This is a genomic window from Leuconostoc sp. XM4 (assembly GCF_055698815.1).
On record NZ_CP134507.1, the window covers coordinates 608148 to 665818 of the forward strand.

The 57671-nt window shown below is 38.3% G+C and carries 50 protein-coding genes, 1 tRNA gene, 1 other RNA gene, 1 riboswitch and 1 other annotated feature (2 of these 54 cut by a window edge); of the genes, 47 read left to right on the plus strand and 5 right to left on the minus strand.

Annotated elements, in window-relative coordinates:
• Both RHP64_RS03185 and guaA read left to right on the plus strand, forming a co-directional pair.
• Positions 1 to 656, plus strand: partial view of an IMP dehydrogenase gene (locus RHP64_RS03185; RefSeq protein WP_025267888.1) — the 3' portion only. It extends 331 nt beyond the left edge of the window; the window shows 656 of its 987 coding nt (coding positions 332–987); its start codon lies off the left edge, out of view; the stop codon is at positions 654 to 656.
• A 3-nt stretch (positions 657 to 659) separates the two neighbouring features.
• Positions 660 to 2204: a glutamine-hydrolyzing GMP synthase gene (gene guaA, locus RHP64_RS03190; protein ID WP_025267889.1), complete on the plus strand. Its 1545-nt coding sequence runs from the start codon at positions 660 to 662 to the stop codon at positions 2202 to 2204.
• A gap of 90 nt (positions 2205 to 2294) precedes the next feature.
• Here guaA and RHP64_RS03195 read toward each other — a convergent pair whose 3' ends face one another.
• Positions 2295 to 2465, minus strand: coding sequence for a hypothetical protein (locus RHP64_RS03195; protein WP_011679456.1), 171 nt, complete (start codon positions 2463 to 2465; stop codon positions 2295 to 2297).
• A gap of 949 nt (positions 2466 to 3414) precedes the next feature.
• Between RHP64_RS03195 and RHP64_RS03200 the strand changes: the two genes are divergently transcribed.
• The 7 genes from RHP64_RS03200 to RHP64_RS03230 all read left to right on the plus strand — a co-directional run bounded on the left by RHP64_RS03200 (position 3415) and on the right by RHP64_RS03230 (position 9740).
• Positions 3415 to 3642: a CsbD family protein gene (locus tag RHP64_RS03200; protein ID WP_004164379.1), complete on the plus strand. Its 228-nt coding sequence runs from the start codon at positions 3415 to 3417 to the stop codon at positions 3640 to 3642.
• A 152-nt stretch (positions 3643 to 3794) separates the two neighbouring features.
• The gene (recU, locus tag RHP64_RS03205; RefSeq protein WP_011679457.1) at positions 3795 to 4409 is read left to right on the plus strand and encodes a Holliday junction resolvase RecU; all 615 of its coding nucleotides are present in this window, start codon (positions 3795 to 3797) and stop codon (positions 4407 to 4409) included.
• A 21-nt stretch (positions 4410 to 4430) separates the two neighbouring features.
• Entirely contained in the window at positions 4431 to 6623 is a 2193-nt protein-coding gene (locus tag RHP64_RS03210) for a transglycosylase domain-containing protein (RefSeq protein ID WP_025267891.1), read from the plus strand.
• Between the two features lie 58 nt (positions 6624 to 6681).
• The gene (locus tag RHP64_RS03215; RefSeq protein WP_011679459.1) at positions 6682 to 7248 is read left to right on the plus strand and encodes an SLOG family protein; all 567 of its coding nucleotides are present in this window, start codon (positions 6682 to 6684) and stop codon (positions 7246 to 7248) included.
• Positions 7249 to 7323: 75 nt separating this feature from the next.
• Complete coding sequence (locus RHP64_RS03220) at positions 7324 to 7722, plus strand: DivIVA domain-containing protein (protein WP_004164370.1); 399 nt, start codon at positions 7324 to 7326, stop codon at positions 7720 to 7722.
• A 23-nt stretch (positions 7723 to 7745) separates the two neighbouring features.
• Positions 7746 to 8119, plus strand: an RNA gene (gene rnpB / locus RHP64_RS03225) — RNase P RNA component class B.
• 148 nt (positions 8120 to 8267) lie between these two features.
• Positions 8268 to 9740, plus strand: a complete 1473-nt coding sequence (locus RHP64_RS03230) for an ABC transporter substrate-binding protein/permease (RefSeq protein ID WP_011679460.1) — start codon at positions 8268 to 8270, stop codon at positions 9738 to 9740.
• 54 nt (positions 9741 to 9794) lie between these two features.
• On the opposite strand, the gene RHP64_RS03235 is transcribed toward RHP64_RS03230, so the two are convergent.
• On the minus strand, positions 9795 to 10823 hold the full coding sequence (locus RHP64_RS03235; RefSeq protein ID WP_025267893.1) for a lactonase family protein: 1029 nt from the start codon (positions 10821 to 10823) through the stop codon (positions 9795 to 9797).
• A gap of 178 nt (positions 10824 to 11001) precedes the next feature.
• Here RHP64_RS03235 and RHP64_RS03240 point away from each other — a divergent pair, with 178 nt between their 5' ends.
• The 19 genes from RHP64_RS03240 (at position 11002) to RHP64_RS03330 (ending at position 30434) form a co-directional block, all read left to right on the plus strand.
• Positions 11002 to 12156, plus strand: coding sequence for an AI-2E family transporter (locus RHP64_RS03240; RefSeq protein ID WP_011679462.1), 1155 nt, complete (start codon positions 11002 to 11004; stop codon positions 12154 to 12156).
• Positions 12153 to 12665: a tRNA (cytidine(34)-2'-O)-methyltransferase gene (locus RHP64_RS03245; protein ID WP_011679463.1), complete on the plus strand. Its 513-nt coding sequence runs from the start codon at positions 12153 to 12155 to the stop codon at positions 12663 to 12665. The genes RHP64_RS03240 and RHP64_RS03245 overlap by 4 nt, the downstream gene beginning before the upstream one ends.
• A 72-nt stretch (positions 12666 to 12737) precedes the next feature.
• A tRNA-Glu gene (locus RHP64_RS03250) sits at positions 12738 to 12809 on the plus strand.
• Between the two features lie 155 nt (positions 12810 to 12964).
• Positions 12965 to 15331, plus strand: coding sequence for an FtsK/SpoIIIE family DNA translocase (locus tag RHP64_RS03255; protein WP_014324462.1), 2367 nt, complete (start codon positions 12965 to 12967; stop codon positions 15329 to 15331).
• Positions 15332 to 15563: 232 nt separating this feature from the next.
• Positions 15564 to 15781, plus strand: a binding site (T-box leader).
• A 77-nt stretch (positions 15782 to 15858) separates the two neighbouring features.
• Positions 15859 to 17817: a threonine--tRNA ligase gene (gene thrS, locus RHP64_RS03260; RefSeq protein WP_025267894.1), complete on the plus strand. Its 1959-nt coding sequence runs from the start codon at positions 15859 to 15861 to the stop codon at positions 17815 to 17817.
• Between the two features lie 124 nt (positions 17818 to 17941).
• The gene (locus tag RHP64_RS03265; protein WP_025267895.1) at positions 17942 to 19315 is read left to right on the plus strand and encodes an amino acid permease; all 1374 of its coding nucleotides are present in this window, start codon (positions 17942 to 17944) and stop codon (positions 19313 to 19315) included.
• A gap of 122 nt (positions 19316 to 19437) precedes the next feature.
• Positions 19438 to 20112, plus strand: coding sequence for a VTT domain-containing protein (locus RHP64_RS03270; protein WP_014324465.1), 675 nt, complete (start codon positions 19438 to 19440; stop codon positions 20110 to 20112).
• A gap of 37 nt (positions 20113 to 20149) precedes the next feature.
• Positions 20150 to 20695: a hypothetical protein gene (locus tag RHP64_RS03275; RefSeq protein WP_014324466.1), complete on the plus strand. Its 546-nt coding sequence runs from the start codon at positions 20150 to 20152 to the stop codon at positions 20693 to 20695.
• Positions 20696 to 20878: 183 nt separating this feature from the next.
• A complete protein-coding gene (locus tag RHP64_RS03280) occupies positions 20879 to 21721 on the plus strand; it encodes a fructosamine kinase family protein (RefSeq protein WP_025267896.1) in 843 nt (280 codons plus the stop codon).
• Positions 21722 to 21807: 86 nt separating this feature from the next.
• Positions 21808 to 21976: riboswitch (Lysine riboswitch) on the plus strand.
• A gap of 83 nt (positions 21977 to 22059) precedes the next feature.
• A complete protein-coding gene (lysA, locus tag RHP64_RS03285) occupies positions 22060 to 23352 on the plus strand; it encodes a diaminopimelate decarboxylase (protein ID WP_014324467.1) in 1293 nt (430 codons plus the stop codon).
• Position 23353: 1 nt separating this feature from the next.
• Entirely contained in the window at positions 23354 to 24055 is a 702-nt protein-coding gene (gene dapD, locus RHP64_RS03290) for a 2,3,4,5-tetrahydropyridine-2,6-dicarboxylate N-acetyltransferase (protein ID WP_014324468.1), read from the plus strand.
• On the plus strand, positions 24055 to 25209 hold the full coding sequence (locus RHP64_RS03295; protein WP_025267897.1) for an N-acetyldiaminopimelate deacetylase: 1155 nt from the start codon (positions 24055 to 24057) through the stop codon (positions 25207 to 25209). Before dapD ends, RHP64_RS03295 begins: the two co-directional genes overlap by 1 nt.
• A gap of 2 nt (positions 25210 to 25211) precedes the next feature.
• Positions 25212 to 26078: a 4-hydroxy-tetrahydrodipicolinate synthase gene (gene dapA, locus RHP64_RS03300; protein WP_025267898.1), complete on the plus strand. Its 867-nt coding sequence runs from the start codon at positions 25212 to 25214 to the stop codon at positions 26076 to 26078.
• Positions 26078 to 26800, plus strand: coding sequence for a 4-hydroxy-tetrahydrodipicolinate reductase (gene dapB / locus RHP64_RS03305; protein ID WP_011679473.1), 723 nt, complete (start codon positions 26078 to 26080; stop codon positions 26798 to 26800). The genes dapA and dapB overlap by 1 nt, the downstream gene beginning before the upstream one ends.
• Before the next feature lie 89 nt (positions 26801 to 26889).
• Complete coding sequence (gene recX / locus RHP64_RS03310) at positions 26890 to 27693, plus strand: recombination regulator RecX (RefSeq protein ID WP_061514797.1); 804 nt, start codon at positions 26890 to 26892, stop codon at positions 27691 to 27693.
• A 50-nt stretch (positions 27694 to 27743) separates the two neighbouring features.
• The gene (ntdP, locus tag RHP64_RS03315; RefSeq protein WP_004164346.1) at positions 27744 to 28313 is read left to right on the plus strand and encodes a nucleoside tri-diphosphate phosphatase; all 570 of its coding nucleotides are present in this window, start codon (positions 27744 to 27746) and stop codon (positions 28311 to 28313) included.
• A 107-nt stretch (positions 28314 to 28420) separates the two neighbouring features.
• A complete protein-coding gene (locus RHP64_RS03320; protein ID WP_025267900.1) occupies positions 28421 to 29104 on the plus strand; it encodes a rhomboid family intramembrane serine protease in 684 nt (227 codons plus the stop codon).
• The gene (locus tag RHP64_RS03325; RefSeq protein ID WP_011679476.1) at positions 29101 to 29307 is read left to right on the plus strand and encodes a YqgQ family protein; all 207 of its coding nucleotides are present in this window, start codon (positions 29101 to 29103) and stop codon (positions 29305 to 29307) included. Before RHP64_RS03320 ends, RHP64_RS03325 begins: the two co-directional genes overlap by 4 nt.
• Before the next feature lie 161 nt (positions 29308 to 29468).
• On the plus strand, positions 29469 to 30434 hold the full coding sequence (locus RHP64_RS03330; RefSeq protein WP_004164341.1) for an ROK family glucokinase: 966 nt from the start codon (positions 29469 to 29471) through the stop codon (positions 30432 to 30434).
• Between the two features lie 55 nt (positions 30435 to 30489).
• On the opposite strand, the gene RHP64_RS03335 is transcribed toward RHP64_RS03330, so the two are convergent.
• Positions 30490 to 31089: a DsbA family protein gene (locus tag RHP64_RS03335; RefSeq protein ID WP_010293329.1), complete on the minus strand. Its 600-nt coding sequence runs from the start codon at positions 31087 to 31089 to the stop codon at positions 30490 to 30492.
• Positions 31090 to 31230: 141 nt separating this feature from the next.
• Here RHP64_RS03335 and RHP64_RS03340 point away from each other — a divergent pair, with 141 nt between their 5' ends.
• The 4 genes from RHP64_RS03340 to mgtE all read left to right on the plus strand — a co-directional run bounded on the left by RHP64_RS03340 (position 31231) and on the right by mgtE (position 35019).
• A complete protein-coding gene (locus tag RHP64_RS03340; protein ID WP_004164333.1) occupies positions 31231 to 31806 on the plus strand; it encodes a GTP pyrophosphokinase in 576 nt (191 codons plus the stop codon).
• On the plus strand, positions 31803 to 32597 hold the full coding sequence (locus RHP64_RS03345) for an NAD kinase (RefSeq protein ID WP_011679477.1): 795 nt from the start codon (positions 31803 to 31805) through the stop codon (positions 32595 to 32597). Before RHP64_RS03340 ends, RHP64_RS03345 begins: the two co-directional genes overlap by 4 nt.
• Positions 32598 to 32751: 154 nt before the next feature.
• The gene (locus RHP64_RS03350) at positions 32752 to 33651 is read left to right on the plus strand and encodes an RluA family pseudouridine synthase (protein WP_014324473.1); all 900 of its coding nucleotides are present in this window, start codon (positions 32752 to 32754) and stop codon (positions 33649 to 33651) included.
• Between the two features lie 3 nt (positions 33652 to 33654).
• Entirely contained in the window at positions 33655 to 35019 is a 1365-nt protein-coding gene (gene mgtE, locus RHP64_RS03355) for a magnesium transporter (protein ID WP_014324474.1), read from the plus strand.
• 54 nt (positions 35020 to 35073) lie between these two features.
• Here the strand turns inward: mgtE and RHP64_RS03360 are convergent, their stop codons facing one another.
• Positions 35074 to 35571 carry a hypothetical protein gene (locus tag RHP64_RS03360; protein WP_014324475.1) on the minus strand — a complete coding sequence of 166 codons (498 nt, stop codon included), beginning with the start codon at positions 35569 to 35571 and terminating at the stop codon, positions 35074 to 35076.
• A 4-nt stretch (positions 35572 to 35575) separates the two neighbouring features.
• Positions 35576 to 37231, minus strand: coding sequence for an adenine deaminase (gene ade / locus RHP64_RS03365; RefSeq protein WP_011679481.1), 1656 nt, complete (start codon positions 37229 to 37231; stop codon positions 35576 to 35578).
• Positions 37232 to 37439: 208 nt separating this feature from the next.
• Between ade and glmS the strand changes: the two genes are divergently transcribed.
• The 15 genes from glmS to RHP64_RS03440 form a co-directional block, all read left to right on the plus strand.
• Positions 37440 to 39245 (plus strand): glutamine--fructose-6-phosphate transaminase (isomerizing), encoded by a 1806-nt coding sequence (gene glmS / locus RHP64_RS03370; RefSeq protein ID WP_011679482.1) that lies wholly within the window; start codon positions 37440 to 37442, stop codon positions 39243 to 39245.
• 117 nt (positions 39246 to 39362) lie between these two features.
• Positions 39363 to 40142, plus strand: a complete 780-nt coding sequence (locus tag RHP64_RS03375; protein ID WP_025267903.1) for an isoprenyl transferase — start codon at positions 39363 to 39365, stop codon at positions 40140 to 40142.
• Positions 40142 to 40936, plus strand: a complete 795-nt coding sequence (locus tag RHP64_RS03380) for a phosphatidate cytidylyltransferase (protein ID WP_011679484.1) — start codon at positions 40142 to 40144, stop codon at positions 40934 to 40936. Before RHP64_RS03375 ends, RHP64_RS03380 begins: the two co-directional genes overlap by 1 nt.
• A 53-nt stretch (positions 40937 to 40989) precedes the next feature.
• Complete coding sequence (gene rseP / locus RHP64_RS03385) at positions 40990 to 42243, plus strand: RIP metalloprotease RseP (RefSeq protein ID WP_025267904.1); 1254 nt, start codon at positions 40990 to 40992, stop codon at positions 42241 to 42243.
• 50 nt (positions 42244 to 42293) lie between these two features.
• Positions 42294 to 44012: a proline--tRNA ligase gene (locus tag RHP64_RS03390; RefSeq protein ID WP_025267905.1), complete on the plus strand. Its 1719-nt coding sequence runs from the start codon at positions 42294 to 42296 to the stop codon at positions 44010 to 44012.
• Between the two features lie 55 nt (positions 44013 to 44067).
• Positions 44068 to 48381 (plus strand): PolC-type DNA polymerase III, encoded by a 4314-nt coding sequence (locus RHP64_RS03395; protein WP_025267906.1) that lies wholly within the window; start codon positions 44068 to 44070, stop codon positions 48379 to 48381.
• Positions 48382 to 48454: 73 nt separating this feature from the next.
• Positions 48455 to 48862 carry a phosphate-starvation-inducible protein PsiE gene (locus tag RHP64_RS03400; RefSeq protein WP_011679488.1) on the plus strand — a complete coding sequence of 136 codons (408 nt, stop codon included), beginning with the start codon at positions 48455 to 48457 and terminating at the stop codon, positions 48860 to 48862.
• Between the two features lie 129 nt (positions 48863 to 48991).
• Positions 48992 to 49903, plus strand: coding sequence for a ribokinase (gene rbsK, locus RHP64_RS03405; protein ID WP_025267907.1), 912 nt, complete (start codon positions 48992 to 48994; stop codon positions 49901 to 49903).
• Positions 49903 to 51315, plus strand: a complete 1413-nt coding sequence (locus tag RHP64_RS03410; protein ID WP_038534118.1) for an RsmF rRNA methyltransferase first C-terminal domain-containing protein — start codon at positions 49903 to 49905, stop codon at positions 51313 to 51315. Before rbsK ends, RHP64_RS03410 begins: the two co-directional genes overlap by 1 nt.
• A gap of 156 nt (positions 51316 to 51471) precedes the next feature.
• The gene (locus RHP64_RS03415) at positions 51472 to 52587 is read left to right on the plus strand and encodes a BMP family lipoprotein (RefSeq protein ID WP_014324482.1); all 1116 of its coding nucleotides are present in this window, start codon (positions 51472 to 51474) and stop codon (positions 52585 to 52587) included.
• Between the two features lie 150 nt (positions 52588 to 52737).
• Positions 52738 to 53082, plus strand: a complete 345-nt coding sequence (locus RHP64_RS03420; protein WP_010289985.1) for a DUF1831 domain-containing protein — start codon at positions 52738 to 52740, stop codon at positions 53080 to 53082.
• A 44-nt stretch (positions 53083 to 53126) separates the two neighbouring features.
• Positions 53127 to 53780, plus strand: a complete 654-nt coding sequence (locus RHP64_RS03425; protein WP_014324483.1) for a histidine phosphatase family protein — start codon at positions 53127 to 53129, stop codon at positions 53778 to 53780.
• A complete protein-coding gene (gene recD2, locus RHP64_RS03430; RefSeq protein WP_025267909.1) occupies positions 53780 to 56167 on the plus strand; it encodes an SF1B family DNA helicase RecD2 in 2388 nt (795 codons plus the stop codon). The genes RHP64_RS03425 and recD2 overlap by 1 nt, the downstream gene beginning before the upstream one ends.
• A gap of 49 nt (positions 56168 to 56216) precedes the next feature.
• Complete coding sequence (locus RHP64_RS03435) at positions 56217 to 57188, plus strand: ribose-phosphate diphosphokinase (RefSeq protein ID WP_014324485.1); 972 nt, start codon at positions 56217 to 56219, stop codon at positions 57186 to 57188.
• Positions 57185 to 57671, plus strand: partial view of an SGNH/GDSL hydrolase family protein gene (locus RHP64_RS03440; protein ID WP_014324486.1) — the 5' portion only. The gene runs 404 nt beyond the window's last position; only the first 487 of its 891 coding nucleotides appear in the window; its start codon is at positions 57185 to 57187; its stop codon lies off the right edge, out of view. The genes RHP64_RS03435 and RHP64_RS03440 overlap by 4 nt, the downstream gene beginning before the upstream one ends.

Sequence of the window (57671 nt, forward strand, 5' to 3'; positions counted from 1 at the left end):
CTGAAGTGTGGTTAGTGGCTGGTGCAGAAACTCGTGTTGCTGCATTGGTTAATGCAGGAGCGGATGCTATATTCTTTTATTTGCATGGAGCGTTAGCTAAGAATACGCGTGATCTTATTAAGCAAATACGACAAGCATATCCAGATTTGTTCATTGCTGTTGGTGTCGTTGAAGATCAAAGCATTGCTGCTGCTTTATATGAAGCAGGAGCAGATACAATACTTGCAGGACGTTCAGTTGACTCATTACTACCAAACGACATTACATACCCATTCTTAACAGTCACAATGAATATTGCAGATGTGGCAGCTGCATATGACAACAAATCAGTCATTGCTGTTGGTGGTATTCATTATTCGGGTGACATTGTTAAAGCGATTGCAGCAGGGGCAGATGCGACAATGGTATCAGATCTGTTAAAAGGATCAGTACTGGAATCTGACGGTTCGTTTAAAGAAGGAGATATGTCAATTGATGATGCAATCTTCCAAACTGATGGTGGATTACGTGCCGGAATGGGTTACACGGGGTCACAAACAATTGAAAGCCTAAAATTGAATGCTAAGATTGTTCAAATAACAGATAACGGTTTGCGTGAATCACATCCACATGATGTTGAAATTACTAAACAAGCGCCTAACTACGCGAAAGGATAAGCAATGGTTGACAAACTTGATAAAGTCTTAGTTTTAGACTATGGAAGCCAATATAATCAATTAATCACACGACGTATACGTGAAATGGGTGTGTTTTCAGAACTTAAGTCACGTAATATGACTGCCGAAGAAATCAAGTCCTATAATCCCAAGGCCATCATCTTGTCTGGTGGTCCTAAGTCGGTTTATGAGGAAAATGCGTTTACCATTGATAGCGAAATATTTAATTTAGATATTCCAGTTTTAGGTGTATGCTACGGTATGCAACTAATGGCACAAGAATTAGGCGGTAAAGTTGAAGCTAATCCAGGCAATGGCGAATTTGGACAAACTGTCCTACAACAAACTGAGTCTGCTGGGCGATTATTAGCTGATACACCAGTATCACAAACTGTTTTGATGAGCCATTCAGATAATGTCATTGAATTACCTGAAGGATTTAAAGTGATTGGTGGCTCAGATAAAACACCAATTGCTGCTATTGCTAACGAAGAGCGTCGCTTGTATGGGGTTCAGTTCCACGCAGAAACGACCTTGTCAGAAAATGGTAAGCAAATTTTAACGAATTTTGTTAAAAATATTGCTGAAGCAGAATCTAACTGGGACATGAGTGGATTTATTGATGAACAAATTCAAAAAATTCGCGAAATTGTAGGCGATAAAAAGGTATTGCTTGGACTATCAGGTGGTGTTGATTCATCCGTTGTTGGTGTTTTGTTGCACCGCGCGATTGGTGACCAATTGACATCTATATTTGTGGATCATGGCTTGCTCCGTAAAAACGAAGCAGATCAGGTGATGACAATGTTGGGTGGCAAGTTTGGATTAAACATCATTAAAGTTGATGCCCAAGAACGTTTTTTGGATAAATTGGCCGGTGTTTCAGATCCTGAACAAAAGCGAAAGATTATTGGAAATGAGTTTATCCAAGTTTTCAATGATGAGGCTAAAAAGTTAGATGGCATTGAATTCTTAGCACAGGGTACGCTATATACTGATGTGATTGAATCTGGTACCGATACGGCACAAACTATCAAGTCACATCATAACGTTGGTGGCTTACCAGAGGATATGCAATTCCAGCTAATTGAGCCACTTAACACATTATTTAAGGATGAGGTTCGTGAATTAGGTGAAAAGTTGAATATGCCACACGAAATGGTTTGGCGTCAACCATTCCCTGGCCCTGGATTAGGGATTCGTATTCTAGGAGACATCACTGAAGACAAGTTAGAAATTGTACGTGACTCTGATTGGATTTTGCGTGATGAAATCGCCAAAGCTGGTCTAGAAGGAGACATATGGCAATACTTTACGGTATTGACTGGTGTCCGTTCAGTTGGTGTCATGGGTGATTACCGTACTTACGATTACACGATAGCAATTCGTGCCATTACTTCTGTCGATGGTATGACAGCTGATTTTGCACGTATGCCATGGGAATTATTGCAAAAAATATCAGCTCGTATTGTCAATGAAGTTGGTCATATTAACCGCGTGGTGTATGATATTACGGCTAAGCCACCTGCAACAGTTGAATGGGAATAATCTCCAAAAAAATAAACCTCAAATGAGGTTTATTTTTTTCGACAAATTATCTGTCTTTATTTAATTAATATGTACGTCCAGAAGGACTTTTTATTTCAAGAAATTATTGCGGTTTTCCCAAAGATATGAAATTGCTAAAATAAGCAAGCCTAAGTTAGAGGCAATAATAGCAAAAGTTGGTTGGCTCATAATCCAACTAATCAAAGACGCAAACATAAGTATGAGTGAAATCATTAAAACAAAAACTGACACTTTTTTCATAAAATATTCTCCCTAATTTTAATCGTGATTGCTTGAAATTAAATGCAAAACATAAGGCACGACTACTACCGTTCATGTTATCACAGCAATTATCTTTATTCAAATAGACCGCTTATCAAACAAAGCGTAACGTTTGGCTCAATGTGACTATTTTTATAGTGATGGAATAAATATGAAACACAAATAAATGAGCACAATAATTTGCACTACAATCCCTACAACAGCTGTGATGATCATATAACGATTATGAAGGATTAGTCCAGCGATTAACAGTGCAGTTAATAGAAGGGTCAGAACAAATAACAATGAAAAGGGCACTATCATATTCTCCGATGTTTTTGCTACTGCTATTTTATCACAGATGGCCTGAGAAAAATCCAACGGAATATCGACTTTTATACAGTTATTGCGTCTGAAATAGCAAAAAGACTGCAATAAGAATATTGGTCAAACAAATGGATTATAGATAATTTATGTGAACATAAAGAAACGAAAAAAACAAAACAGTATTGTTTGAATAACAATACCAAAAGAGGTGATAATGATTGTTCCGCGGCTGCGAATTATAATTCCGACGAATAAAAAAGTAATTAAACAGAGTGTTACGAATAAAATAAAAGTGTAAAGAAAAATAATTGTCATGATGACTCCTTAATGAGCTTAGTAAAAATTATATCAAATTCTGTAAAAGGCGTACACACTCGATTTTGAGAATAAATATTGACATAGACAAACCACCCACAGAAACGAGTGGATGGCATGTGACATTATTATGTAATTTGAATATTTAACGAGGATTAACTATAAATTAAATGACTAATTGTTTTCTCTATGATGGAAGATCAGCTGTTAAATATACAATGTAACTTTACTGTAAGTTGTTTACAAGCGCTTACATTTAAGTTATACTATATATGTGACATCAAATAAAGTTCAAGGAGGACATTATATGTCAGTTGAAGATAAGTTTGATAATGCTCAGGACAAGGTTGCTGGTAAAGCAAAAGAAGTTGAGGGCAAAGTTACCGGTGACAAGAGTCGCGAAGCACAAGGTAAAGCACAGGGACTTTTTGGTAAGGCGAAAGACAAGTTATCTGATGCTGCCGAAGCCGTTAAGGATTCTGCTGAAGATGCAGTTGATGCCGTCAAAGATGGCGTGGAAAAGTTGAAAAAATAATAAGTAAAACCGTCCGACTAACTCTTTAGTTGGACGGTTTTTGAATGACTTGCAACACACAAGCATTGACATTGCTTAACCTAATTATGGTTAAGTTCTTTTTTATGGTAAAATAAAAAATATATATTTTACAGAAAATATTGAGAGTTGCGATGACAATTAATTATCCAGTCGGTACTCATCACGGTAAGACGTTAAAAAATAACACATTGCGTACCGGTAAAACAACTAAAAAGGTATTATTTGGTAAGCGAGGTATGGGTTTGGAAGATGAAATTAATCTTGCAAATGACTATTATCTTGCTAATCGTTTGGCAGTAGTTCATAAAAAGCCTACACCAATAACCATAGTAAAAGTTGACTATCCTGCTCGCTCTGCTGCCAAAATTACAGAGGCTTATTTTAAACAAGCCTCTACAACTGATTATAATGGTGTTTATCAAGGAAAGTATATTGACTTTGATGCAAAGGAAACAAAAAATAAAACGTCATTCCCTTTGAAAAATTTCCATGAACATCAAATTTCTCATTTAGCAAGTATTTTGTCCCAAGGTGGTATCGGGTTTGTTATCATCAAATTTACGAGTTTAAATGAGAATTATGTCTATCCTGCTAGCGAATTAATACAACAGTGGCAACATTTGAATGGCAAACAGTCGATTTCTTATCAAGAAATAGTTGATAAGAGTTTTGTTGTGCCTGAAAGTTTAAATCCGAGTTTGGATTATCTCACAGCTGTGGATAAAATGCTTGAAGCATTACATTAAATTTTAGGAGTTTTCAATAGTATGGCAAATGACAAAGCGAATCAATGGTCGCGTGTAAATCGTAATCATAAGATGTACGATCAATACCCTGCACAAGAACCACCACGTCCGCCAAAACCAAATGGTCCAAAGGGTAGTGGGCCCAGAAAACCAAGAAAAACTAAAAAGAAGCGTCGTTGGATATTAGCCATATTCTTATGGTTATTTACTCTTGGACTGATTGCTGGGCTTGCGGGAACAGCCTTGTTCTTCACTTATGCGAATGATGCACCCAATATTACAGAGTCGGATTTAGCTTCGGAAAACTCTACACAGCTCTTAGATTCTAAGGGAAACGTCTTTTGGAGCATGGCCACTCAAGATCGTGATTATGCTAATTCCAATGAAATACCCAAACAATTAAAGCAAGCTGTTGTTTCTATTGAAGATCGACGTTTTTACAAACATCATGGTGTAGACCCAATACGTATTGCCGGAGCTGCAATTTCCAATATTAAGGGTTCTTCTCTGGGGATGCAGGGCGGATCTACTCTGACGCAACAATTAGTTAAATTGTCCGTCTTTAGTACATCAACGTCTGACCAAACATTTAAACGTAAGGCGCAAGAAGCATGGTTAGCCTTACGTGTGGAGAAGAATTTTACTAAAAATCAAATTTTGACGTTTTATATGAACAAAGTGTACATGGGACACGGCGTTTATGGAATGAAAACAGCTTCAGAATATTTTTATGGTAAAGCGTTAACTGATCTTTCTTTGCCACAATTGGCTTTGCTTGCTGGTATGCCACAATCACCAACTTACTATGATCCCTACTTAAAGGACACCACGGCTGCAAAAGAGCGTCGTGACACAGTTTTGAAAGCTATGGTTACTTATGGTGCGATTACGTCAAAGCAAGCGACAGAAGCAATGAAAGTGCCTGTCAGCGATGGCTTACAAGATTTAAATGCCAAAACAGAGGCGGCTAATAGCACTCGTCAAGTTGCTGATGGGTACGCTTCATCAGTGATAGCGGAAGCCAAAAAGCTAGGTTATGATACAACAAAAGCCGGTTTGAAAATCTATACTAATATGGATTCTAATTTACAACAATCCCTTTATGATAATGCCAATGATGGTTCTGTTACTTTTTCTAGTGATGACTTACAAATTGGCGCAACAATGACAGATCCAAATAATGGTCACGTTATAGCCCAAATTGGCGGACGTAATGTTAATACCTTGCAGGCACTTAACCGAGCAACCAGCAAGAACCGTTCATCTGGTTCATCAATTAAACCATTACTAGATTATGGGCCAGCAATTGAATACCTTAACTGGCCAACTTATCGAACAGTTGAAGATAAAAAATACAAATATAACGGTACAAACATAAGTGTTTACAACTGGGATAAAAAATACATGGGAAACATTACCATGCGTACGGCCTTAACGCAATCGCGAAATATTCCTGCAATCAGAACCTTAGAAGAGGTTGGTGGTTCAAATGCCGAGAAGTTTGTTAATGGACTAGGCATTACGACGAACTCAACACCGGGTGGTTCAATGGCCATTGGAATCGATGTTTCAACCGAACAGGAGGCAGCAGCGTTTGGTGCTGTTGCTAATGGTGGTGTCTATTACAAGCCAACTTATATTTCTAAAATTGTCACTGCAGATGGCACAACCCATAGCTACACATCAAGTGGCACACGTGCTATGAAGACCAGTACAGCCTTCATGTTAACTGATATGATGAAGGGTGTTATCAAGCCTAATGCAACCGCAGCAGATGCCGCAATTTCTGGGTTATATCAGGCTGGTAAGTCAGGGCTAGTAGCCTATGATGATAATGCTGGGATGCCTGATAAAGCGATATCGGATGCTTGGTTTACCGGCTATACAAAATCGTATACGCTCTCTGTATGGACTGGATTTGATGTTCCTAGTAAAAATTACATTCCTTGGACAGAGCAAGATTTACCGGCGCAGTATTATGCCAAAGTGATGGCTTATGCTATGCAAAATAAGTCAAATACCGATTGGACCGCACCAGATACAGTTACTGCTAAAGTGAAGGGAAATATCGTTGAATATGAAGTCAAAGATGCTTCTTGGAGTAACGGTGGACTGCCGAGTGTGAATTCCATTGCGCAATCTGGGGAAACCCCATCTGAAGCAGGAATTAGTGCAAACTCTGCTTCAACTGGGTCTACAACTGGCAACAATTAATTTAGAGTTTCTCGGTCTTGCTTTCATAGCAAGACCTTTTCTTATAGAGGAGAATATTATGCGACTTTGGGTAACGGGTTACCGAAGTTATGAATTAGGAACATTCGGTGACAAAGATCCTAAAATTAAAGTTATCAAGTATGCATTACATCAAACGCTAAAAGAACAAGTTGATAATGGATTGGAATGGGTTATCACAGGTGCCCAGCTAGGCATTGAGCAATGGACAATTGAAGTTGTTGCTGATATGAAGAAAGACTATCCACAACTTAAATTGGCTGTAATGTTGCCTTTTAAACAGTTTGGCAGTCAATGGAGTGAGGATAATCAAGCTAAATTGCAGAAATTGATTGCACAGAGTGATTTTTCTGAGAGCGTATCGACTAAACCCTTTCAATCGCCTATTCAGCTGAAAAATTATCAGAAATTCATGTTAGCGCACACAGATGGTGCATTGTTCTTTTATGATACGGAATTTGAAGGGAAGACAATATTTGATTTTCAAGTTGTGACAAAGTATCAAACGCAAACGCCGTATCCTCTTGTCCAAGTGGACATGTATCAGTTACAAGAGTATGCATCGGAACTTGAAGAAAAAATGAATGAAAATCGTTACGATTATTAGTATTAAAAATGCCTTGTAATTCATTAGAATTATTGGTAACATAGGATAAGTAAAAAAATAATCGAGGTATAGCTTGTGGAACAAGTAAAATACACGCAAAAAGACATTTTGGAACGCGTCTTTAAGCAAAAACGTATGGGGGTCGGTTATGATCCTGCTGATGTTGACAGCTTTCTAGATGATATTATTAAAGACTATGGTGCATTTGGTAGCCGAGTTGAACAACTAAAAAGTGAAGTGGCTCGTTTACAAGTCGCTTTGAAAGATGCCCAAGATCAACTAGTTGCTGTTAAACAGCAACAAAGTGTTGCACCGCAACAACCAGTTCAAACTGCTTCTCAACCTCAACCAGTTGAGGATCAAAGACAAGCAGCAGTCGCACAGCAAGCGGCAGTAACTAACTTAGATTTGATTAAGCGTGTTGCTAATTTGGAGCGTGTGGTGTTTGGTCGCGATCATAATAGTGCTGAATAAATAAAAAGATAATAATTTTTGCAAGTATCGGGTAATTGCGCGTTATATTTCTAACGTGAGGAAGGTCCATGCTCGTACACTCTGAGATGGGTGTAGTGTTTGTGCTGGGATAAAAAATAAACCCAGGAACAGTGATGTTACGGCAGTCGAAAGGGCTAAGGCTTAGGGCTATGTCTGAATAGGCTCGAAGGTGCCATAGAAACGTATATGCTAGTGAAAGCTAGTATTTGAGACGAGGTAAACCCCACAAACGGGCAACCCAAACTTTTGGTAGGGGCGGCTGGCCTAGTGAAATGAAGCGATGGTCGGTATGGTTCGTTTGAACGAACTTAGATAGATGATTACCGAAGGTGTAATGTTACCTGCATTACACTGGAACAAAACATGGCCTATAGATACTTGTAACAGGTAGACTCGCTTCGGCGAGTTTTTTTGTATAAAAAATTTAGTTATTCAATATATTTTGTATATCTACGTTTTTTTATTGTATAAAAATTCAAATCAAGGTAAAATTAGTAATGTTGTTTCACATGAGGAGAAATTAAATGAATAGTATATTAAAAAAAATATCAATCGTGATAATGACGATTACAATGTTACTGCCATTGTTAGCAGTTTTGCCAACTCATGCTGATGCTGCGACTACGGATCCGGCCCTAACTAAAATCAAGAAAAAGGGTACGTTAGTAATTGGTCTGTCAGCAGATTATGCACCATTTGAGTTCCATGCTACGGTCAACGGACGTGACCAAATTGTTGGTTTTGATGTTGAGATGGCTAAAAAAATTGCTAAGGATCTTGGTGTTAAGCCTGTTATTAAGGAAATGGGATTTGATGGTTTAATCGGTGCCTTGCAAACTGGTAAAATTGATGTCATTATTTCGGGTATCAATGCCACACCAGAACGAGAAAAGGTAGTTGATTTTTCAAATTCATATATGAAGCCTTTGCAGACTGTAATGGTTTTGAAAAAAGATGCCTCTAAATATAGTGGCAACCTAAACTCTTTTTCTGGTAAGAAAATTGGTGTACAAAAACAAACTACCCAAGAAACTTATGCTCAAGAAAGTATGAGTGGATCAACGATAGTCAGTCTTCAAAAAGTTCCTGATTTGGTTGCACAATTATCTACTGGTAAAATTGCTGGAATCGTGCTTAATGAACCAATATCTAAGGCTTACACACAACAAAATAAAGCCTTTAAAATTATTTATCCAAAGCCTTCTTCTGGAGAAGGGGCAGTTTCAATCGCAATGCCTAAAAATTCTCCAGTCCTAAAAGCCAAAATTAACAAGTCACTTGGTAACATCATTAAGTCAGGTGAATTAGAAGCTTATCAAAAAAGAGCTAATAAACTTATGTTTGCTGATCAAAGCTTCTGGGCTAAGTATGGTAATTTGTTTGTCAAGGGAACATTGTTGACGCTTGCCTTAGCTGCAGTGGCGGTAGTTTTGGGTATTGTGCTTGGAACAGTCTTTGCCTTATTTAAGTTGTCTCCCAACGCCATTTTAAGAATTATTGGTAATGTTTATGTTGAGTATGTTCGTGGCACACCGTTGCTAGTACAAGCGTTTATGGTATTTTTCGGTACGCAAGTAATTGGCTTGAATTTATCAGCTTTTGCTGCTGGTGCTCTTGCAATGGGACTTAATTCAGCTGCTTATGTTGCTGAAATCATTCGCTCAGGAATCAACTCTGTTGACTTTGGACAAACGGAGGCTTCGCGCTCACTTGGCTTGTCAAAAGGCAAGACAATGCGATATGTCATATTACCACAAGCGGTAAAAAACATTTTACCTGCTCTAGGTAATGAATTTGTGACAATTATCAAAGAAGGTTCGGTTGTTTCTGTTATTGGTGTTGGTGAATTGATGTTCCAAACTGGTGTCGTTCAAGGAGCTAGTTTCAAACCATTTTTCCCATTAGTTATTGCATCACTGATTTACTTCGTTTTGACGTTTGGAATTAGTCGCTCATTGGGTTACGCCGAAAAACGTATGAATCGTAGTTCACGATAAGTTAATTTAATATAAATAAAAAGGATGCATCTGTCAATGATGCATCCTTTTTTGTTATTCAAATAATACACGAACACCTTCTGGAACTGTGAAGTCTTTTTGGAGTAGTGATAATTCGCCGGACTCTTCATCACGAGCGTACAATGATACATTGTCGGTATCTTGATTAGCAACCACCAAGAATTGTTCAGATTCATCCCAATTCATGTCTCTTGGGAACTCACCTTCAGTACTGATTAATTGAATACGTTCAATTTCAGATCCAAGATTGGTTGTTTTGAAGACTGCGACTGAGTTATTACCACGATTTGAAACATATATGAAGCGACCGTCTTTACTGATACGGATTGCAGCAGCTCCGTTATGTGCTGTCCAATCTGATGGTATAGTTGGTGCTGTCTGTACGTGTTCAAAAGAACCATCTTCACTGTTGTATTTCAAAACACTGAGTAGACTTGACAATTCGCCGAGGAGGTAAGCATATTGACCATCTGGCGAAAATCGAATATGACGAGGGCCAAAGCCATCTTCTGCTTTGAAACGAGCGGCTTCAGCTAGCTTGCCATTGTCTGATACGTCAAAAGTAATAACTTCATCTGTACCTAGATCAACTGCAACTAAACGGTTGTCAGGAGTTAAATTGCTAAAGTGAATATGTGAAGATCCTTGTTCGGGACGTGGACCTGACCCTTCATTTTGCCAAGTATCGGTTAACGTCAAATTACCATCATCATTAATTCGGTAAACTTCAACAGTTCCACGGTGATAATAACCTGCATAAACAAGTTGACGATCTTCATCAACACCAATATATGCCGGTGCTGAGCCTTCACTTAATTGTGCATCAATCTCAGCAAGGGGTCGAACGGAATTATCAAATGTAACAACACCACCTTGACCATCACGATTCTCAACCGCGTAGACTTTGTTGGCTTTTGATATTGCCAAATAAGTTGGATTTGTCAAACCCCCAACGAATGTGGAGTTTTGTAATAATTTTTTCTCTGTATCAAGCTCAGCTTCATATATACCTTTTGAAACGCGCTTTGTATACGTACCAAATAGAATTTTATAGACTGCCATTATATAGTAGCTCCTTTGAATGTCTGTTTTAATTATACTTGTATGTAAGCATTTACACAAATATAATTTTTAGCCTTATTTAATTATCACATCATCGTAAAAATATTGCAAAGTAACAGCCATTCGCAATTCTATGGTAAAATAATTACAATTGTATAGCATGAGAAGGGGCGTTTTTATGAAAAAACCAGAGCAACAGTCATGGTATAGTCGTTGGTTTTCTGGCAATGACTTGTTAAATGGTCTGATTGTAATTTTATTAGTTTTGCTAATCATTTTTTTGGCTTGGCAAGTACGTTTTTTGTTTGAACCAATTCGTGCATTATTTACGGCTGTCGGTGCACCTATAATGATAAGCGGCGTGCTGTATTATTTGCTGAGTCCGATTGTCGGTCTTCTGGAAAAATATGTGCATTTACCAAGAAACTTATCGATTGGTGTGGTCTTGATTGTCTTATTAGCTATCATTGGAGTAGCCATTGCTGCTATTGTCATGGTATTGCGCAATCAAGTCATTCAATTTATCGATAACTGGCCAAATTACTGGAAAACCAGCGAAGCTTTTATTAATGAGACCTTTGCCAGTGAACAATTTAAGTTTATCAGAGATTATTTGAATCATACGAATTCTGATCTTAATCAAAATGTATTAGATTGGAGCAAAAAATATTTGACAAGCGGGGTTGCAGGCATCAGTTCATTTGCATCAATTCTTACATCAATTGGTGTGACAATTGTTTCGACGCCGTTTATTCTTTATTATATGCTGTTAGATGGACACAAATTTTCGTCATTTGTTTCTAGTAAGTTTCCAAATAACTCACAACTATCAGTACGCTACTTATTAACGGAAATTAGTAAGCAAATCGCTCAATATATTCGTGGACAACTTGGTGTTGCACTCGCTGTAATGATTATGTTTTCCATAGGGTATACCATTATTGGTTTGCCGTACGGTATTTTATTAGCGCTGATGGCAGGCTTCTTTAACTTAATCCCGTATGTTGGATCAATTATTGCACAAGTGCCAGTTTTCACAGTTGCTTTGATTGCTGGCGGCCCAAAAATGCTAATATTAGCTATTATCGTACTAGCTATTGAACAACCGATTGAAGCACATGTTATTTCACCAAAAATTCTCGGGGAGGCGTTATCAATTCACCCTGTTACTGTTATCGTTGTGTTATTGAGCAGTGGACATATTTTTGGTGTATTAGGTATTGTGTTAGCGGTGCCATCATATGCTGTAGCTAAAGTGTTTGTTACACACATCTATGATTGGTGGCGTGCAAACTCAGATTTATTTGAAGTAGAGGAAGTAGCTGAAAAATGACGAATCATATTGTTTTATTTGAACCTTTAATGCCTGCTAATACGGGAAATATTGCTCGTACGACTGCTGGAACTGATGCAGTCTTACATTTAATTGAACCGTTGGGGTTTGAACTTGATGACAAACACGTTAAACGTGCCGGGTTAGATTATTGGGATCATGTAAAGTTGGTGAAACACCCAAGCTTGCCTGATTTTCTAGACACTTTAGCAGAAACAGACAACTTATACTTGGTTTCTAAATTTGCTAACCAAGACTACACACAGCCTAATTACGCACAAAATGATACTGACAATTACTTCTTATTTGGAAAAGAAACCACAGGGCTACCAGAAGTATTTATGCGTCAAAATCCGGAGAAGGCTATTCGTATCCCACAGGATGATTCACATGTTCGTTCGTTGAATTTATCGAATACTGTCGCAATTGTGCTTTATGAAGCATTGCGCCAGCAATCTTTTTCAAATTTAGAAACAACTCACACATACGAGCAAGACAAACTGAAATAAACAGTTGACAGATATAAATTTCCCTGATAAACTAATATAGTTGTTTCGTTACAACGAACAACTATTGACCATGGCTCGTTGGTCAAGTGGCTAAGACGCTGCCCTTTCACGGCGGAATCGAGAGTTCGATTCTCTCACGAGCTACTAAAAAGCGCAACTCTGGTTGCGTTTTTTTGTGTTTAAAAATTAAATTTTTGAAATAGAGTTAAGCAAAGCTTAAGAATTTGATGTGAACATTTGTTCGAGTTTCAAAAATGATAAAATAAAGTGTTAGAATGAACTGACTAAGAGGTGGAACTTTGGCGACAAGAAAGACTACACAAAGACGGCGTACAACACGTGGTAAAAATAGTAAAAAAAAGAACCCTTTAGTTCAAAACCTATGCTTCTTGGGTGGTATTGTCTTAGGTATACTAGGTATATTTAAGCTTGGCATATTGGGGGTATTTATTGCTGACATTTTCCGTTTTTTCTTTGGAAACATGTATCTTGTGATTTTAATACCTATGACATTATTTTTAGGGTACTATTTTATTACTCGAAAAACACCCAAAATAGCAACTCATTTTTGGGTTGGCGCTTTTATGATGTTCATTGCTATTGAGACAATTTCATCATTGTTATTTTTTGAATACACACTAAAAAATGCAGATGGATATGTTGGCGAAGTGGTGCGGTTAATTGGTCAAGATTTTGTCAATCAATCAGCAAACACACCAGTTGGCGGTGGTATAATCGGCGCAGCATTATATCATCTACTGTTTATGTTAATGTCTAGCATTGGCACGTGGATTGTAACAATAATCTTATTATTCAGTGGTATTGCAATCTTTTTCCGTATTCCAGCTCGTGACATTGTTCAGCAAGGCGTTGAAAAAGCTCATGAAGGGGTTACTCATATTCAGGAAAAACGAGCTAACGAAAAGCCAACCCGACAATCGCTTTTCAAACGTGATAGACACAAGAAAGATATTACTGATTATGGAGATGATCCATTAGGTGTGAGCCGAGATGATAGCTTGTCAACCGATGTTGTCCCTAAAATAGAAAAAGACGTCAATGCACCTAGTGTTCAAGAAAATTTCAATGAGCCTGAAATTAAATGGAATGGTCCTATAGCGCCTCAACCAACAAAAAAGTCTTCCAAAGAACAGGCCGAAAAGACTTCTGTTAGTGATAGCGAAGTTTCTACAGATATGTTGGAAAAAGAAAACCCGGATTACCAGTTACCAACTGCTGACCTATTAACGCAATTAGCGCCTACAGACCAAACAAAAGAGTTTAAAAGTTTAACCGACAAATCGCGTCTTGTCCATGATACGCTGCAAAGCTTTGGTGTTGAGGCGGAAGTAACCAGTGTTTCATTAGGACCTACGGTAACTCAATATGAGTTGAAACCAGGGCAAGGCGTTAAAGTAAATCGAATTGCTAATCTATCGGATGATTTAGCATTGGCATTAGCTGCAAAATCAATACGAATTGAGGCGCCAATCCCCGGTAAACCCTATGTTGGTATAGAGGTTCCTAATGATACTCAGGCAACTGTTGGATTCCGAGACATGATTGAGAATGCGCCATTTGATGATAATCCACTCAATGTGCCACTTGGCCGAGATGTAACAGGAAATATTATCATGGCAGACTTATCGGCTATGCCTCATTTGCTTATTGCTGGATCTACTGGATCTGGAAAATCAGTAGGGCTTAATGGTATTATTGTATCTATCCTTTTGCGTGCAAAACCTAATGAAGTTAAATTAATGATGGTTGATCCAAAAGTTGTTGAGTTATCTATTTATAACGGGATACCACACTTGCTGACACCAGTTGTTTCGGAGCCCCGTAAAGCAGCGAAGTCTTTGCAAAAAGTTGTTGACGAGATGGAAAATCGTTACAAGCTTTTAGCTCAATTTGGAAAACGTAATATTGGTGAATATAATGCGGCGGTTGAAAAGCAGAATGCTGAAGCTAAGGAAACAGATCAGCCAATTATGCAACCAATGCCATATATTGTTGCTATTGTAGATGAATTCGCTGACCTAATGAGTACGGTGGGTAATGAAATTGAAGTTTCTATCGCGCGCCTTGGTGCTAAAGCTCGTGCAGCCGGTATTCACATGATTTTGGCTACACAGCGACCTGACGTTAAAGTGATTAACGGTACCATAAAAAGTAATATTCCTGGTAGAATTGCTTTTAGAACAGCTTCTGGAATTGATTCACGCACTATTCTGGACAGTAATGGTGCTGAGAAGCTGCTCGGAAAAGGGGATATGATTTTTGCACCGCCCGGTAAGCCGACACAACGTGTTCAAGGTGCATTTATTAGTAACACTGATGTGACTAATATTGTTGAATTTGTTAAGTCACAACAAGAGGTTCAGTATTCCGATGCAATGACTGTTACAGATGAAGAAATTGCTCAAGATAATTCGGAAAATGCTGATGGAAATAGTGATGATGAGTTATTCCAAGAAGCTTTGCAATTTGTTATTGAACAACAAAAAGCCTCAACATCACTGTTACAACGTCGTTTCAGGATTGGTTATAATCGAGCCGCTCGATTAATTGATGATTTGGAAGCAGGCGGTTACATTGGACCAGCAGACGGATCACGGCCAAGACACGTCAATATTTCAGATGGTAGCTCTGGGATAGAAAGTTAGCATTAGTTTCAAACTAAGTAGTATGATTATATTTTTTGAGTAGAATTAAATGATTAAGCAAACAGGAGAATAATAAAAATGGCACTTACAAAAAATCAAATTGCTGCACTACAAAATGTTTTTGATAATGGTATTTTAGATCATGATGCCGAGGCATTAGAAGCGCTAAAGATTGTATTAGCAGATTTAAAAAAATAATTGCAACACAGCAAAAAAAATGTTATGATGTTTCTCAGAAACATTGATAAGGACAACTCGATTGTCATGCACTTAAAGAGAGTTCATGTTTGGTGAAAATGAGCAGTGCATACAAAAGAGACTACCTTTGAGTGGTGATTTAGTAGTTTTAAATGAAAAGTTGCCCGGGTGATACCGTTATATATCATTTGAGAGAAATAGGAATTTTTCCTGTTTTAAACTTGGGTGGTACCGCGGTAAAACGTCCCTTTAGATCTAATAAGGATCTAAAGGGACGTTTTTGTTTTATTAATGTAAAATACTAGAATGGAATTTGAAAGGAAAATAGCATGGCAGAAATCAGTCTTACATTCCCAGATGGCGCTATTAAAAAGTTTGATGAAGGGATTAAGCCAATTGGGGTTGCCGAAAGTATTTCAAAGTCATTGGCAAAGAAGTCAGTGTCAGGAAAAATAAATGGTTCATACATTGGCATGAACGATGTTATTATTGAAAGTGGCGATTTTCAACTAATCACTACATCAGATAGCGAAGCATTAGATCTACTTCGTCACTCAGCATCTCATTTATTAGCACAAGCATTAAAGCGAATTCCAAAATTTGCTAACATTCATTTTGGAGTTGGTCCTTTTATTGAAAATGGCTTCTATTACGACACAGATAATGGGGCTGGCAATCAAGTGTCAATCGAAGATTTCCCTGAAATCGAGGCGATGATGCACAAAATTGTGAAAGAGGATCTACCAATTCTTTCTCGCGAAATCACACGTGATGAAGCATTAGAAATATTTGCTGATGATCCATATAAAGTTGAGTTAGTAAATGATCTACCAGTCGATGAAAAGATCACAATTGCTGTTCAAGGAGATCATATTGAGCTTGATAAGGGTGGTCTGGTACCATCAACGGGTTGGATTAAGCATTTTAAGCTTACTTCAGTGGCTGGCGCTTACTGGCGTGGAGATTCAAGCAACCCAATGATGCAACGAGTATATGGAACGGCCTTTTGGAAAGCAGCTGACGTTGAAGCAGAAATTGCTCGTCGTGAAGAAGCTAAGGAACGTGATCATCGTGTCATTGGACGTGATCTTGATCTATTCTTTACTAGCCAGGAGGTTGGTTCAGGATTACCAGTTTGGCTGCCAAATGGTGCAACAATTCGTCGCCAAGTTGAAAGATATATTACAGATAAAGAGCTGTCAAATGGCTACCAGCACGTTTACACACCAGTATTGTCTAATTTGAACTTATATAAGACATCTGGTCACTGGGACCATTATCGTGAAGATATGTTCCCACCAATGGATATGGGGGATGGCGAATTTTTGGAATTACGTCCAATGAATTGTCCATCACATATCATGGTATTTAATCATAAGCCACGTTCATACCGTGAATTACCAATGCGTATTGCTGAATTAGGAATGATGCATCGTTATGAAAAATCTGGTGCTTTGACAGGGTTATCTCGTGTTCGTGAGATGACATTGAACGATGGTCATACATTCGTTGAACCAGAAAAGTTAGAAGAAGAGTTTAAGTCTATTCTAACAATGATGATGGGTGTCTATCGTGACTTCAACATTAAAGATTATCGTTTCCGTTTGTCTTATCGTGATCCTAAAAATACAGAAAAGTATTTTGATGATGATGAAATGTGGGAAAAGTCACAAAAGCAATTGAAAACAGCAATGGATGATCTCGGTCTTGATTATTTCGAGGCTGAAGGTGAAGCTGCTTTCTATGGTCCAAAGTTAGACGTTCAAACAAAGACTGCCTTAGGTAATGAAGAAACATTGTCAACTATCCAATTAGACTTCTTGTTGCCAGAACGATTTGACTTGAAATATATTGGTCGTGATGGTCTGGATAATCATCGTCCAGTGATGTTACATCGTGGTATTGTTGGGACGATGGAACGTTTCACAGCCTACTTGATTGAAATGTACAAGGGTGCTTTCCCAACCTGGTTGTCACCTTTACAAGTACAAATCATCCCTGTTAATTTAGGTGCTCATGGTAATTATGCGAACGCTGTACAGCAGAAGTTACAGGATGCTGGATTGCGCGCTAATGTTGAAACAAAAGACGCTAAGATGGGCTACCTCATTCGTGAAGCGCAAACGAACAAAATTCCATATACTTTGGTACTAGGCGATTCAGAGGTAGATAGTAACACGGTTACTGTTCGTAAGTATGGTGATACAAAAACAGTTACAATGTCATACGACGAATTACAATATTTAATTTTGTCTGATGTTTCTAATTACTCACGTGAAACCGAATGAACAAAATAGCGTTGTTTATTTTTAGAAAAAAATCAGCATACTAGATCATGTATGTATGAAAAGTCAAAGCACCCTGAGATCATCGAGGGGTGCTTTGCAATAGGAAAGGGAAATTTATATTATTATGTCCGATTCAAAAGGCGACAGTAATCTTCCGAAACGAGGTTTACAAAACCGACACGTTCAGTTAATAGCTATTGGTGGAACAATTGGTACTGGTCTATTCATGGGGGCAGGAAATTCAATCCATTTTGCTGGACCGTCCATTTTATTGGTTTACTTAGTTATTGGGATGTTTATGTTTGTTGTGATGCGTGCCATTGGTGAACTGCTGTATGCTGATCCCAGTCAACATACCTTTATTTCTTTCATCACTAAATTTTTAGGTAACCGTGCCGGATTCTTTGCACGTTGGTCATATTGGTTAACTGTTGTATTTATGGGGATGGCAGAGCTGACTGCAGTGGCAAAATATATTCAGTTTTGGCTGCCGGATTTACCAAGTTGGTTGATTCAAATCGTCATGCTTATTTTGCTAACGTCGATCAACTTAATTGCCGTAGCACTTTATGGTGAAACTGAATTCTGGTTTGCCATGATAAAGATTGTAGCCATCCTATCATTGATTGTGACAGGTATTATCATGGCTTTGACAGGATTCGAAACACCAGTTGGAAAAGTTGCTTTTAGTAATGTTTGGCATCACTTTGAGTTATTTCCTAACGGGGTTGGTAATTTTATTAATGCCTTTCAAATGGTCATGTTTGCATTTGTCGGCATGGAATTTATTGGCATGACAACGGCTGAAACGGAAAATCCCCGTTCGGTTTTGCCCAAAGCGATTAACCAAATTCCTTGGCGCATATTGTTTTTCTATCTGGGTGCATTGTTCATTATTATGACGATTTATCCATGGCAGAAAATTCCAGAGGATCAAAGTCCTTTCGTGATGGTTTTCCAGTTGGCAGGTGTGAAATGGGCTGCCGCTTTAATTAATTTCGTAGTATTAACGAGTGCTGCTTCAGCATTAAATTCAGTTTTGTTTAGTGCTAGCCGTAATTTCTTTGCTTTATCATTCCAATCTAAGGCCAAGTTTTTACAACCATTTAGAAAAACATCAAAAACACAATTACCAGTGAATGCTGTACTGGTTACATCATTAATGGTTGCTTTTTCGGCCTTAATCTCGGTTATTCCATCAATCACAAATGCATTTAGTTTTGTGACAAGCGCATCGACGGACTTGTTTTTGATGATTTATGTACTCATATTATTCGCTTACATGAAGTATCGCAAGTCAGATAGTTACATGCCTGATGGCTTTCTTGTCATAGCACCCAAGACGTTAGTGCCATTGGCAATTCTGTTTTTCAGTTTTGTATTTATTACGCTTTTCTTTAATCCAGAATCTCGTCTACCAGCAATTGGTGCTACCATTTGGATGGTCGTGTTTGGCTGTATTTCAATGAGACAACCAAAACAGGCATTAAATAAGTAAGTTACCGTAATTTTTCTGGTTAGAAGGCAATTAAAATCGCAATAGGGATGAAAAGGTATATTTTAATATGACATGCTCACATGTGTGGTAAAATATTACTATTCGTACTTTAGGGGAACTTTATGTCATTTCTAATTGATTTTATTTTGCACATTGATGTCCATATTGGTAATCTTGTGCAAGCGTTCGGTTTATGGACGTATTTGATTTTATTTGCAGTGATTTTCATTGAAACTGGTAGTGTGATTATGCCGTTTCTACCTGGAGATTCACTGTTGTTTGCTGCAGGAGCTATTGCTGCTACGCCTGCTGGGCTAAATGCCGGACTTAATCATTGGGTATTTATGATTGTATTCTTCTTAGCAGCTGTTATTGGTGACTCAGTCAATTTTTGGATTGGTCGTACAGGTGGTTATAAAATTTTACATCATCGTTTCTTTGGTCGTTTCATTAAAGAACAACATATCAAAGAAGCTGAAGCTTTCTTTGAAAAGCGTGGTGCTGCGGCAATAATCATTGGGCGATACATGCCGATTGTCCGCACATTTGTACCGTTTGTGGCTGGTATCAGCCAATTTTCATACAAACATTTCCTACGTAATAGTTTGATTGCTGCGTTCTCTTGGAGTTTAATTGCAACCGGTGCTGGTTATATGTTCGGAAATATTCCATTTGTTAAAGCACACTTTTCTGTAATTATTTTGGGTATTGCGTTGGTCACATTAATGCCAACAATCATTGGTGTCGTTCGTTCAGCAATGGTTGCAAAGAAACAGAAAAAAATAATGTCGAAATAACCGCCATTCATGGCGGTTTTTCTGTATAATTATAACTATGAATAACTTAAAAAAACTACAAGAATTAACTAAAATTTCAACAATAGAGATTGCTGATGCACTAGATGTTGAAGTTGAAACTGTTGAAGCATGGCAAAATGAAGAAAAAGTACCCAGTGTGAGTGATTTTGAGGCATTAAGTGGCATCTTCTCTTCTCAATTGGATGCTCAAGGAAGCGACTCTCAATCCAGCAAGCATCCAATCCACATTCGTTTATCTGTGGATTATCTATTGAACCTAGGAATAACACTTTCAGATTGGATTACTTTAAAGTGGGCCTTTGAAGGTCAGTGGAATAATGATCAGTTAGCCATCGGATTTTTTTCTAATAATCAATTAGTACGTGTTATTAGCACTGAAAGTGAATTTTCGGATGCTTTTGCAGGCTATCTGATTTTACAAACTGAAGGTGAGTTTGAACCATATATTGATGAATTTGATAATGATAGGGAATACGATTGGCGTTTGTTGCGTTTGAACGATGAAAAATTTGTGGATGTAACTAACGATTTAATTGCAGCCAATTTACCAGTCATCAGCTAACAGTAGAGAAGTACACAAAGTAGTGACGTCTGTATAATATTATGATACACTACAATCAGATGATAATACCTGTGAGACAATTGAATAAATTTGTCGATAATAAGGGTATTATTTTGCCAAAAACACAGTTTTCGTAATGAAAATTGTGTTTTTTTGTTCCGATAATAAATTTTGGAGGATAATATGGACTTAGGCAACGATTTTGTTACTCGTTTGGGACTTGAAAAACCACACGACTTAGAAAAGGTACGTGGTGGCGACATTAACGAGGCGTTTTCAATCTATTCGAATAACCAGCGCTATTTTTTAAAGATTCAACAAAATGCTCAAGCAAGTTTTTTTGATCATGAAGTTGCTGGCTTGAAGGCTTTGGGGGAAGTGGTGACTGTGCCAGCCGTTTTAGCACAGGGACAGTTACAAGGGCACGCCTACTTAGTCTTGACGTGGATTAATCAAGGAAATGGGTCACAACAAGAATTAGCAAAGTCGCTGGTTAAAATGCACCAAGCTACAGCGCCAAAGTTTGGATTTGATAGTGATAACTTAGTAGATTTTGTGCCTAAAAATAATACTTGGCAATCTTCTTGGGCTGAATTCTTTGTGAAACAACGCTTGGATCCGCTAATGGCACAAGCGCAAAAAAATAATTTTTGGCTTACCCAACGTGGTGATCACTATAGTAAATTACGTGAAACAATATTAAATGATAATCACGCGCAAACAGTTCAACCATCACTACTGCATGGTGATTTCTGGGCAGGAAACTTTATGTTTAACGATCAAGGTAAGCCTGTATTTATTGATCCTAACGTGTTCTACGGTGATCGGGAATATGATTTGGCGATTTCAAGAGTGTTTGCCGGCTTTAGTCCGTCATTTTATAATCAATATATGCAAGAATGGCCATTGGATGATGGCTGGCAAAAACGTGAAAAATGGTATGAGTTTTATTATATACTAATTCACTTTACACGCTTTGGTGATATTTATGCACCGCGGATGAACAAATTATTAACGTCTTTTTAAAATCACATGATTGCTAGCAAAGAATTAGACGAAAAAACCTTGACATTCAATAATGATTCAGTCATAATAATGACAGAATAAAAATTATTTCACATAGAGGTCGCGATTGACAATACACTTACCGGAGTTGCTGTAGCAATTGATAGTAAGCTTAGGGGATATCGCCGAAATCAAGGGTGTCTACAAATGACCTTGATTGGGCTAATAGTTAAGAGCTATTAGACTGTCGCAGAGATGCGGTGAGCTATGGAAACTGTCAAAAATGCTAACAATGCCCTTTGATAAGTCCGTTTTGCGAACCTATCAAAGGGTTTTTTTGTGTAATTCAAGGGGAAATGATGACGTATCCAATAAATGAAAAGCAACATCTGACAGTTGATGGTGTTGATACAATCGAACTGGCAAAGACATATGGCACGCCGTTAGCAGTTTACGATGTAACACTTATTCGTAAGACAATGAGAGCGTTTAAGCGTATCTTTGAACAAGAAAATGTCCCATATGTAGTGAGTTATGCTGGTAAAGCTTTTGCTACTAAAGCAATTTATCAGGTGGCAGCTCAAGAAAATATTCACGCTGATGTCGTGTCTGGTGGGGAATTATACACAGCAATTAAAGCTGATTTTCCAACTCAGCATCTTAGTTTTAATGGTAATAATAAGAGTTATGATGAACTTGTGATGGCCGTTGAAAATGGTGTGGGAACAATTATTGTTGATAATTTTCTTGAGTTACAGATACTGTCAGAAATTACGGCGGAAAAAAATGTTATTCAAGATATTTTACTACGTATTTCACCAGGAATTTCAGCTCATACTCATGAATTTATTAGTACTGGTCAACAAGATAGTAAATTTGGCTTTGATTTACAAACAGGTCAAGCGAAGCAGGCCTATGATATTGCAATAAAAGATAACCATCTTCATTTGCGTGGCTTACATGCGCATATTGGATCTCAAATATTTGATGTGACTGGATTTGAGAAAAATGCAGCACTATTAGCAGATACTGCTTACTCATGGGGATGGCAACCAGAAGTCATTAATACTGGCGGTGGATTTGGTATTCGTTATACTGATGAGGATCAACCTTTGCCAGAAAGCGAGTTTGCGGATGCTATTATCCGTGTTTTGAAAGAAAAGGCTACACAGTACGATTGGGCAATGCCAGAAATATGGATTGAACCTGGTCGTTCGATTGTCGGACCAGCCGGACAAACCCTATATACAGTTGGGTCGCGTAAGGATATTCCGGGAATTAGAAATTACTTGGCTGTAGATGGTGGTATGGGAGATAATATTCGTCCAGCACTTTATCAAGCAAATTACGAAGCGGTTTTAGCCAATCAACCAAATGCTAAAAGTGAAGAAATTGTGCGGATTGCTGGTAAATATTGTGAGTCAGGTGACGTATTGGTTTGGCAGGAAGAATTACCGGCGACAAAACCTGGTGACATTTTATCTGTGCTTGCAACAGGTGCGTACGGGTATGCAATGGCTTCAAATTATAACCGAAATCCACGACCGGCCGTTGTCTTCGTGGAAAATGGTCAACATCAAGTCGTTGTTGAACGTGAAACTTTTGAACACATGATCAGTTTAGATCAGGATTATACTCTAGGAGATAAATAACATGGCTGAAAACGAAGCACAAAAACTAATTAATTTCATTGCAAATGCAAAAAAAATTACCCCAGTAAAAGTTACATATAAAGGCACATTGGCAACTGAAGTACCAGATACTGTGCAACAATTTGGAAATGAGTCATTTGGACAATTAATTGGCGACTGGTCTGAAATTGAATTGTTAATTAAGAATCTACCATCAGAAGATGTATTTATTGAAAATGATTCACGTAACTCTGCCGTTCCTTTGCTTGATAAAAAAGAAATTAATGCTCGCATTGAACCAGGTGCCATTATTCGCGATCAAGTTGAAATTGGTGACAATGCGGTGATTATGTTGGGCGCAGTGATTAATATTGGTGCAGAGATTGGTGCTAACACAATGATTGATATGGGTGCTGTACTTGGCGGCCGTGCCATTGTTGGTGAAAATTCTCATATTGGTGCTGGCGCGGTATTAGCTGGTGTGATTGAGCCAGCATCTGCCCAACCTGTTCGTATCGGAAATAACGTTCTAGTTGGCGCTAATGCCGTCGTTATTGAAGGCGTACAGGTCGGTGACGGCGCAGTAGTTGCGGCTGGAGCGATTGTCACAAAGGATGTACCAGCCAATACAGTAGTTGCGGGTGTTCCTGCAAAAGTCATTAAGGAGATTGATTCGAAGACGCAACAAAAGACTGCGTTAATTGACGCATTGCGAGGCTTATAATGCCAGTTAGTGAAGAAGATTTGAAAACCTATCGGCGTGACTTACATAAAATTCCAGAACTTGCTTTAGCGGAATTTAAAACGCATCGTTATTTGTTAGAAAAGATTCAATCTTGGCAAACTAATTTTATGACAATACGTCAAGTAGAAGAATTACCTACGGCATTGCTTGTGAAATTTTCTGGGACTGACCCAAGCCGGACGGTAGGATATCGTGCTGATATTGACGCGCTACCAGTTACAGAAGATACTGGATTGCCATTTGAATCAACACATAAAGGTGTTATGCATGCATGTGGTCATGATGTTCACATGTCTTTAGCTTTGGGATTAGTTCAGTATTTTAGTGAGCATCAACCTAAAGACAATTTAATTGTCTTTTTCCAACCGGCTGAAGAGTCAAAAAGTGGTGGCAAATTAGCGGTTGATTTAGGAATCTTTGAAGGTGAGTGGCATCCTGATGAATTTTACGGCATTCATGATCAGCCTAATTTACCTGCTGGAACTTTGAGTACCTTAGCGGGCACTTTATTTGCTGGAACGGCCGAGCTCGAAATTGACATCCATGGGCAAGGTGGTCATGCGGCCTATCCCCACTTAGGTAAGGATCCAATTGTCATTTCGGCTGAATTAATTATGTTGTTACAAACTGTTGTATCGCGTGACGTTGATCCGATAGAAGGTGGTGTAGTGAGTCTTGGAATGATTAGCGGCGGCTTTACAAATAATGTTATTCCAGACACGGTGCATCTTGCCGGAACAGTTCGTAGTATGACCAAAGATGGCTTGGATAAAATGACAACACGAATTCGCCAAATCGTTGAAGGTGTGGCGTTGGCAAATGAGGTCAAGATTAATGTTCGCCTTGAAACAGGAAGTTATTTGCCTGTTGAAAACAATCCTGACTTAGCTAACAATTTGCTGAGTTTCATGGAACAGCGTCAAGACATTGCTTTTGAAGAAGCAAAACCTGCGATGACAGGTGAGGATTTTGGTTACATATTGCAACATATTCCTGGTGTCATGCTTTGGCTGGGTGTTAATGACAATCATTCACTGCACAGTGCCAAGTTAAACATCGATGAAGCAGCTTTGTTGCCAGGATTTAATGCTTTGAAAGATTTTATTGAGTGGCGAATGTCACAAGGAGAATAAGCATGTACGAAGGAATTAATTTAATTACGGCAATTATTACGCCTTTTACAGTAAACGATGAGATTGATTATGAGTCATTAGAGAAATTAATTGAACACCTGTTAAATCATGGTTCGCAAGGATTTGTGATTGCAGGAACAACAGGTGAATCTCCAACACTGTCTTTTGAAGAGAAAGTAGAGTTGACACGGTTTATTGCAAAACAGGTTGGTAATCGTGCACTTTTAATTGCTAATGCAGGTTCCAATAATACAAAGGAATCCGTAGAAGCAGCCAAAGCTTTAAGCAAAATCGAGCATATTGACGGCATCTTGGCAGTAACACCGTATTATAATAAGCCAAGTCAATCTGGTATGATTGCACATTTTAAAGCTATCGCTGATGCATCCGAAAAGCCTGTTATGTTATATAACATTCCTGGACGTACGGTGGTCGGTCTCACGGTTGATAGTGTGATTGAATTAGCTCAACATCCTAATATTAATGCAATTAAGGAAACAACATCAACTGAATTTGTTGAAGCAGAGGTAGAAGGGACCACTGGATTTGCAGTCTATACTGGTGAAGATGCAATGACTCTTTCGGCTTACACTGTCGGCGGTGCTGGAACAATTTCGGTAGCTTCACATCTTTATGGTGACGAAATGTCTGAATTGTTTTCTGCTATGAATGCAGGTAATTGGCGCGAAGCTGGGCGTTTGCAACGTTACCTAACCCCACGAATGAATGCCCTATTTGCTTACCCTTCCCCAACTCCAGTTAAGACGAAATTAGCCGAAAAAGGATTCGTACGTGAAGCTGTACGTCTGCCTCTTATTCCTTTAAGTGACGCAGAAAAATTACATTTGAATGAATTATTGGAGAAATAATGACAAAAATAATTTTAGCTGGTGGTTTTGGTAAATTAGGCCAAGCTATTCAAGATAACTTGAATGAAGAATATGAAATTGTTGGTATTGTGAGTGGTCATCAACATGAGAGTAAGGTACCTGTATGGACCTCCTTATCAGATATTAATGTGGCAGCAGATATTTGGCTGGATGTCAGTACCCCAGCAACTGTATTTGACAATGCAATGTACGCAATCGAGCACAACATGCCGCTAGTGATTGGTGCCACTGGTTTGTCTGATGAACAAGTAGCAATACTGCGTGAACAGTCATCAAAAGGCGTTTTAATTGTACCAAACTTTAGTTTATCAGCGGTTTTGTTAATGCAATTCTCACAGTTAGCGGCCAAATATTTTCCTGATGCAGAAATTATTGAAGCGCACAACCCTAAAAAGGTGGATGCACCATCTGGAACGGCTAAGCAAACAGCAAGATTGATTGCAAAAGCCCGCATTGCGGAACCTACATCAACAAAATTAGCGCCAGCTCGCGGCGAACAGATTGATCGTGTGCCAGTTCATGCTGTACGGTTACCTGGCTATATCGCACAGCAAAGCGTTTATTTTGGTGGTGTGGATGAGCAATTAACGCTGACCCAAAGTACAACAAGTCGATCAGCCTTTGTACCAGGTGTAATTCGCGCTATAGAAGCTGTGAAAAATATAGACGGTGTTGTCATCGGATTAGACCAAATTATTTAATTTAAAAATTGTGATGTTAATGTCAGTATTAGCATCATTTTTTATTTTAAAATACATGTGAATAGCAATATTTGTCGTACAATAGAGTTATGAAAAAGATAACTAAAATTTCAATTCAAAAAAAAGCGGGTCGCTATAATATTGATCTAGATAATCAATTCGCTTTTGGTGTGGCGGAAAGTGTTCTCATTAAATTTGGTTTGGCGAAAGGGCGAGAATTAGATGCCGAATTAATTGCAGAAATTAAGCATAATGATTCCATTGCCAAGGCGTTAAGCATTGCTCTTAACTTCCTTAGCCACTCATTGCACACAGTCAAACAAGTGAAACAGAAAATGAGTGAAAAAGAGGTATCTGAAAGTATTCAGGATGAAGTTGTTGCACAATTATATGAACAAAAATATATCGATGATTTAAATTATGCGCAACACTATGTTTCAACAAAAAAAATTATTAGTCCTAAGGGACCCAATGTTATCAAGATGGATTTGAAGCAGGCAGGTGTTAATGATGATGATATCGAAACAGCATTATCTGATTATACTCACGAGGAGCAAATTGAAATTGCAGAGAAACTTGCTTTAAAATCTGCTACCACATACAAAAGAGAATCAACTCGTGCTAAGAAACAAAAAATTGTACAAGCTTTAGCCACAAAAGGATTCTCTTTTGATATTGCAGAGATTGTTGTTGATAGGGTGATTACAGAAAATGACGATGAAATTGAGTTAGAAAATATCAAGCGTCAAGCGGAAAAAAGCTGGCGACGCTACCGTAACGAAGTACCAAGTCAAAGGATATATAAAACTAAAAATAGTTTGTATACGAAAGGTTATAATGCCGAATTAATTAATGTGGTAATTCATGAGTTAGAAGTATCTGCAGATGATTGAAATGTGGTACAATTAAATAGGAATTCGGTGTTAGAAGAGTAGGTAGCGTTATGAACGTTGATAGACCCAGTCGTGGACCACGAGAAGGTGACTTCATCACGATCAAAAGCTATAAGCACGATGGCTCGTTGCATCGAACTTGGCGCGATACCATGGTACTAAAGACCAGTGAAAATTCTATCATTGGCCTAAACGATCACACTTTGGTAACGGAAGATGATGGTAGACGATGGGTTACCCGAGAACCTGCTATTGTTTATTTCCATAAGAAATATTGGTTTAACATTATTGCGATGATTCGCGATAATGGTGTGTCGTATTATTGTAATTTAGCTTCTCCGTATGTACTCGATAAAGAGGCGCTAAAATATATTGACTACGATTTAGATATTAAAGTTTTTCCTGATGGCGTCAAACATTTACTGGATGCAGATGAATATGCGGCTCATAGTAAAAAGTGGCATTATCCACCAGAAATCGATAAAATTTTGAAAGCTCATGTCAAAATTTTGGTTGATTGGATAAACGAAGGTTCTGGACCATTCTCACAAGGATATGTTGACGTTTGGTATACACGATATCAATATTTGATGCAACAGCGGTTAAAAGATCGTCGTTGAGAAAAAGCATTCGATTTGTCGAATGCTTTTTCTGATGCATACGAATAAGTTAATTCATTTATCACACAACAAAACATAAAAAACCATAATCTGTTAAAATAAAGGTTATGAAGGCATTAAAAGAACAATATCAAACAGCACCGATAACGACAATTATATTTTTGGTAACTACTTTTGTATTCCTAATTGAGCTTATATTAAGCCGCGGAACGACGGAGAATAGTGAATTCTTAATTAATATGGGTGCAAAATGGGGACCATATATCCAGTTAAAACATGAATACTGGCGATTGTTAACGCCGGTTTTTCTCCATGCTGGTTTTTTACACATTGTCACTAATATGATCACTTTATGGTTTATTGGACCACTTGTTGAACGAGCATTTGGCAGTGCAAAATTTTTTGGACTATATTTTTTTGGTGGTATTATTGGTAATATTTTTTCATATTTATTGGCGCCGTCGAGTGTTTCTGTAGGTGCATCTACAGCACTTTTTGCCATGTTTGGTGGACTAATTTTGTATGCCATTCGTTTTAAAGAAGATCCGCAAGTTAAGTCGATGGGAACAATGTTGGGGCTCTTTGTCATTTTGAATTTAGTCACAGGATTTTCATCAACGGATATTGATATATGGGGACACATCGGTGGCTTAATCGGTGGGATGATGTTTGCGGTAATGTTTGGTTTCTATGGGCGCAGTGGGAAATACGCTATTCGAGTGCGCTTAATCATGGGCGCTATAACAATATTGCTGATTATTTTAACTTTTTGGGCAGGTTTAAGAATATGAAAACATTTTATGATGTATTACAATATTTAAAAGAATTCGGTGTGTATATTCACGTTGGTAAGCGTCTGTGGGATATCGAATTAGCAGCACTAGAAGTAGATAATCTCTACAAAACTGACATTTTAAATGCAAAAGATTATGCAACGATTAAGTTAATTTTATCACATGAACACACAATGGAAGTCGAAAATCCAAGTGATTGAAAACATTTAATGAAAATGATGAAAACGCTTGCACTATGTAAGCACTTTCTGTTAAAATATGTAAGTAATAAATTTTATGGAGGAAACATGCATTGCGCTGATTAATCATCATATAAGGCAGTTAATTTGTCTTTAGAAATACGCTTTGCACTTTAATAATCATGGCAAAAGATAAACTTATTGGCGTTGATCTTGGTGGTACAACTATCAAGTTTGCAATTTTGACTGATCAAGGTGAAATTCAACAAAAGTGGTCAATTAAAACAAACATTTTGGATGATGGTGCACACATTGTTCCAGATATTGTTGAATCCATTAATCATCATTTAGACTTATACCAATTGGATAAAGAACGCATCATTGGTATTGGTATGGGTACACCGGGAACTGTTAACCGTGAAACAGGTACAGTCACAGGCGCCTTTAACTTAAATTGGAAAACAGAACAACCTGTCAAAGCAGATATTGAGGCAGGAACTGGATTTACTTTGACAATTGATAACGATGCTAACTCTGCTGCTCTTGGCGAAGCATGGAAGGGTGCTGGTAATAATGATGATGAAGTTTCATTCATTACCTTAGGTACCGGTGTCGGTGGTGGATTGTTAGCCAATGGTCAGCTAATTCACGGTACAGTTGGGGCCGGCGGAGAAGTCGGTCACATGATTGTTGAGCCTGATGGATACTTGTGCACATGCGGTAATCGTGGCTGCTTAGAACAATATGCTTCAGCTACTGGTGTTGTTCATTTGGCACAAAATATTGCTGAAGAATATGTAGGTAGTTCAAAATTAAAGAAGATGATCGACAATGGAGAAGAAGTCACATCAAAAATTGTCTTTGATTTAGCAAAACAGGGCGACTTTTTGGCAAATAAAGTTGTTGACAAAGTGGCTTACTATTTGGGTTATGCCACAGCTACTATGTCTAATATCTTGAATCCATCAGCCGTTGTTATCGGTGGTGGTGTTGCTGCTGCTGGCGAGTTCTTGCGTGCACGTGTTGAAGAACATTGGACCAAGTTTGCTTTTCCAACAGTTCGTCACTCTACACGTGTAAAGTTAGCGGAGTTAGGTAACGATGCTGGTGTGATTGGTGCGGCGAGTCTAGCTCGAATAACTGCTTAATATGATTACAAATAAAAAACTGCTATCTCGTAGCAGTTTTTTTATTTGTAATCATTTATGCTAAATTAACTGATGCTTCTGCGTTTTTTTCTGATGCATCATCATCTGATATATGGGGTAAAAATGCAGGTAGCAAATCGTTAACAGAGAAATCAGTTAAGATTTGTGTTTTTAAATCGACTGCATCATCAATCGCTACCGTAGCCTGAACCTTTGGCATCATACCGTGAGCTAGTTGTTGATCTTCTAATATGGCCTGCATCGTTTCTTTTGAATTACGGTTATACAGAAAGTCTGTGATGTTGATGCCCACTTTTTTAGCAATATTGATTACTAAATTACGTGAGTATTTCTGATGACCAACCGTTAGCGCCTCTTGTAGGTTAATGAGTAATGCTCGCGCTTTTTTATTACCTTCAATTTGAGCAGCTTTGAAATCGAGAGTGAGTCGATAGACTAAGCTGGCTTTGTCTGTTGGTTCATCAGCACATGATGAATTATCATCTTTAATCATTTTCAAAATTGGTTCATTGATTAAAGGCACAAAAAACAGATGATGTGAACGATGAATTTGTTGACTAATTTTTTGTAGATATTGCTCTGTAATTAAGCAATTATCGGACAGTGGCGTATCGAAATGATATATAGATAGCATGATTGTTCTCCTGAGTTATTAACTTATTCAATATACAAAATATTAGTATAGTCGTCAAGGGTGTACTTGACAAATGATACGCTCATAAATATGTTAAAATAGAATAGTAGTAATTAAAAAAATATAATAAAGGATGACAGTATGGATTGGGATCATTTTTTTATACCATATATTCAAACCGTCTCAGAGCTTAAAGTAAAATTACGTGGTTTGCGTCAGCAATACGAAAAATCTGGTGAAGATTCATCAATTGAATTTGTAACTGGTCGTGTAAAGTCTCAAGCCTCAATTGAAGAAAAGATAGTTCGTCGACATTTAGATGAGAATCGGTTGGCTCTTGATTTGCAAGATATTGCCGGTGTTCGTATTATGACAAAGTATGTTGAAGACATTTATACTGTGGTCGATTTGTTGCGTCAAAGGACGGATTTTCAAATTTTAGAAGAGCGTGATTATGTCAGTAATGCTAAACCTTCGGGTTATCGTTCGTATCATCTTGTGATTGAATATCCAGTCCAGATGTATACTGGAGAACTAAAAGTATTGGCAGAGATTCAGGTGCGGACAATGGCGATGAATTTTTGGGCTACTGTGGAACATGATTTACGTTATAAGCATGGGGAGTTGAACGAAGATTTAGCAAATCGACTGACTAAACTATCCGAATCAACTTTTGCTTTAGATCAAGAACTTAGTGAGATAAGAGCAATAGAATGAAAATCGCAATTTTCAATAATCATGCTGAACATAGCGTGATTATTGCCAAAAAATTAATACTGGCAATGAAGAAAAATAATGTCGATATTGATGATAGAAATCCGGATATTGTCGTTTCCGTTGGTGGGGATGGCACGCTTTTGGGCGCTTTTCAAAAGTATGTTGATCAAACAGAAAGCGTGCGTTTTGTTGGCCTTCATACAGGTCATTTGGGGTTTTATACGGATTGGTTAAGCACGGAGCTTGACCAGTTTGTTGATAGTTTAATCCATGATAACGGCCAAAAAGTTAGTTACCCACTACTCGAGCTGACTGTTGTGAGAACTAGTGGTGAATCTTACAAATTTTTAGCGCTTAATGAAGCGGTTATAAAGCAACCTATTGGCACTTTAGTTGCCGACATATATTTAGGTGGCCAGGCCTTTGAGCGTTTTCGTGGAGATGGTATTGCTGTTGCAACGCCAACTGGATCAACAGCTTATAATAAGGCTAATGGTGGTGCAGTGCTACATCCGAGCTTGCCAGCAATTCAAATGTCTGAAATAGCCTCAATTAATAACCGAGTATTTCGAACCTTAGGTTCACCGCTAATTGTGCCACAAGATCAAGAAATTGTGATGAAACCAAAAAGCAATCATTTTTTGGTTATGTATGACCAAGAAGAGATTAAAGGGCACAATATTACTGAACTACGCTTTAAGGTCTCTGAAAAAAGGGTCCATTTTGCTCAATATCGGCATGTGGATTTTTGGCGACGTGTACAGAATGCCTTTATCAGTGAAATTGAATAAATTAAACAGCTAATTACTGTCTTGAGGGACAGGATTTTTTATACATAAATTTGAGAGGAAATTTAGTAATAGTTTGTTCCAAGGTGGTGCAAGCTAAATATTATATAATGCGAATATTGTAGTATATAATTTAAGTTATTGAATAAGATTAAACATGAAATTTACTTGGAAATATAGTGGTGATGAACAGCGTAAAGTGCGCACTTTTTTGCAAAATCATGGCGTTTCGCATAGAATGTTTAGCCAAATGAAGCATAATGGCGGCGCAATCTTGGTAAATGAAAAACCAGTTTATACATCCGATTATTTGATGAATGGTGACATCGTTACGATTGTTATGCCTACAGAAAAAAGTAATGACTTGGTTGTACCAGATTATAAACCATTAGACATTATATTTGAAAATGAACATTGGCTAGTTGTTGATAAACCATACGGTATAACAACGGTTCCAGGACATGCTGATCGTTTGCATACTTTGGTTAATCAAGTTAAAGGACACCTTGAAACAATTAAGGCTGATGATTTAGTTCCTCATGTTGTTACTCGCCTTGATCGTGACACATCAGGAATTGTCTTATTAGCCAAGCATAGATTTGCCCATGCAGTTTTGGATCAACAATTACAAAACCATACGGTTGAAAAATTTTATTTGGCTTATCCGTCAGGTATTTTACCGGATGACCATGGCGATATTAATGCACCGATTGGTCGCATGGATGGGGATTTTATCAAAAGAGAAGTCCGTGATGATGGCAAACCATCTCGCACAGAATATTGGGTCGAACGTCGTTATGAAGATGATGAACAAAATATGACTCGTGTGAAAGTACAATTGCATACAGGACGAACACACCAAATCCGTGTTCATTTTGCCAATATAGGGCATCCTTTGGTAGGGGATACTTTGTATGGTGGACCAGCATGGCATGGATTACAAAGACAAGCATTGCATGCTTATCACATGAAATTCTATGATCCCTTCATTGAGGAATACCGAGAATTTAATACGCCTTTACCAGATGATTTAAAAACTTTGAGAGATATAGAGTAAACAGTGGAAGAAAAATCAGAACAATTACATCAAAATATCGCTCATCTTTCCGATTTATTGCATTCAGGACAAGATGAGGCCTTTGTGACGTCATTCAACGCGCTACACGACTTTGAAATGGGACAAGTGTATAGTGGATTACCGGAACAATTACGTGCAGTAGCATGGCGATTGCTTGACAATGAAACATTAGCGACTGTTTTTGATAATATAGATGTTGATGATGAAGATATTGATGACTTATTGCAAGAAATGCCCCCTCAAAAAGCTGTTCAAATTTTGCGCAATATGTATGCCGATAACGAGGTCGATCTTCTCCAGGAAATGCCAACACGGTTAGTTGCAACCTATTTAAGCTTGATGCCAAAAGATGAGGCTGAAGATATTCGTAAGCTGATCAATTACGAGGAACAAACTGCTGGTTCATTAATGTCAATTGAGTACTTGGCAGTTGAGGCAGATTTGCGTGTTGATGAAGTGATGCGTTTAGTTAAGCAACAAGCACTTGAAGCTGAGGCGATCAACTACGTTTATGTATTAGATAAACAAGAACGGCTAGTTGGTGTTATTTCTCTTCGTGATTTGTTAACACATCCTGATGACATGTTAGTTTCGGAAATTACGAAAGACAGAATTATCAGTGTTAAAGCTGGTGATGATCAGCAAGACGTTGCACAAATTGTGGCTGACTATAACTTCATATCCATTCCAGTTACAGATGATAATGACCGATTATTAGGTGTCATTACAGTTGATGATATCGTGGATGTTATTGATGAAGAGGCTGTTGAAGATTATTCCGGATTGGCTGCCGTTAACGTTAGTCAAACAGATGATACAGCATGGCATTCAGCGATTAAACGTATTCCTTGGTTGATTGCACTTCTTTTATTAGGAATGTCAACGGCTACGCTGATTAGTTCATTTGATGGTCTGGTACGAAAAGCGTCAATATTGGCTGTGTTTATTTCTCTGATTACTGGTACAGCTGGTAATGCTGGGACGCAAGCATTAGCGTTGGCTGTCCGGCGCTTAGCTGTAGGAAGTAATAATAGTGCTGTCAAAAATTTCTTGAGTGAAATTCTTGCGGGGTTTTTAGTAGGGACAGCAACGGGTTTCTCAGTTTTTCTAATTGTTACTTTTTGGAAGCATAATTATCAACTGGGTCTTGCAGTGGGTATCGCGATGGCAATTGCTATTATGGTAGCCAACCTAGCGGGGTACTTGATTCCCGTACTTATTGATAAATTAGGCATGGATCCGGCGGTAGCAAGTGGCCCATTTATTACAACTTTATCAGATTTAACTTCAGTTCTAATTTATTTTAATATTGCACAATTATTTATTTCACATTTTACCGGCGCGTAAAACTAAAATACGCGAAAAAAGCAATAGCGGTTCTTATCGCTATTGCTTTTTTGTTTATATGATTTTAAATATTGGTTTGATTTGCTTCGCGAAGCTACCATCAGGGTCATTGACAAATGAAGCGTAGTCTTGCCAATATTTGTCTGATAAAATAATTGGTTCAGCAATATTGTCGGGGATGTATTGGCGAGGAATCGCACCATCCTCTGTAACGGGGCCATCATAACTGTTGATGAAGTCTTGCATTTTTTTCTCAATTACAAGTGCTTGTGGACCAAACCAATTATATGGCTCTCGATGGATATTACTTTCATTAATATCAAATAATTCATCACGATTAATCACTGTAAATGGATGAACCAAAGTAATAAATTTAACTTGACCAGTGTCACTGACTTCGGCTAATGCGCCTGCCATTTCAGACGGCAGGTTTGGTTGTTGATGCGCTGTTGATGCCAGAAGTAGTTGGCCTGCATAAGAAATATCTAAAGTTATGGGTTGCCCAATGATCATTGTTAATAATTTTTCTGGGGAAATACTTAATGCTCTCATTTTTTTAATCCTGTACTGTTATGAAATCAAATTTTTCGAAATCAAATAGGCCTTGATCGGTAATCTTTAAACTTGGAATGACCGGTAATGCCATGAACGATAAAGTTAAAAATGGATCAAATGGCACGTCACTGATTTCTGAGAAAGCTTGTAGTAATTGCTGGTTAGTTTTGATGACATTTTCAAATGGTTGATCTGACATTAAACCGCCAATTGGGAGTGGTAGGGTCGTAATTTTACCATGGTTAACGACAACTTGGCCACCGCCGATTTCATGCAGCGTATCTGCTGCTAAAATCATGTCGTCGTCGTTTACGCCTGCTATAATCACGTTATGGGAATCATGAGCAATAGTTGAAGCAATCGCACCGTCGCGCATGTTAAATCCTTTGATGATACCGACACCATGGCCAAGATTGTGATAACGTTCTGCGACTACAATTTTAGCGAAAGTTTCGTTTGCAACGAACAGCCCTTGCTCAACAGGAACTTCTTCCACAGTGTGCTCGGTGGTGATGTGGTGAGGTGTGATATTGATAATATGTGCTGGTTTATCAGATTGGAGAGGTAAGGCGATATCGGATTTGGTTAATGAGAAGTTTAATGATTGGTTGGCTAACGGTGTGACAATTGATTGATTGTCTTTATACCAATGACCACCAATCATGACTTTTGGTGTCTCCAAATGTGCTAAATCATCGAATACTGCTAGATCGGCCACAAATCCATCTGTCAATGCGCCGATATTTTGTAGCTTATGCGCTTGAGCGGCATTATACGTTGCTATCGTAAAAGCAATTGCTGGATCCATACCATTTTCAATGGCAAGTTTCACGCTATAATCAATGGAACCTTCACTTTGGATGTCGTTAGCTGTTTTGTCATCTGTGGCAAAAGAAAAGTGTGATTGATTGGCCATTGTAATTGCAGGTAGTATTGCTTTTTCATCACGCTCAACCGTGCCTTCGCGAACAAATATGGAGAAACCAGCATTTAAGCGTTCTAATGCTTCTTTTGCATTCTCACTCTCGTGATCAGTGTCAATGCCAACATTTCGATAAACTGCAAGTTGCTCTGGAGTTAAACCGGCAGCATGACCGTCAACATGTCGACCAGCATCTTCAGCATCTTTAATTTTTTGTAACATATCGGGATCAAGATTTGCTACAGCAGGAAAATCCATAACTTCTGCTAAACCGTTGACTTCCGGCACGCTATAGAATGGCTTTAAAGCATCAGCGTGAAGCGTCGCTCCAGCATGTTCAAAAGGTGTAGCGGGTACTGAAGAAGGTAACATGTAATGAATGTTTAGCGGTGTTTGTTTAGCATCTTCCAACATATATTGGATGCCAGACACACCAGCTACACTGGCAATTTCATGGGGATCTGCAAATATTCGAGTGATTCCATGTGGTATAACCAGTTTTCCAAATTCACTGGGCGTAAGTAATGAGCTTTCAATGTGTAAATGGGAATCTATCAACCCAGGCACAATATATCCGCCACCAGCATCAAAGGTATTTTCAGCTGTTAAGTCACTTCGCTTTCCGCGGTATAAAATTTGATTATCGTTAATCCATAATTCTGTATCGTCAAATTTTAAATTAAATACATCTAGAATTTTGGCATTTTTGATGTGCCATGTAACGAGTTTTGTCACAATATGTCTCACCTTCAATTTTTTTATATGATACCATAAACTCATATTGTATAGAAGAAATATTCTAAATAGTAATGTTGTACCAATCACTTTTTATAAGGTATACCAATAATTAAAAAGTTGTTTGACAATGGCTTTTAAGCTGTGTAAAATAACACTTGTGAACAAAATAAAAAATAAAACCATTTTTGAAAGTAGGACTATATAAATGTGTGGAATTGTTGGATTTACTAGTTTTAATCAAGTGTTACCAACTTTGTTAAAAGGTCTAGAAAAGCTAGAATATCGTGGTTATGATTCAGCTGGCGTGTATGTAAATGATGGTGACCAAGGAGACTATTTGGTCAAGGAAACAGGCCGTGTAGCTGATTTGGAACGTGCTACGGAAAATAAGAATATCAAGGGGACTTCGGGTATTGCTCATACGCGTTGGGCAACTCACGGTGGTGTATCTGTTGAAAATGCGCATCCCCATGCTTCAGAAGATGGACGTTTCTACTTAGCACACAATGGTGTGATTGAAAATTACGATGAATTACGTGATACATATTTGCAAGGTGTAAAACTACATTCTCAGACAGATACAGAAGTTGCTGTCCAATTGATAGATAAGTTTGCAAAAGAAGAGAACTTGTCAGCAGTCGACGCTTTTAAGAAAATGATTGCTTTACTAGACGGCAATTCAGCATACGCATTCTTGTTGATGGATCGTCAAGAACCCGGGATTATGTATACTGCTAAAAAGAAAAGTCCTTTACTGATTGGTGTTTCAGATCAGGGAAATGTGGTGACCTCTGACGCTGCTGCTATGTTAGATATAACCCATGACTTTATCGAATTGATGGATGATGAAGTAGCGATTGTTGAGAAAGATAAAGTGACATTATTCAATGCGCAAGGAGAACCAATTACACGGTTACCATTCCATCTCGATATTGATGCTGCAGAAACAGATAAAGGTGTTTATCCATACTACATGCTTAAAGAAGTGGATGAGCAAGCAATTGTTACTCGCACGCTTTCTCAATATTATTTTGATGACGAGAATAATATTCAAAATATCGATGCCAACATTATTGATGCAATGAAAGCGGCTGATCGCTTATATATTGTTGCTGCAGGAACATCGTATCATGCCGGATTAGTTGGCAAACGGTATTTTGAGCAATGGGCTAAGATTCCGACTGAAGTCCATATTTCTTCAGAATTTGCTTATGATCAACCAATGCTCAGTCAAAAACCATTCTTTATTTTCTTGAGCCAATCAGGTGAAACGGCTGATTCTCGTGAAGTTTTGGATAATATTACGAAACAGGGCTATCCAACCTTGACTATTGCTAATGTTATGAATTCAACATTAACACGAGAAGCTGACTTCGCGTTACCTCTACTCGCCGGACCGGAAATAGCGGTTGCTTCTACCAAGGCATACACAGCTCAAATAAGTGTTGAGGCTATTTTAGCCCACGCTATTGGTCATTCAGGATTGAATTTGAAGCTTGAATTGGCGAAAGTAGCTGTTGAAATGCAAGTGATCATTGATCAAAAAGAAGATTTTAAAGCAATAGCAGAAAGTGCATTATCTGGACAGCGCTCAGCATTTTATATCGGACGTGGCCTAGACGCTGCCGTAGCTGTTGAGGCGGCACTCAAGTTAAAAGAAATCTCCTACGTGCAAACGGAAGGGTTTGCTGCTGGAGAACTAAAGCACGGTACGATCTCACTTATTGAAGAAGGAACACCAGTTTTTGCACTCCTTACACAAGCGAAGACAGCTGGATTAGTTCGAGGTGAAATTGCACAAGTTGCCGCACGTGGTGCTAATACAATTGTCATAGCAACCAAAGAACTGGCTAAAACTGGCGACGCCTATATTTTGCCGGAAGTCAATGAACTACTGATGCCATTATTGGAAGTGATTCCAGCTCAATTAATTGCCTATTACGCAACTCTAGATAGAGGGTTGGATGTTGATCGACCTCGAAACTTGGCAAAGAGTGTAACAGTTCAATAAAATATAAAAATCGATAGAAATATTCTTATCGATTTTTTTTGTACGCAGCGTTTCATTCTGGTAAAATGTACTAGATACCATTATGCAAAAAAATATTGCATACGAAGGAGGAGCGTTTTGGCGCTTTTTAAAACAAAAGAGAACACCGTTTACGATACTACGCAACTTAAAATTCCAGAGCATATTGCAATTATCATGGATGGTAATGGTCGATGGGCAAAGAAACGCTTAATGCCAAGAGCTGCGGGACACAAGGCTGGCATGAATACAGTAAAGCGCATTGCGTCTGCAGCAAGTGATATGGGCGTTAAAGTCCTGACACTATATGTATTTTCTACGGAAAATTGGTCACGTCCCAATGATGAGGTCAACTTTCTAATGCAGCTGCCAATCGCTTTTTTTAATGATTTCGTACCTGATTTGATTAAAAATAACATTCGAGTTTCTGTTACTGGAAATGTTGATGCGTTACCAGCAGCGACTCAAGATGCTGTTAATAGAGCAATTGAAGAGACTGCCAATGGTACCGGCATGGTTTTAAACTTTGCAATGAATTATGGCGGACAAGTTGAAATTGTTGATGCTACAAAAAAAATAGCCGAAGAAGTAGCCAAGGGCCATTTGTCACCGGATGATATTAATTCGGAAGTTTTCGCTGCCGCCTTACAGACAGCACACTTGGGAGACTTGGCCACACCAGACTTGATGATTCGAACCTCTGGTGAATTGCGCTTGAGTAATTTTTTGCCATACCAAGCCGCTTACGCAGAATTATATTTTACTGATGTTCTATGGCCTGACTATTCTTCGGATGATCTAATGACAGCCATACAATCTTATACAAAACGAGATCGACGATTTGGCGGTCTCAATGATGAAAGTGAGAAACAAGCTTAATGAAAACACGTGTTATTACAGCAGTCGTTGCTTTAATTATCTTTGTGCCATTGTTAGTAATTGGTGGTATGCCTCTTTTGATTTTGACGTTAGCCATGGCAGTTGTTGCTATGAGCGAGATACTACGTATGAAACATCGTTTTTTCGTATCTGCGGAAGCATTGCTGAGCTTTGTTGGTGTTATTGTAATTACACTACCGAAATCAACTTGGCAAGATATGCCATTTAATATTAATGGAAGCGTCATTTTTTATATTATTGTCTTCTTACTTTTGCTACATACCGTTTTGAGTCGTAATCATTTTAATTTTGATGATGCAGGAACATTGGCGCTGACGATTGTATATGTTGGTACAGGATTCCATTACTTTTTTCAAGCAGATAGTAAGGGGATTGCTACGGTCATGTTCGGTATGCTGATTGTATGGATCACTGATTCAGGTGCTTATATGGTTGGTCGTGCCATTGGGAAAAATAAATTGGCTCCTAAAATCAGCCCCAATAAAACTTGGGAAGGTTCTATTGGTGGTAGCATGGTAGCTATTATTGTGATTCCAGCATTATTTACCATCTTCCATTGGTTGCCGGATTATAACTTTATCGAATTGCTAGCGTTTACGGCCATTTTGTCAATTGCTGGTCAGTTAGGTGACTTAATTGAATCCGGTTTCAAACGTCATTATGGTGTGAAAGATTCGGGTAATATTTTGCCTGGACATGGTGGCATATTAGACCGTTTTGATTCAATGTTAATCGTTATGCCTATGATGGCCGTATTGGGTATACTCAATTAAAAATGATTTTGCAAGATTATTAGATTTCTTCAAATCAGGTAGGTGCTAAATTTATGAATGTTACATCAATTATTGCTTTTATATTTGTGTTTGGCGTGCTCGTTACAGTGCATGAATTTGGACATTTTTTTGTCGCGAAAAAATCTGGTGTATTAGTTCGTGAATTTGCAATTGGAATGGGACCAAAACTGCTCAGTTGGAAGCGAAATCATACAGCCTATACTATTCGCATACTACCTGTAGGTGGGTATGTTCGTATGGCTGGCATGGATGAAGAACCCGATCTGGATGCAGGTCAACGATTACGTTTGACTTTTAATGAACAGGGAAAAGTCACAAAAATAGATACACAAATAGATGAGGCTGGGATCGGTGTGCCTTTCCAAGTTGATTCGTTCGATTTAAGTGACGCTTTGACCCTGACGGGATATTCAGACAATGCCACAGACATGACGACTGTACATGTTGATCATGATGCAACGATTATTGAGGAAAATGGTGTTGAGGTTCAGGTTGCGCCACGAGATGTATGGCTACAAAGCGCCAAAGTATGGAAACGTGCGTTAATTAATATTGCTGGTCCAGTTATGAACTTTATATTAGCCCTGGTTATTTTTTCAGGAGTAGGGTTTGCCATCGCTAGTGTGGGTTTAAATGAACCTATTATTGGCACCGTTCAAAAAAATATGCCGGCTGATCAAGCTGGTCTAAAAGCTGGTGACGAAATCACACAAATTGATAGGGTCAAAACGACTACTTGGGACCAAGTTGCCAATGCTATTGGTAACTCTAAGGAAAGTCAGCTGAACATCACAGTGTTACGCAATGGTCACAAAAAGCAGGTTGAAGTGAGACCAAAAACTGTTAAAATAAATGGTGTGCAGACTAAACAAGTTGGTATCATCGAAAAAACACACACTGATACCATTTCACGTCTAAAGTATGGTTTAATAAATACAGGTGCGACAATTAGCCAAATATGGCATGCATTAAGCCATCTATTTACTGGTGGCTTTAGCTTAGATAAGCTTGGTGGCCCTGTGTCTATTGCTAAAACAACTTCATCCGTAGCAAAAACAGGATTCTTAAACATATTAATATTTATGGCTATGCTATCACTTAATTTGGGTATTATGAATCTAATTCCAATTCCAGCATTGGATGGTGGTAAACTCATTTTGAATTTGTTGGAGGGTATATTACGTCGACCTTTGCCACAGTCATTTGAAAACGCTGTAACTATCGTTGGCGCTGTATTTATGATTATTTTAATGATTGCCGTCACTATAAACGATATTTTAAGATAAAAACTGGTGCTATCGGCACCGTACATAACAACAAAACATAAGGGGAATTCATGAAACAGTCGAAATTATTAATGCCAACATTGCGGGATATTCCAGCAGAGGCTGAAGTAAAAAGCCATCAACTTTTGCTAAAAGCAGGGTATATTCGCCCAATTGCAGCGGGAATGTTTTCATATTTACCATTAGCAAAACGAGTTTTAAATAAAATTGAAACAATTATTCGTGAAGAGATGGATAAGATTGATGCCAACGAAATGTTGGTACCCGAAGTCTTACCAGCCGAGCTATGGCAACGCTCTGGTCGTTATGAAACATACGGACCAGCTTTATATAAGTTTAAAAATCGTCAAGATCGCGATTTTATTTTGGGTCCTACGCACGAAGAAACTTTTACGCAATTAATTGCTGATGAAATTAAGTCATACAAGAAATTACCATTGACTGTTTATCAAATTCAGGCAAAGTTCCGTGATGAAAACCGACCACGTTTCGGTCTATTACGTACTCGTGAATTTATTATGAAAGATGCTTACTCATTTAGTGCTGATCAAGAAGGCTTGGATGAGGCATTTCATAATATGGAAGAAGCCTACACCAATATCTTTGATCGACTAGGGCTCGAGTATCGTGCAATAGTTGGCGATGCTGGTGCTATGGGTGGATCAGATTCTAAAGAATTTTCGGCACCTGCTGCAGCTGGTGAAGATACGATTGCTTATTCTGATGCAACAGATTATGCGGCTAATCTTGAAATGGCTAAGGACTTTTACGAACGTCGATCTGCAACAGCTGAACAGTTGGCGCTTGAAAAAATTTCAACCCCTAACGAAAAGACAATTGATGATGTTGCCACACTTTTGGATAAGCCAAAGAATGAATTAGTTAAGACGATTATGTTCGTTGCAGATGACGAACTAGTTGCTGTTGTGACAACTGGCGATTTTGAAGTCAACGAAGTTAAGGTTCAGAATTATTTACATGCTGATTCTTTGGTTATGGCTGAAGAAGTGGATGTTCGTAAAGCAGTTGGTGCTGGATTTGGTTCATTGGGACCAGTTGGATTACCAGAAGAAGTTAAGCTTTTAGTTGATGAGAGAGCAGCTGATCTAGCTAATTTTGCCGCTGGTGCTAATGAAGATGGGATGCATTATGTCAATATTAACTGGAATCGTGATGTTGACTTACTCGTAGAAAATGTTAGTGATTTCCGTACAGTACGCGAGGGTGATTTAGCCATAGATGGTAAGGGTAAATTACAGTTTACTTCAGGTATTGAAATTGGTCATATTTTTAAACTTGGTACGCGCTACTCGAAAACCTTAGGCGCACAAGTTCTGGATAATAACGGACGCCAAACCGATGTTATCATGGGATCGTATGGTATCGGTGTCTCACGTTTATTGAGTGCTATTGCCGAACAAAAGGCTGATGAAGATGGCTTAGTTTGGCCTGCTAGCGTAGCACCATTTGACATTCATATTGTTCCAATTAACATGAAGGATGAAGACCAAGCTCGTGTGGCTGAACAGCTAGAGACATTGTTGGTAGCGCAAGGCATGGAAGTATTAGTTGACGACCGTAAAGAACGAGCTGGCGTTAAGTTTGCTGATGCGGACTTGATTGGCCTACCAATTCGTATTACAGTCGGTAAAAAGGCTGACGAAGATGTCGTAGAAGTCAAAGTTCGAGCAAGTAACACAAACATTGAGATGCGAGTTAGCGAAGTCGTGGATTCTGTCTCAGTACTGCTAAATGCGTCAGAAAAATAAGTATATTTAAAATTGCCGATATTTTATCGGCTTTTTTACTCAAGTAGAGGATAAAATGAAGTTAACGCAACAAGAACAATTACAGCACTTACTTACGCATATTCAACTGCCAGAAGAAATTCATCATTATTTTGATGACGGTTGTTTGTCTCAAGTTGATGTTTCAGTTAGTCAAAAAATGTGGCTTTTTCATGTCGAAATTGAACAGATACTGCCGGTAAATGTATACATGCAATTTCAGCAGTATTTACGAACTGCGTTCACTAATATAGCAGTGGTTCAACTTAAGATCACCACGCCAGTGCAGCAAGTTAACGAAGAAGTTGTCAACTCTTATTGGCATCTAGCGCTACAAGAATCAAGTCTTAACCATGCGACAACGCAGCAACTTGCTAGCAACACAATACTAAAGACAATTGAAACGAACCACTTTGGTGTTGCAGTCGGCGCATCAATTTTGTATCGCGCACTGACTGCTGAGGTTATCGATTCAATTGCGACAGTTTATCATTCTTTTGGATTACCAAAAATTAAGTTGACTCCAAAATTGGATGAACAACTTGAGCAAGAAATTCAAGAAAATGTGGCACAACATCATGCTAGAGCGCGTGAAGATTTGCAGAAAGCAATTGTTGCCAATGAACAATCAAAGCCTAAAGTTTCTAGCGAAGGTGTTGCATTAGCTTTAGGGCGTAAGATACCTGCTGATGCTGAAATTACACGTTTAGATAGTATCGATGGTGAAGAAAATCGTGTCGTTATAGAAGGATATATTTTTGCGGAAGAAATAAGAGAGCTACGTTCTGGACGGAAACTACTAACACTCAAATTGACAGATTATTCAAGCTCGATTTCTGCTAAGAAATTTTCAAACAATGAGAATGACGAAGCTGTTTTTGACGGTTTAAAGTCTGGTTTGTGGGTGCGATTAAGTGGAAATATTCAAGAAGATCAATACGCACGTGAATTGGTGATGAACATATATGATTTGCAGGTTGTAGATCATGCTAATCGACAAGAAGTTTATCAAGGTGAAGAAAAACATATTGAATTGCATGCACACACTAATATGTCAGCGATGGATGCAGTTACTGATTTTTCAGGCGTTGCGAAATTAGCAAAAAGCTGGGGGCAAACTGCCTTGGCTGTTACTGATACTGGTAATGTTCAGGGATTCCCTGAGGCATCAGCTGCTGGTGCAAAAAATGGTTTGAAAATGATTTATGGCATGGAAGCTAACTTGGTTGAGGATGGTGAGCCTATTGGCTTTAATTTAGATCAAACCGAGTTATTGAATAAAGACACTATTTTTGTAGCTTTTGATCTTGAAACAACTGGTTTATCGGCAGTGACAGATCGTATTATTGAGTTATCAGCGGTTAAAATGCAGTTGGGTAACGTAATTGAGAAGTTCTCAGAGTACATTAATCCTGGATTCCCACTTTCTGAGTTCACCACCAAGTTAACTTCTATTACCGATGCTATGGTTGCCAATTCAGATACCGAAGAAAATATTATTAAACGTTTTCGTGAATGGTCTGGAAATGCCGTCTTGGTTGGGCATAATGTTACATTTGATGTTGGCTTTATGAATGCTGCCTATACTCGCTATAATCAACCCATTATCACGAATGCTATTATTGATACGTTACCATTTACACGCTGGTTATACCCTGATTATAAGTCTTATAGATTAGGCACAATCGCCAAGCGTTTCAATATTAATTTGGAACAAGCGCATCGCGCTATTTTTGATGCAGAAACCACTGGACATATCGCTTGGCGATTAATTAAGGAAGCACACGAACGTTATAATTTGAACCGACATAATGAGTTGAATGATCGCATGACTGAAGGAGACGCTTGGAAGCACGGGCGTCCCGTGCATGCCACTTTGCTAGTTCAAAATGCAACAGGTTTGAAAAATTTATACAAATTAGTGTCTCGATCTAACATTGAGTTTTTTGCTCGGGTACCACGTATTCCGCGTTCTATATTGGAACAGTATCGCGAGGGGCTACTTGTAGGAACGGGTGATACCAGCGGTGATGTGATTATTTCTTTGATTGAAAAGGGTATTCAGGAAGCAGAGAAAAAAGCAGCGTATTACGACTTTATCGAAATACAACCAACGGCAAATTATCAACCGATGATTGAGTCAGGGTTAATTGCAACGGAAGAAAAGTTGCAGAGTATTTTGAAAGATATGGTGGCTATTGGAGATAAACTTAAAAAGCCTGTTGTAGTTACTGAAGATGTAAAGTATACAAACCCAGAAGACAAAATATATCGCAATATTTTAATCGCTACACAGCCCGGTAATCCACAAAATCGCACAGCTTTACCAGATTTGAATTTCAAGACAACCCAGGAATTACTTGACGATTATGCTTTTATGGGCGCTGATTTAGCAAAAAAGTTGGTCATTGATAATACACATTTAGTTGCTAATATGCTTGAAGATATTGAACCTTTGAAAAGCGGATCTTATCCACCAAATATTCCTGGCGCTGGTGATGAATTAACTGAGAGAACTTATCGAACAGCTAAACAATGGTATGGTGAGCCAATACCCAAAGAAATACAGGCCCGTATTGATCAAGAATTGAAAGCGATTATTGGAAACGGTTTTGCGCCGCACTATATCATTGCGCAAAGATTAGTTGCTAAGTCAGTTAAGGACGGCTATTTAGTCGGTTCACGTGGATCAGTTGGCTCCTCTTTTGTAGCTACAATGTCTGGAATCACAGAAGTAAATCCATTACCGCCTCACTATCGTTCTGCACATGGAGACTACTTTGAATTGGTTGATCCGAAAGAATATGAATCTGGTTATGATTTGCCTGAAAAAGAAGACCCAAATCATCCAGGTGAATTTTTAATTGGGGATGGACAAAACATTCCTTTTGAAACTTTCATGGGCTTCACAGGAAATAAAGTGCCTGATATTGATTTGAATTTTTCTGGTGATTATCAACCAATTGCTCATAATTATATGAAAGTTTTGTTTGGCGAACATAATGTATACCGCGCTGGAACCATTGCGACCGTTGCTGAAAAAACAGCTTTCGGCTATGTTAAAGCTTATGAGCGCGAACATGACCAACATTACCGTGGTGCTGAAATAGAGCGTTTAGCGCAGGGGATGACGGGTGTGAAACGTACTACTGGACAACATCCGGGTGGTATTTTAATTGTGCCGCGTGAATATGAGGTCTACGATTTTACTCCGATTCAGTATCCTGCGGATGATCAAAAGTCCCTTTGGCAAACTACGCACATGGATTATCATTCAATCCACGATAATTTGCTCAAGATGGATATATTGGGTCACGATGATCCCACAATGGTGCGTACATTAAAAGATATGTCTGGTATTGATCCACAGTCAATACCTGCAAATGACCCAGGCGTATTAAGCTTATTTACCTCAACTGAAGCTTTGGGTGTTACGCCGGAACAGATTTTTTCCAATACTGGCACACTAGGATTACCAGAGTTTGGTACAAACTTTGTGCGAGGAATGTTGGCAGAAACACAACCGCACACATATTCAGAATTATTACAAATTTCTGGTCTATCGCATGGAACTGATGTTTGGTTAGGCAATGCTAATGAATTAATTGAAAATGGAACAGCCACCATTGGAACAGTAATTGGAACACGTGATAAAATCATGACTGATTTGATTAATTGGGGTGTTCCTGCTGCAGATGCTTTTAATATTATGGAAAAGGTCCGTAAAGGGAAAGGAATAACAGAAGAATATCAGAAACAGCTACGTGAAGAAAAAATTCCAGAATGGTATATCCAATCAATGCTTAAAATCAAGTATATGTTCCCACGGGCGCATGCTGCTGCCTATGTGTTAATGGCATTGAGGATTGCGTACTTTAAGGTTTATTTTCCAACAATCTATTATGCAACTTACTTTTCTGTACGTGCTGATGCATTTGATATCGTAGCAATGAGTCGGGGGAAAGATGCCACCAAAGCTGCTATTCAGAAGTTGAAGTCACTTGGAAATGATGCAACAGTTGGGGATAAAAACTTATTGACTGTTTTAGAAATGGCCAATGAAGCCTTGGAGCGTAACATTACTTTCGCTATGGTTGATTTAAACAAGTCTGAGGCGCTTGAGTGGGTGATTGATGGGGACACCTTGATTCCACCTTTCGTTTCTTTGCCAGGCTTGGGTGATAACGTTGCTAAGCAAATTGTAGCTGCACGGACCGAAAAACCATTTATCAGCAAAGAAGATTTAAAGAAACGTGGTAAGGTTTCACAAACAATTATTGAGTTTATGACATTGCATTCTGTTTTAGATGGATTACCAGATGAAAATCAGTTAAGCTTGTTCGATTTTTAATTATTATGTTAAACTTTTAATACAGATATGCAGTTGTTGTTCATCTATCTGTTCGTATTAAAGGGAGAAAAAAATGAAACATGAATGGCATCAAAAAGTCGCTGGATATTATGAATATGTCTTGAACATTATGATGATTTTGATTGGTATCGTAATATTTGGATTTTTAATACGTGAAATCTGGAATTTAGCACAGATGCTATCGATCAAGAATATCTCAGGACATTTCACTGAATTAGCTGAACAAATCTTAATTGTATTTTTGTTTTTTGAATTTTTGGGGATAGGCAGAGAGTATTTTGTCAAAGATGCTCATATTTCTACTGATAACTTCTTGTATATTGGTGTGACAGCGATAGTTCGTGCTATGCTGGTATATCACGATCAAACTTATAAGACCTTAATGCTGGCAGCTGCAATATTTTTATTGATTTCAGCGCAAGCTATTTATCGCTATTTCCGGCCTAAATACAGATCTTAAAAACTAATTATTAGTTTAATAATTAGTTTTTTATTTTGTGCCTATAAAATAATATGAATCATCTATGCTATTAAACAACCATTTCATGGTATGATAATAAAAGAAATTTTATCAAAATTGGACGGGAACATGACTAAAAACATTGTCGTACTCGGCAGCTTGAATGTCGATAATATTATGAAAATGCCACGTATGCCACTGGTTGGTGAAACGATGGCACTTACTGAAGTAACAACAGCACCAGGTGGTAAAGGGGCTAATCAGGCAGTTGCCGCATCACGACAAGGAGCAAATGTTTCATTTATCGGTGCTGTTGGGAATGATGCAAATGGACAGTTTATGAGAGCAACATTACTCACCAATGGTGTCAATGTGGACGCAGTGTCAACAAATAGTGATGTGCCAACTGGATCAGCATACATTATGTTGCAAGAGAGTGGTGCAAACACAATATTGATTCATGGTGGGGCAAACCAAGCCTTAACGATTGAGGACATAAATAAAGCGTTAATTGCGCAAGCTGATGTGCTAATCGCACAATTTGAAGTGCCGTTCGAAGTTATTTTGGCGGCATTTAAAATTGCTAAAAAAAATAATGTGCAAACAATCCTAAATCCAGCTCCGGCTGTGTATGAACTTACTCCAGAATTAATGGCTGTCACTGATATTGTGCTGCCCAATGAAACAGAAGCGCAATTACTGACGGGCATCAATGTTATTAATGACGAGGGTGTTTTAAACCGAGTTAGCGATGCCCTACAAGCGAAGGGAGTCCAACGGAGTATTATCACATTAGGAGAAGCGGGATCATTTATCGCTGATGGTCAAAAAAGATGGTGGGTACAACCTGAAAAGGTAGACGCACAAGATACTACCGCGGCAGGTGACACTTTTATTGGTACATTAGCCAGCGTCATAGCACCTGATTTTAGTAATTTAGATGATGCTGTGCAGCGGGCCAACATTGCTAGTGCAATCGCTGTAACACGTCCAGGTGCTATTCCTTCAATTCCTACAGATAAAGAGGTTGATAACTATTGATGTTGCCTGAAGACTTTAAAAATAAATACAATCGGATCCTCGGTGATGAGTATGAAGATTTTTTATTGAGTTTTGATGAACCGGTTCAAAAAGCGTATCGTGTGAATCCGTTAAAGTCACATCCTGTCATCAGTGATACAGAAGATCATGGTAATCTTCCCTATGGTAAATGGGGACATTTTGGAGCTGTCAACGGGCATTCAGTAGATCACGTTACTGGTGTGGTTTACTCCCAAGAACCGTCAGCGCAATTTGTGGGTGAGGTTGTTCGGCCAAATCCTGGCGAACGCGTTTTAGATTTAGCCGCTGCGCCAGGTGGAAAATCAACCCATCTAGCAGCATTCATGGGACAAAAAGGGCTATTATGGTCTAACGAAATATTTTTAAACCGCGCTAAAATTTTGAGTGAAAACATTGAGCGTATGGGTATTAAAAATGCGATTGTCAGTTCACATACACCAGCTGAGCTGAGTTCAAAATTACCTGCTTTTTTTGATAAAATTTTATTAGACGCCCCTTGTTCTGGTGAGGGGATGTTTCGTAAAGATCCTGGTGCGATAGCCTATTGGCACGAACATTATCCAGCAGAGAACGCCATGAGGCAGCGTGAAATCCTCACAGAAGCTGTTAAAATGCTTCGTCCGGGAGGGCAGATAGTTTACTCGACTTGTACATTTGCTCCAGAAGAGGATGAGCAAATAATCAATTGGCTCATGGCGGCGTATCCTGAATTTAGTTTGGTTTCGATTGAAAAGCCGGATGGCGCTAATCTTAGTGATGCACGTCCTGAATGGATAGACGAAGCTTTTGTCAATGGAACAACTGAGCACAGTGCGACGACGACAAAAGATGTGATGAAAAAAGCTGCAAGATTGTGGCCACATAAGCTGGAAGGGGAAGGACATTTTGTGGCGAAGCTTGTTAAGGCTAATGGTGATTACGATGATGTATCTGTTGTCAAACCGCTTAAGAACAAACCATTAGATAAACAACAACGTGAAATCTTATCTAATTTTTTTGAGGAAGCACTGATTACATTTGATCAAAAAGCGAATGAATATGTTTTGTTTGGTGACCACTTGTATATGGCACCAATTGGTACACCAGATATTTCAAGTATGAAAATATTACGTCTTGGCCTTGAATTAGGTCTGTTTAAGAAAAAAAGGTTCGAGCCAGCACATGCGTTAGCTCTGGCTTTAAACCCTGATGAAGTTAAACAGTCGTATGAAATGAATCCTGAGGAGTGGGCACAATTTGTCCACGGAGATGTCATTCAGACAAGGCTGGACCTAGACAAAGGTTGGGTATTAATGACTGCTAATGGCAATGGTGCTGGATGGGGACGCTACGTTAACGGACAAATTAAGAACTTTTTTCCAAAAGGATTGCGATTTGTTGTTAAAAAATAAAGTGTGTCGGGACATTTTTTTTAAAAAAACAAGGACTGAAAATGGCCTTGTTTTTTCTTCGCGGTCACGTAAAATGTATTAATGTTAGTATCTGAGAAATTGCTACACTAAACAAGATTATTTACTTGAAAACAAGGTGAAATGGGAGAAATTATCATGAATAGGTCAACAAAAATTTTTACTGGTTTAGCAGCTGCTGCTGTGATTGCAGGTGGCATTTATGCAGCTACCAGTCACAACTCATCTAGCTCAAAAAATGCAAATAAAAGTGCTACTTTAGGATTGGTCTTAGATGTTGGTGGTGTTGATGATCATTCCTTTAATCAATCAGCATGGGAAGGCGCAAAATCTTATGCCAAGGAAAACAATTTAAAGGCTGGACAAAATGCAGCAGTTACATATTTTAATACAAAAAGTCAGTCAGATTTAAATCAGAATTTTAATTTGGCTACAAAAAGTAAAAAATATGACATTGTCTACGGTATTGGTTACTCGTTAAACCAATCAATCAGCAAATCAGCAAAACTTAATCCAAAACAGAAGTTTGTGCTAGTTGATGATATTGTCAAAAACCGTAAGAATGTAGCAAGTGTGATGTTCCGTTCGGAACAATCTTCTTACTTAGCTGGTGTAGCTGCAGCAACCAAAGCAAAAGAAAATGGTGAAAAAACAGTAGGATTTATTGGTGGTATCCATGGAAACATCATTGACGCTTTTGATGCAGGATTTGAAGCGGGCGTGAAAGCAACGGATTCATCATTGACAGTTCAAAAACAATATGCAGATTCTTTCTCTGATTCTGCCAAGGGGAAGACTATTGCGGCTGCTATGTATGCTTCTGGTATTCGCACAATTTTTGCAGCCGCAGGATTTGTCGGTAATGGCGCATTTGCTGAAGCTAAGGCTGAAAATACAAAGTTAGATGCAGACTCAAAAGATCGTTTGTACATTATTGGTGTTGACCGTGATCAAAAATCTGACGGATCATATACATCAAAGGATGGGAAAAAGGTCACATCGACGATGGCCTCTTCAATTACTTCAGTTGGCGATGGTGTGAAAAACATTGCTGATAAATATAATAAAGACAAGAAGTTCCCTGGTGGTAAAACAATCGCTTATGGCTTGGACGATCATGGTGTTTATTTAACAAAGTCTGAATTGACTAAGTCTCAAAAGGCCGCAGTTAAAAAGGCAGAAAAGTCAATTATCAATGGTAAAATTACAGTACCAAATCATCCTAAGGGTTCACAATTTAACCAAAACTTTTAAATACTAGAAGCTATTCATTTGAATAGCTTTTTTTGTACTTAGCTGTTGCTATTTGGTACTATATTCGTTCAAGAAGTTTATTGGTAGCAAAGCATTTGACCGAAATACTTGTTATAATATTAATTAGACAAATCAGGGAGAAAATAAGACATGGCTTTTGACAAAACTGTAACGATACCTGGCGATAAAACATATAAACTTAGTAATAATATTAAAAAATATACACTTGGAGATCTTGGCTTTATTACAAATAAAGCTGGTGTACATATATTACACCGTGCTTTAGAACCAGAAAAAGCGCTCGATAATGCTATTCAATTGAAAGTCTCAATCAATCAAGAACTGACTGGATTTAAAATGAGTACAGTTTCTGCTGGAGATGTTGTCCGAGTTGATATTTTCAAAAACAATAATGCTGCTGAGTTGGTGAAACTTTATTATTTTTTCGTGAATGAGTTAATTGAACGAGGCGTTCTGGAAGAAATAAATGAATAAATTTCTTTTGAAGTGGTTAATGCAGGAGGCCTAAGTAATTAATTATGACAAAATTTTATTTTGTACGACATGGGCAAACTGAATGGAATCTTGAGCGCCGTTTTCAAGGTGGGCATGGTGATTCTGAATTGTTACCTTCGAGTTACAATGATATGAAAAAAGTGGGCAAGTTCTTGAGTAAAATCAAGTTTGACCACATTTATGCTTCGCCAATACGTAGGGCACGTATTACTGCGATTAACATCGCTAAACAACTAAAATATAAACCTGCTTTATCTTTGCGGTCAAATCTAGCTGAAGTTGGTTTGGGCGCATGGGAAGGTGAACTAGTTGCTAATGTAAAAGAACAGTATGCATCAAGCTTTGACAACTACCGCAATGATTTAGATAAATTTGAAGGTAAAGAATTTGGTGGCGAGGGATATACAAAAGCTGAAGCCCGGTTTGTTCGTTTTATTAAAGCAACCGCTAATAATTTCCCAGAAAGCAATATTTTAATTGTTTCTCATGGTATGGAACTGTCTTTTGGAATAAATGGCTTACTAAAGCAACCCCGTATGAGCATTCGTGAGCGGGGGGGCTTGACTAATACATCAACGACTATTTTATCAACTACTGATGGTGAGAATTTTGTGATAGAGGACTGGAATAATACCAGTTATCTGAATAAGAAACAGGATGATTCGACAACAATTTGATGGCATACCCGGAAAAACAATTAGATAAAATAACTGGCACGTTACAAAACGTTATTTTTTCATCGACAGAATCCTATTTTAAAATTTTGTCGGTACATATTGAAGAATCAACTTTAGAAGATTGGCAAGAGCCAGAAATGATTGCCACTGGAACATTTGCTGACGTCCAAGAAGGAAGTGTATACGGATTTTATGGCCAATTGGTTCGACATCCAAAGTACGGACAGCAATTTAAAGTCGATCATTACGAAAATGAACTGCCTCCCGATGAAAACGGGTTGATTAAGTATTTTGCTAGTGGCCAATTTACTGGAATTGGTAAAAAAACGGCTGAAAAAATTGTTAATCATTTGGGATTGAATGCTGTCAATCTAATTCTAGATGATGCAAAAATTCTTGACGGTATTGTAAAAGCAGAAACAGCTCGAAAACTGGCGCGTACGTTGCGACTTAACTTAGGTCTAGAACGCTTGTTCCAAATTGGCAATCAATTTGGTATTGGTGCGGACATTGCCGGACGTTTATATGATCAATACGGTAACGAGGCACAAGACATTTTAACGCAAGATCCTTACCGTTTAGTATTTGAATTTGATGGCATTAGTTTTAAAAAAGCCGATGATATTGGTCATAAGGTTGGTGTAGATAAATTCGATGAACGGCGTATGCAAGCCGCTGTTTACGCAACAATTATGAATGTGACGTTTCAATATGGTCATATGTTTTTATCACACGATCAACTATTATTGTCGGTCGAGCAAATGTTGCATCAAAACAATACCGAAATGTCGAATCAAATTCAAAAGGCCATCCAGAGCTTAATTGAAAGCAATATTTTGGTTAACGATGATGGCCGTTATTATGCGAAAAGGTTGTACATTGCTGAAAAAGAAACGGCTATTAACTTAAAACGATTATTAAATACAAGTTCTCCATTGAATATAACAGCAAATGATATTAATGAATCATTTGTGACGCCTGGACAAATGACGCTCGATCAGACACAAGTTGAGGCGGTTAAAACTGGGTTGAAATCACAAATTTTCTTGTTAACAGGTGGACCAGGAACTGGAAAAACGACAATTATCCGCACAATGGTCGCCACTTGGAAGAAAATGATTCAAAATCGTGCAAAGTTTGCAGACAATACTAAAGATTTTCTCAAAAATTATCAGGTCAGAATGGCTTCACCAACAGGACGTGCAGCAAAGCGGATGACCGAGGTAACGGGTTATGATGCTTCGACAATCCATCGGCTACTGGGTATTGCTGATTTGGATGAGCCAGAGTTTAATGCGGATAATCCTATCGCAGGCGGTCTACTAATAATAGATGAAGCGTCGATGCTAGACATTGAATTAACTTCAAAATTGCTAGCAGCGGTTCCAAATGGGATGAAGGTAATTATCGTCGGAGATAGCGATCAACTACCGTCGGTTGGACCAGGCAATGTATTAGAGGATTTAGTGAGTAGCGGAGATATCACTCATATTGAATTAGAAGTTATCTATCGACAAGGCCGTGGGAGCAGTATTACTGAACTTGCAACGCATATTAAAAACGGTGAGTTACCAGCAGATTTCTTAGAGAATCAACCAGATCGTTCGAGTTTTATGGTAAATTCAGAGCAAGCTTCGCAAGCAATTGAACAAGTGGTTGCATTGGCGATTAAAAAAGGTTACACGCAAGACGATTTACAAATATTAACCCCAATGTACAAAACATCTGCCGGTGTAATTGCCTTAAATCAAATGGCTCAAAAATTGTTCAACCCGCTTAAATCAAATCAAAAAAGTTTGCAGTTTGGAATGACAATTTTCCGAAAGGGTGATAAGGTCTTACAGCTAGAAAATGACAGCGAGCGAGACGTTTATAACGGAGATATGGGCAAAATAATTGCTGTCCAGTACAAGTCTGACATTGGCAATGATGATAATGAAGATCGCCTCATCATTGATTTTGATGGTAAAGAATTGGCTTATCCCAAAAAAAATTTGAATCAACTGTCATTAGCGTACGCTACGACCGTCCATAAAGCACAAGGTAACGAGTTTCAATTGGTTATTATGGTTTTGACAAATCATTTTGGTTTAATGCTTAATCGAAATTTATTGTATACAGGAATTACCAGAGCCAAAGAGGCTTTGATTCTTGTGGGAGAATACACCGCATTTGAACGTGCTTCACGCACACTGGTGCCGAAAAGATTCACATTCCTGCAACAAAGGTTGAGTCACAGCAAAACTGAAGTTAATGAGCACGATAGTTCAGATGAATCGGAAACTATCCCTGAAAAAACACCTCATTTGACAACAACAATGGTTATTAGTAGTGCGGTTAATCCGATGATCGGAATGGAAAATATTACCCCATATGATTTCATGTAATCGTTTTCATATAGTATAATGTATAATATAATAATGAATGGAGAACTTTATGACACCAGCATATGAGCTATTTAACCTTGGCAGTAATGATGAACTGGCAGGTGAAATATCAACAATTTTAGGTGTACCATTAGCCCCAATTGATATCAAAACATTTGCTGATAATGAAATATATGAGCGAATTGAAAATACTGTTCGTGGTCGGAATGTGTATGTCATTCAAGGAATTACGGCGCCGGTGAATGATAATTTCATGAAATTGATGATTTTTATTGATGCAGCACGTCGTGCTTCTGCCAATTCAATCAACGTCATTATTCCCTATTTCGGTTATGCACGTTCAGACCGAAAAGCCCGTTCTCGAGAACCTATTTCAGCACGTATGATTGCCAATATGTTGGAGTCGCAGGGCGTAAAACGGGTCATGACGATGGATTTACATGCGGATCAGGTTCAAGGATTCTTTGATATTCCTGTAGATCATTTGCTAGCCATGCCGGCTTTGGGGCATTACTTTTATGCTAATGATTTGTTAGGGGATGATTTAGTTGTTGTTGCGCCGGATCATTCTAGTGTTGCTCGTGCACGCAAGTTTGCCAAACTTTTACATGCAGATTGGGCACTAGTTGACCGACGTGTTGATAGCGTTCGCCCAGATACACCATATCAAATTACTGGTAATGTGGCTGGCAAACGTGCTATTTTAATCGATGATATCATTGATACAGGAACAAGTATGGTCCTTGCCAGTGAAGCAGCTGCTAATGCAGGTGCGATTGAAATTTATGCTGTTGCTACGCACGCTGTGTTGTCAGATAACGCGGTTGATCATCTTGAAAAAGCACCAATTGATCATGTTGTTGTAGCAAATACTGTTGAAATAGCCGAACATAAAAACATGAGTAAGCTGAAAGTATTGTCTGTGGCCGAATCATTTGCTGAAGCAATCAGACGCATCAATGTGTTTGAAAGTATTGAGGATGTGCTGAAAAGCCCAGACAATTTGGACGTAATGTTATGAAAATAGTGGATCTAGAATCTTTTTTATCTCCTGAATGGGGGAAAACAAGTAATGGATTTGTTACAACTCAATTTGGCGCAGCGTTGGAATTTATGGTTCAAGGTGCGCAAGAAGTCACTTTAAAGTTTGCAAAAAAATACGAGGGTCTATCGCTGGTATTGTCTCTTAACGGAGAAAATTGGCATGAAATTAACGTTGAAAATAATGTACTCAAATTATCAGTAACTGACGGACACTATATTTTGTTGGTACGGTCTATTGCTGGTAATCAAATGACACTATGGACTAATCCAATCACATTAGTTTCGGGTCAAATTGATTCTGGAGAGCTAGCCCCAATTGCAACCAATGTAAATTACATTACATTTATTGGTGATTCCATTACTGCTGGTGAGGAAATGATTGAACATGAGCCACATCCAGAGCTAAGCTACCCTGAATTGATTGCTGAAATACTCCATAAGCCACTAGCTCGGATTGGCT

Coding starts and splice junctions, on each gene's coding strand:
- guaA (WP_025267889.1), top strand. CDS start 660: ATGGTTGACAAACTTGATAAAGTCTTAGTTTTAGACTATGGAAGCCAA.
- RHP64_RS03195 (WP_011679456.1), bottom strand. CDS start 2,465: ATGAAAAAAGTGTCAGTTTTTGTTTTAATGATTTCACTCATACTTATG.
- RHP64_RS03200 (WP_004164379.1), top strand. CDS start 3,415: ATGTCAGTTGAAGATAAGTTTGATAATGCTCAGGACAAGGTTGCTGGT.
- recU (WP_011679457.1), top strand. CDS start 3,795: ATGACAATTAATTATCCAGTCGGTACTCATCACGGTAAGACGTTAAAA.
- RHP64_RS03210 (WP_025267891.1), top strand. CDS start 4,431: ATGGCAAATGACAAAGCGAATCAATGGTCGCGTGTAAATCGTAATCAT.
- RHP64_RS03215 (WP_011679459.1), top strand. CDS start 6,682: ATGCGACTTTGGGTAACGGGTTACCGAAGTTATGAATTAGGAACATTC.
- RHP64_RS03230 (WP_011679460.1), top strand. CDS start 8,268: ATGAATAGTATATTAAAAAAAATATCAATCGTGATAATGACGATTACA.
- RHP64_RS03235 (WP_025267893.1), bottom strand. CDS start 10,823: ATGGCAGTCTATAAAATTCTATTTGGTACGTATACAAAGCGCGTTTCA.
- RHP64_RS03240 (WP_011679462.1), top strand. CDS start 11,002: ATGAAAAAACCAGAGCAACAGTCATGGTATAGTCGTTGGTTTTCTGGC.
- RHP64_RS03245 (WP_011679463.1), top strand. CDS start 12,153: ATGACGAATCATATTGTTTTATTTGAACCTTTAATGCCTGCTAATACG.
- thrS (WP_025267894.1), top strand. CDS start 15,859: ATGGCAGAAATCAGTCTTACATTCCCAGATGGCGCTATTAAAAAGTTT.
- RHP64_RS03265 (WP_025267895.1), top strand. CDS start 17,942: ATGTCCGATTCAAAAGGCGACAGTAATCTTCCGAAACGAGGTTTACAA.
- RHP64_RS03270 (WP_014324465.1), top strand. CDS start 19,438: ATGTCATTTCTAATTGATTTTATTTTGCACATTGATGTCCATATTGGT.
- RHP64_RS03275 (WP_014324466.1), top strand. CDS start 20,150: ATGAATAACTTAAAAAAACTACAAGAATTAACTAAAATTTCAACAATA.
- RHP64_RS03280 (WP_025267896.1), top strand. CDS start 20,879: ATGGACTTAGGCAACGATTTTGTTACTCGTTTGGGACTTGAAAAACCA.
- lysA (WP_014324467.1), top strand. CDS start 22,060: ATGACGTATCCAATAAATGAAAAGCAACATCTGACAGTTGATGGTGTT.
- dapD (WP_014324468.1), top strand. CDS start 23,354: ATGGCTGAAAACGAAGCACAAAAACTAATTAATTTCATTGCAAATGCA.
- RHP64_RS03295 (WP_025267897.1), top strand. CDS start 24,055: ATGCCAGTTAGTGAAGAAGATTTGAAAACCTATCGGCGTGACTTACAT.
- dapA (WP_025267898.1), top strand. CDS start 25,212: ATGTACGAAGGAATTAATTTAATTACGGCAATTATTACGCCTTTTACA.
- dapB (WP_011679473.1), top strand. CDS start 26,078: ATGACAAAAATAATTTTAGCTGGTGGTTTTGGTAAATTAGGCCAAGCT.
- recX (WP_061514797.1), top strand. CDS start 26,890: ATGAAAAAGATAACTAAAATTTCAATTCAAAAAAAAGCGGGTCGCTAT.
- ntdP (WP_004164346.1), top strand. CDS start 27,744: ATGAACGTTGATAGACCCAGTCGTGGACCACGAGAAGGTGACTTCATC.
- RHP64_RS03320 (WP_025267900.1), top strand. CDS start 28,421: ATGAAGGCATTAAAAGAACAATATCAAACAGCACCGATAACGACAATT.
- RHP64_RS03325 (WP_011679476.1), top strand. CDS start 29,101: ATGAAAACATTTTATGATGTATTACAATATTTAAAAGAATTCGGTGTG.
- RHP64_RS03330 (WP_004164341.1), top strand. CDS start 29,469: ATGGCAAAAGATAAACTTATTGGCGTTGATCTTGGTGGTACAACTATC.
- RHP64_RS03335 (WP_010293329.1), bottom strand. CDS start 31,089: ATGCTATCTATATATCATTTCGATACGCCACTGTCCGATAATTGCTTA.
- RHP64_RS03340 (WP_004164333.1), top strand. CDS start 31,231: ATGGATTGGGATCATTTTTTTATACCATATATTCAAACCGTCTCAGAG.
- RHP64_RS03345 (WP_011679477.1), top strand. CDS start 31,803: ATGAAAATCGCAATTTTCAATAATCATGCTGAACATAGCGTGATTATT.
- RHP64_RS03350 (WP_014324473.1), top strand. CDS start 32,752: ATGAAATTTACTTGGAAATATAGTGGTGATGAACAGCGTAAAGTGCGC.
- RHP64_RS03360 (WP_014324475.1), bottom strand. CDS start 35,571: ATGAGAGCATTAAGTATTTCCCCAGAAAAATTATTAACAATGATCATT.
- glmS (WP_011679482.1), top strand. CDS start 37,440: ATGTGTGGAATTGTTGGATTTACTAGTTTTAATCAAGTGTTACCAACT.
- RHP64_RS03380 (WP_011679484.1), top strand. CDS start 40,142: ATGAAAACACGTGTTATTACAGCAGTCGTTGCTTTAATTATCTTTGTG.
- rseP (WP_025267904.1), top strand. CDS start 40,990: ATGAATGTTACATCAATTATTGCTTTTATATTTGTGTTTGGCGTGCTC.
- RHP64_RS03390 (WP_025267905.1), top strand. CDS start 42,294: ATGAAACAGTCGAAATTATTAATGCCAACATTGCGGGATATTCCAGCA.
- RHP64_RS03395 (WP_025267906.1), top strand. CDS start 44,068: ATGAAGTTAACGCAACAAGAACAATTACAGCACTTACTTACGCATATT.
- RHP64_RS03400 (WP_011679488.1), top strand. CDS start 48,455: ATGAAACATGAATGGCATCAAAAAGTCGCTGGATATTATGAATATGTC.
- rbsK (WP_025267907.1), top strand. CDS start 48,992: ATGACTAAAAACATTGTCGTACTCGGCAGCTTGAATGTCGATAATATT.
- RHP64_RS03410 (WP_038534118.1), top strand. CDS start 49,903: ATGTTGCCTGAAGACTTTAAAAATAAATACAATCGGATCCTCGGTGAT.
- RHP64_RS03415 (WP_014324482.1), top strand. CDS start 51,472: ATGAATAGGTCAACAAAAATTTTTACTGGTTTAGCAGCTGCTGCTGTG.
- RHP64_RS03420 (WP_010289985.1), top strand. CDS start 52,738: ATGGCTTTTGACAAAACTGTAACGATACCTGGCGATAAAACATATAAA.
- RHP64_RS03425 (WP_014324483.1), top strand. CDS start 53,127: ATGACAAAATTTTATTTTGTACGACATGGGCAAACTGAATGGAATCTT.
- recD2 (WP_025267909.1), top strand. CDS start 53,780: ATGGCATACCCGGAAAAACAATTAGATAAAATAACTGGCACGTTACAA.
- RHP64_RS03435 (WP_014324485.1), top strand. CDS start 56,217: ATGACACCAGCATATGAGCTATTTAACCTTGGCAGTAATGATGAACTG.